This is a genomic window from Moorena sp. SIO4A5, from assembly GCF_010672005.1.
Lineage (GTDB): Bacteria > Cyanobacteriota > Cyanobacteriia > Cyanobacteriales > Coleofasciculaceae > Moorena.
This window is the reverse complement of the sequence record NZ_JAAHHZ010000003.1, coordinates 115,344-173,014: the sequence shown is the minus strand read 5'-3', so window position 1 is coordinate 173,014 and position 57,671 is coordinate 115,344. Positions and strand designations below refer to the sequence as shown.

The following is a 57,671-nucleotide window of genomic DNA, read 5'->3' as shown; positions in this document are numbered from 1 at the left end:
CTGATCAGGAACCAGAAATCTGGTTTGGCAAGTGCAGTGGGGCGAGTAATTTCAAATATCTCTTTGAGCGTCATTTAAATCAGTCACTGCCCCAACAATGCTACGAGCAACTCCGAACCTCTCTCAAAGAGTTGTCCATTCAAGAACAGCGTAGTTATTCGACATCGGACGTTTTGAGTCTGATAGAACAAGATCTCTTACCGATGTTTCCCCAAATGGATAACGGTGTGGCAGATAGCCAATGTCTCAAAGATCCCAATTTAATCAGATTTCGAGTTGAGCAAATTAGCCAAATGTCTAAGGCAATGCTTAATGCGCTTCTGGAGGTGTTCAATCAGTTTGGTTGCATTATCATTGCTTGCGATGGTGTCTCTAACTTTCGGCAAAACCTGCTTGATATAGGCTCACATTTTGGTCAGATTATGCCTCACCGTATTTCTGATGATGACGGTATCGTAACTGTAACACCCACGCCTGGGGCAAAGTACACGGCTCTAACGGGGCAACCGTTTGACTTTCATACTGATGGGAGTTTTATGCCAGTTCCTCCCAAAGTTGTTGCCCTGCAGTGCATTGTTGCCGCCGACACCGGGGGAGAATCTCAAGTTGTCCAAGCCGAAACTCTCTACAATTTTCTAAAAGAACAGGATCCCATTGGACTTCCAGCACTCTTTGAACCTGATGCTGTAGTAACGACAACCGTTGATGGTGAAGTTTACCGAGGTCCTGTTTTTGTACGCGCAGATAATCGCGTGATGTTGACTTATCGACCCAGCGATCATCAGGTTACAGTGCAAGCCAAACCAAAGGTAGCTCAAGCTTACAATCTTATTCAAGGTTACCTTGAGAATGGGGCAGACGAGTTACAGTACAAACTTCAGCCGGGAGAAATTCTGATCATGGATAATACCCGAATCTTACACACCCGCAAACCATTCAAGGAAAATCAAGGTGCAAAGCGTAAGTTTCATCGTTTATGGCTTGACGGCAAACCTGATCATCACAAACTTGCACACAATCAACTAAAGTTTGGTTTTAGTATTTCGGGTTAAACATCGTTACCAGCCAGTATTGCTGGGCAAGGGTTATAGCGATCGCTTTGGCCAATATATTTCACAAATCATTTAGGACTGCTATATTAGGTAGTGGTACACAAGTAGTGATTTTAGCTCCCGAAACCTCCATCAGACCGTAGCAAAAATAACTATTTTTGAGAGCAGATGAAAAGTAAAGAAGCCAATGAAAAAGCTATCTCTAAAGAATGGTTGATCTTATTGGCTGTGAGTTTAGGAACGTTTCTGTTCTCGCTAGATGTTCATATTGTCAATTTGGCTTTGCCAACACTGGTAGAAGATTTGCATAGCGATTTTGCCACGGTTGAGTGGGTTCCCCTAAGTTATTCCTTAATGCTGGCAGTCCTGGTGCTTTGTGTGGCTCGATTAGGGGATATGTGGCGCAAGAAATTGCTCTATATAATCGGACTTATAGCATTTGCCATAAGTTCATTGGTGTGTGGAACCGCTACGACAATATACTTATTGATTGCAGCACGGATATTTCAGGGTCTTGGGGCTGTGTTTATTGCAGTACTAACCCCTGCGATGGTGACTGAGGTGTTCCCCAATGAAAAGCGAGGGTTCGCTTTGGGGATCGTTGCTAGCACGGGTTGGGCTGGTGTGTCATTGGGACCGACAGTAGGCGGTTTACTCATAGAGCATTGGGGGTGGCGTTCAGCTTTCTTGATTAACGTGCCCATTTCTTTAATCGCTATGGTATTGGTGATTGGAGTAGCTCCAGGGGGGAGCAGTCATTCAGGTCAAAAGTATTTTGATTTTCAGGGAGCTTTGATTTTAGGGATAACGTTGACCTGTTTTTTACTCGGGATGACACGCTTACAAGAAGGGGATAATGGTGGTAATATAACTCTAGTTTTACTGGCGTTCGCAGTCATTGGTTGCGTTAGTTTTTTGTGGTCTCAGAAACAATCTGCTCAACCCTTGCTTAACCTTAGTTTATTTCGAACCCTGGAATTAAGTTTAAGTCTAATTTTAAGCGTATTTTCCTATACTTTTTCCAATACAGTAATTTTTATTTTACCTTTTTTTCTAGAACTCGTTAAGCATTATTCCGAGCAAAAGGTTGGCTTATTAATAGCAGTCGTGCCTATATTAGGAATATGTGTAGCCCCTGTAGCAGGCTCCCTGGCAGATCGCTTTGGCGAAAGAAGCATTAGTACGATCGGAATGACATTATTATTAATTGGCTGTTTGGCGATCGGCACCTTTAGCGAAGAATTGACGGTTAAGGGCTATTTATTGCGGATAATTCCCTTTGGAATCGGTTTCGGTTTGTTCCAACCCCCTAACCAAAGTGTGATTATGGGCAGCGTACCTCCAGAATATCTCAGTGTTGCCTCTGGACTCTGGTTCTTTTCACGAGCCTTAGGTCAGGTTATGGGTATAACGCTGATTGGAATTTTGTTTTCGCGCTTATCTGCTAGCCAACTCCCAGTAGACACCCCATTTTCAGTTACAACAGCGCCAGTTGAGGCTTTAGTGTTTGGAGAACAAGTAAGTTTTCGGATTGTCTCTGCCATTCTTGTGATTGCGGTAGTTATATCTGGATTCCTATGGCAGCGGCAAAATCAAAGGTGTTGCTGAATAGTGGAATGGTTAAACCGAAAGAAGAATTTTTTCCTTGTTCCCCGATTTCCGATTGATTCCCTTTTCCCTATTCCCTAAAACCCAAGACGAAAGTACTTCACCTATTTGATAAATACTATAATTTTACCATGATTAACGGTAAGGTAACCGTAAATGTAGTACCATCTCCCAACTGACTCTTGAGAGAAATCTCACCACCATGAGCGTCCACACACTGTTTAACAATAGCTAGCCCTAAGCCACTACCAGGAATTGTGCCAACATTGCTAGCACGATGGAAAGGCTCAAACAGTTGCGGTTGGTCTTCTGGGGGAATGCCCATCCCCTGGTCTTGAATCCGGAATATAACACATTCTGTCTGAGCAATCAGTTCAAACAGAACTGTTCCCCCTGTGGGTGAGTACTTAATAGCGTTGGTGAGCAAATTGCTAAAAATGTGTCGCAGCAATCGTTCATCCCATAGGGCTTCCTTCAATTCTCCTTGAGTGGTAAAAACTAGCTGATGCTTGTTCTTGCTACTGATTTGTAACTCTTCCACTAATTGGTGACAAAACCGTTTCAAATCCAACCGAGTAGGTTGACACAGGAGTTTGCCGGAATCAGCTTTACTGATTAATGAAACCTCATCCAACAACTGGGCCATGTTTTTGATGGCTGAGCGAATTAGCCGCAAATGAACCAGTTTTTTCTCTTTAGGTAATTGTTCCTCTTTGTCTTGGAGCAATCCAGAACAAAGGAGGATTGTATTTAAGGGATTACGAAAGTCGTGAGAGAGCATGGAAACAAATTCCGCTTTGCGCTGATTGACTTCTTTGGCTCTAACCAACTCAGCGGTTTGTTCCTGAACCTGACTTTCTAGGGCTTGATTTTCTTGTCGTAATGCAACTGCTGCCTGCTTACGTTCAATAGCATAGCGCAAGGAACGAACCAGCATTTTTCCCTTGACTTGCCGCTTGACTAGATAATCTTGTGCTCCTTGACGAACTGCCTCAATGGCTAATTCATCATCATTGGTATTGGTTAGCACTACAATCGGTAAACTAGGCGCTTGCTTGATCAAGGGTCCGAGGGATGCTAGTCCGTGGCTGTCCGGTAGAGTCAGATCTAACAAGATCACATCGTAGGGAATTGACATTGCTCTAGCCTGAGCGATTTCCTGGAGTGCATCCCGCAATCGCTTGACATGAACTAGACTAAACTGCCTGAACTGAGCTTCTTTCAAAAACTCTTGTAACAATCTGGCTTCTGCCAGGTTGTCCTCAATTAACAAGATTTTTACTGACCCTTCAGGCATTACCTTTGAGTATTTCTTCTTTGGGCTTATTGGTCTGGATTTCTCCTTTGATCGAGAATCCTCATTGGTTTCCTTCTTTGTCTTGATGCAAAGCGCGAGTGGGGGAAACCCCCGCAGGTCGGCGCTGCATCGCTTGTGTTAGTCAACCCTGATGTTTAATCCTTAGTGTCTCATGGTTTATGGCTAATCCCTAATCCCTAATCCTTTTATTGTGATGGCAGGGTGACAGTCGAGAGCCAAAAGTCTTCAATTCCTTTGACGATTTTGAATAATTCGCTAAGATTGCGGGATTTGGTGATGTAGCAATTCACATGCAAGTCGTAACTATGGAAAATGTCATCCTGATTTCTTGAGGTAGTTAATACCACCACAGGAATCCGTTTGAGATTAGGGTCAGCCTTAATCTCTGCGAGCACCTCTCGACCATCCTTTTTTGGCAAGTTTAAATCTAGCACGATCAGGTCTGGACGGACGGCATCAGCATACTCTCCTTCTTGGTGTAAGTAAGCCATAGCGTCCATGCCATTTCTGACCGTTACTACCTGGTGGGGTACCGAGCTATTTTTTAACGCTTCTTGGATTAAGCGAATATCGGCTTTATTGTCTTCAACCAAAAATATGATTTTGTGTCTTTCGTCCGTTTCTACGCTCACGCTCGCGTCCCCTTACTGGAATTGTAAAATAGAAGGTGGCACCGTGACCTAGTTCTGACTCTACCCAAATTTTGCCCCGGTGGCACTCCAGAATCTTTTTACAGATAGCCAAACCCATACCTGTGCCAGGATACTCATCCCGGGTGTGCAGACGTTGGAAGATCACGAAAATGCGATCGCTAAACTGCGGTTCAATGCCAATGCCATTATCCTGCACTGAAAATAGCCATGAATCCTCCAGTCGTTTTGCCCCCACATGGATTTCCGGCGGCTGTTCACTGCGGAACTTGATCGCATTACCGATTAAGTTCTGGAACAGTTGCATCAACTGGGTGCTATCAGCCATAACTGTGGGAAAGGGGTCATGGGTAATCACTGCCCCAGTTTCACGGATGCGTCCCCGCAAATTAGCCAGAGCATGGTCTAAGGCCGTCTCCACTTCCGTCAGTTTAAACTCAATGCCCTGCAAATCGACTTTCGAGTAAGCCAACACATCATCAATCAGGGTTTGCATGAGGCTGACTCCCTCAACCGCAAAGGTAATAAACTCGCTGGCATCTTCGTCAAGTCGGTCATTATAGCGCATTTCTAAAAGCTGCACATAATTGGCCACTTGATTCAGGGGTTCTTGTAGGTCATGGGATGCCACATAAGCAAACTTTTTCAGTTCAGCATTGGAACGTTCTAGATCCTGAGCCAATTGAGCCAATTCATCAGCTTGACGCAGGACAATATTAATCAGTGCTTTCCTCAGTTCCAGTGCTGTCTTAATTTCTACCTGTTTCCAGGGTAAAGAGGTTAAGCGAACGGTTTCTTTCCACAGTTCAAAGGATTTACGGGGCGACAGTTGCAAAGTCCCCTCTGTGTGGGTTGTTTCAAAAGCTTTACTTGGGTCACCCCCCCAATTAACAGTTTGAATCACCTCTGGTCGGAACCACAGCACATAGTTTCTCTTGGAAATGGGGATGGCTAGCAGGCCACTACCAATATCTTTAAACCGTTGTGCATCAGGATAAAGGCGAGGCAGGGAATCGGTATAGAACACCTCTTCATTAACATTCTGTTTCAGCCATTGCACCAAAAACTTCAGGTCTTCTTCACTAGGGGTCTCACCAATAACCGTAAAATTATCCCCAAAACAAATTGCTGCACCTTGAGCACTAGTCAAGTCCAGTAAATTAGGGTCATGCTTAACTAAGCCATCAATAAAGTTTTCTTCTTGGGACATATACTCAATCAATATCGATTGAGTATAGGACAACTTCATCTGATAGTCATAGTCTTCCGTCTCTTCTCGGGCTGAAATTTCTGAGAAGATCACTCGTCCTAAAAATTCGCAAGCTTTGCGCAACTCATAGGATACATACTTAGGGGTTTGATGATGACAAGCAATAAGTCCCCAGAGTTTTTTATCTTTAATCAATGAAATCGTCAAAGACGCCCCAACTCCCATATTGTGGAGGTACTTGATATGACAGGGGGAAGCACTTCTGAGAATCGATAATGTTAAATCAAGGGGACGATTGGTGATGGGGTTATCGGTAGGAAAAATCTCAACAGGTTGGGAATTGGCATCTGGAATTAATCGGATCCAATTGGAACAGAATAATCGTCTGGCTGGTTTAGGAATATCCGATTCTGGATAGTGTAAGCCTAGGTAAGATTCCAGACTGTCTAGTTTTTCTTCCGCAATAACGGCTCCATGGTCATCATCTTCAAATTTATAGAGCATCACCCGGTCAAACCCAGTGACCTTTCGCACCTCTTTGACGATGATTTGACAAAAATCCCGGAGATTTGAAGTTTGTTGGAGCTGGTTAATGGAGGCTCTTGCTAGATGATAAAAGCTTAAAAATGGGATAGTCTCCCGGGAAACTGCTGGTTCTAATTCCAGAATCAGACATCCATCTGAGTTACGATGAAATACACCATCAAATACTGCGTAATCATCGCCTTTTTTCCTCACCCAAATTTTAGTAGGATTGATCATATCTAGATTTTCCTCAGATAACCCAGCTTTAATTCTCTCCACTTGAAATGGGTCAAGTACATCTTCTAGGGTTTTTTGTAGCATGGCTTCGGGAGGGATTCCCAAAACCCTAGAGGTATTGTTGCTAACTTGTAAGATTTTTAGCTCAGGCTCTTCCAGTACCAACAGTCCCCCATGAGGCTGAATTTGACCAATCACATGAATCGGTTCGTGATCCAAGTTGGTTTGTTGTACTGGTAAATCTATTCCTACCATAATTCTCCGACCTTAATCCAGGATTATCAACAGTTATACGACCTCTGTAAGGAAGTCTCCTTGATTACCAATATCATTCCAAATACTATTTCTAATACTATTTAGTTTTTACCTTGTGAATCTTTAACGGAACTTACCTATGACTACCTAGTATTTCCTAGTATATCCCAGTAAGTCAAGGATTAGGTCTAGAGAAATTTTTAAAAAAATATTAAATTTTTTGTCCTGCCTTTAGATCTCCTGCTGTTTATGGGATTCCTCTTGCCATCAAGGGGAATGTTAGGCTTGCTTCTAAAAAAATATTAATAATAATACGTAAAAACTCAATACTTAATAATTTAACTTAACAAAAAACGTTAACTTCTGATGGACAAACGTGAACGCAAATCAGGTTGCTACACATCACTTTCATCTCTCCACACTCCATTAAGGGAGTAGGGAGTAGGGAGTAGGGAGTAGGGGTAACTAAGTTGACTGTACCTCCTGTATGTCATAAGTATGATTAACGCTATAAAAATCTTTCCGATCTCCCCACACCTCCCACACCTCCCACACCTCCCCATCTCCCCATCTCCCCATCTCCCCATCTCCCCATCTCCCCATCTCCCACGCTCTTATCCCCTAAAGCCGCAGATGCAATGTGTCGCAAAGCTGATCAAAATAGGATTGAAAGTCTTTTGTGGTTGATAGCTCAGAGGGGAAGATTGCTTGATGGATTGCTTCTCCAACTGCTTTGGCTAACCGTGGTGGTACAGCATTACCAACTTGTCTGTATCGTGATGTTTTAGAACCTTTGAATACAAAATGATCAGGAAAGGATTGGAGTCTAGCTGATTCCCGTACCGTCAGCCGTCTTACCCCTTCAACTGTTCCTGATCTCGGCTTTCCCCCATTCATTAAATGACGGTGATACACCAGTAAAACACCTTCAGGATCAATAATGTGGGTGCGGTAACCTCCCGTAGTAGCGGTAATGGTAGGACTTGGTGCATCGAAATTGATGGGTTTTCCCCCACCCTTGACTAGGGTTCCTGTCCAAGGGGTAGGACGAATAACGGGTTTATTGGCATAGGAAACTTTAGTGCTATTCGGCTCATAGTCGGGAACATCAGTTAAGGCTGAACCTGATGAAATATAGGGATTAGATGTCCCTAACCCATGGGTTTTTAGGGGAAACCTAAAATCCGTTTTTGTGGCTAAACCGACGAAAAATAGACGTTCACGATACTGGGGAATTCCATAGGATGCTGCTTCTAAAACCTCTACATAAACTGAATAATACAGGGCTTGAAACTGCTGTTCAATCCATTGATAATAATTAAAATTTTTAGAGCTTTTCAACCCAGGCATAGTTTCCATTAAAAATGCCTTGGGTCGAATCTCCCTTACCGCTCGAATAAATTCTGGAACTAAATCCTTAGGGTTGGCTCGGGATAACTGTTTATTTGGGTGTTTGTTTCGGACAGAGAAAGGTTGACACGGTGGGGATCCTACTACTAGGTCAATACCTTTAAATTGAGTAAAGTCTATAGCTCTAACATCGGAGCGAATAACATTAGTGCTAGGAAAGTTTTCTCGATAAGTGGAAACAGCAGATTTATCAATTTCTATTGCTGTGGTGATCTGCCATCCAGCCATATGTAAACCCAGAGAAAGCCCACCTGCACCTCCAAATATATCGATGGCGTTTTTGGAATCATTCATGAGTTAGTGATCAGTTTTTCGCTATCAGCTATCAGCTCGGTAGAGTAGGTTGAGGGAGCAGGGAGTAGGGAGTAGGGAGTAGGGGTAAGAAAATTTACTGTACCTCATAACTATGATCAGGGCTATATTTAGACTAATTGTAGTTTAAGGGTATCAGCTGATTTTGTTATGCCAAATTGCTACATATACCAAAGGGAACAGGGAACAGGGAACAGGGAACAGGGAACAGGGAGTAGGGAGTAGGGAGTAGCGATGCAGCGCGGTCTTGGGGGTTTCCCCCATGAGCGACTGCATCAAGACGGGAGTAGGGACAATACGGTTCGGTTAAGCTTGAAAAGCATGTAAACTGGTAATTGTCATCAAGGTGCGAAGGGCAAAATGCAACTCAAAGAATTCTCCTTGGTTGTACCGAAGATTGAATCAGGTACAGTACTCAAANTGATAAGATTTAGCATCTTGTCCTACTACTTCAACCTTGCCATTCACCGTTAAAATTATCAGTTCTCCCGTTTGTTTTATTTGAGTGATCGCACTACTTTTGTTAATCCCGATACTAAAAATCAATTACATTTTAAAAGTGAAATAGCTTTTCTTTTAATCGAATCGCGCTCGACTTTTTCTTCAAGCTGATTAACAGTTAGTTTTCCTTCAAATGCTTCAAAAGAAGCTTCTTTAATTGCTCGTGGATATGCTTCGTTTATTATTTCTTGCAAGACATCGCTATCTGCATAATAACCACCCGACTTTCGTCTTTTATTAGTACGATTGATGTTGTCAATTGAGTTAAAAATGGATCTATCCCAGGAACTAGTGGTTCTTTGTTCTGCCTGTTGTTTAATTAGATGAAGTAAAAGAATCACCATATAGCTATAGATTTTATTAAGCTTATCTTCCTTTGACATTTCGTACTTGCTTGTGCTGCCCTCAATCCTATGACCCATTTGGGTATGCCTGATAGCTATGCCCATAATGCTTAAAACTGCTCCTGAGAGGGGGAGCATTTTGACCCCTTCATCATTCATGCAACAAAGCCCAGAAAATCTATAGATTTCCATTACCCTATCACCCCATCATCAACTGACCCACGTTTTGTCATTACTTTACCGATAGTCGCGCTGGTTGCGATCGCAACTGACCCATATACGCTTATTCCATGCTTCCTCAGGGTTTGGGTGGCTGATTTGACTGTAGCTCCGCTGGTGTAGATATCATCTAGGATTAGTACGGGTGAGGTGCTATGATGTCTGAGAAAGTGTTTACCAATAATAAAGGCATCTGCTAGGTTTTGCGCTCGCTCTTGGACAGATAAACCAAACTGAGGTTGAGTTGCCCGGACTCTTTCTAAACCCAGTGGTGCTTGTTTGTAACCAGTGAATTCACAAAAACTTTGGGCAATCAGCTCTGCCTGGTTGTAACCTCTTTGTCGCTGTTTTGTAGGGTGCATAGGAATGGGAACTACTATTAATTTTTGGTTGTGGCTACGGGTGGCAGAGGATTTTAACCAAGCTTTACCCAGCCAATGGCCCAAGGGATGTGCTAGCTGGGGTTGGTTTTCATATTTCAGGGCAGCGAGTACTCGTTTTAATGGACCACCGTAATTGCCCCAGACAAACACTGGGAGATTTTGATTACATAAAAATTGATTTTTGTCAAGTTGGCAGCGGAGTAACTGCTGCTCGCAATAATCACACAATTCATCAGTGGCAGGGCGCTCACATAGGGGACAGTTCGATTTCAGAAAGAGACTTAATAGACCCTTTTTAAGAGTCTGAATTCCCTGTAACATGATTTTGGGGATTTATCTGGCATTATATTTATAAAGATGCCAAGACTGACCATGAGAATCCCTCAGTATTTCTACCGTTTTCTGTCTCTAAGAGCGTGATGCAAAGCACAGGAAGGATTAATAATATCATGTCCAGTTGACTACTTATCATTCTTGGTTGAGAGTCAATTTTTAATTAACGATTTAGGTGAATACGACGTGATTAATGGTAAGAGATATTATGCCTTCGAGATATGATGCCAAAATCCCGGAGCAATAACAGGATTAGGCGGCGATTTGTGGATAATCTTTACTCTCTTGATCTGATTCAACCTTCAGAGTATCCCTTCGTGGGCAATGAAGCCTTGAACTTAAGTCAGCTGTTGCAACGGGATTATCCGGTTGTACCTGGCTTTGTGGTGAGTGCAAAGGCATTGTGGGAATTTATCGCAATTTTAGGTGAGTCTGAACCCCTGTTAGCTGATTTACCTTCTTCTTATCTTTACGTAGATGTAGACAATCCTCGCCAGCTACAGCAAGTGGCTCAGCAAATTCGTCACAAAATTCAAGGGGCGACTTTAGCTTCGGTGTTGGCATCAACCCTATCCGAGATAGCAGAAACTACACTCGCCCCAGCAACAATTTTTCACCCTTCCTTATCCATGACATCACCAGGGTCGGGAATTGAGGAGGACACTGGGAAAACTGAAGTGGGAAGATTAGAGCAACCCCAGATTTTTTCAACCTTACCAGATAAAATTTTGGGATCCTATATTTGCCCTAGGCAACCACTAGCAATGGAACTGTCTTTAAAACAGGTTTGGGCAGAACTATTTCGCGCCAGAAGTCAATTTTACTGGCAACGGCATAGTATTGGTCTCCAGCAGCTTAATTTGGCAGTCTTGATACAACCAATGTGGGATGCGATCGCTTCTGGTACACTCCAGATTAACCAAGCTGAGGGTTACATCCAAGCCACGTGGGGGTTAGGTACTGCATGGGCGAAGGGGGAAGTAGTGCCAGACTATTACCAAATTGAGATCGAAACTGGTATTGTGCTAGCCTCACGACTGGGTCGTAAAACCCGTGCCTATGGCTTGTGTCTGGAACCGGACTCATTATCACTAACCCAGAACACTGTGCAAGCCTATCTACTCAGTGAGGAGCAACAAAAACAGTACACCCTAAAGGACAAATACCTCCAACAGCTAATTAATATCAGTCAGCGTCTAGTTGCTGATATTAGTCCTAGCTTTTCCCTAGAGTGGACACTATGGCAAACCTCAGAAAACTCAGAACCACAGTTACAAATTACGAAATTTAGTCCTGAAACTGGGCAAAAGTGGGATGCTAGCCAGTTGAGGGTTGAACCGTCACATCATGCTTCCAAACTCTCTGTGGGTTCTACTACCTCCTACGGCAAGTTGTTTACCTCTCTACAAGTGGGTAGCCGACCCAATGTGGCTGAAGCCTCATCGGACTCCATTAAGAGCAACTCTAGTGAACACACTGTCAACCCATCCATGACGCCTATGCTTGTGAGAGGATTACCCGCAGCACCAGGAAGAGTTACAGCAACTGCTCATGTGATATCGGGTGAGGGCAAAAACGTCTCAGCAATCCTCTCTGGTAGAATTTTGGTTGCCCAAAGTGTTTCTCCTGACTGGCTACCTGGGCTCAAGCACGTAGCCGCTATTATTACTGAACAAGGAGGGATAACTAGTCATGCTGGGATTATTGCTAGAGAACTTGGTATTCCCTGTGTTGTGGGTGCGGCTGGTATTACCCAAATTTTACAAACTGGCGAGTCTATACTCGTGGATGGGGGACAGGGGGAAGTTTATCGGCTAGGAACTAAGCAAGGGTTTCCGGTTGAAAAGTTGCATGGCTCAGGATTAAGAAAAAGGAAAGCAAAAGTCAACTTTCAAGCTTCTAACTTTCAAAATACTTTCCCCATTGCTACTCAATTATTGGTTAATCTTAGCCAGCCGGACTCCCTAGAAAAAATTGTGGGTTTGCCAGTGGATGGAGTGGGGTTATTGCGTTCAGAACTGATGATGTTAGAGATTTTGAATAATCTGCACCCCAGTCAGTGGCACAGACAAGGCCATGAGCGTGAGTTAGTAGAACGCTTGGCTCAGTTAATTGTTCAATTTACGGTTACCTTGGCACCACGTCCTGTATTTTATCGCTCCACGGATTGGCGCTCCCATGAATTTCCATCCCTGAGTGGGGATCACTTGGTAACGGAAGCGGAAGTTAACCCGATGCTTGGCCTACGTGGCACTCGTCGCTATCTGAGTGACCCAGCTAGCTTTGATCTGGAACTGGCAGCTTTACAGGAGGTTTATGCTTACGGCTGCAGGAATTTACGGCTGATTTTGCCCTTTGTACGTACTGTGGAAGAGTTTACCTTTTGCCGCCGTCGGGTAGAACAGGTAGGACTTACTGATAATCCTGATTTTCAACTTTGGATTATGGCAGAAGTGCCATCTGTGTTGTTTCTGCTACCAGACTATGTTAAGGCAGGTGTTCAAGGAATTTCTATTGGTACTAATGATTTGACGCAACTTTTACTAGGAGCTGATCGGGAGCAAAGGCAGTTGGAAACACTGGTGGGAGGGTGCCATCCAGTGGTCAAGCAAGCAATTCAGCAACTAATCGAAATGGCAAAAGAAGCTGGTATTCCTTGCTCAATTTGTGGTCAAGCTACGGTTCAAGATCCGGAACTGATTGATCTGTTGGTGCAGTGGGGAATTACTTCGATTTCTGTTGATGTTAAAGATGTGGAAGCGACTTACCAGGCAATTACCCGTGCTGAGCAACGTTTACTCTTGGAAGCAGCACGAAATAAGTCAAAAGGCTTAGGTGGAAAAGGCAAAGGGGAAAACATCTAAATATATGGAAGTTCTAAATTGGGTTATGATATCCAGTCCGGTAGTATCGGTAAAAATTACCACGTACCACGGGACAGGATCTGATTTGATGTATCTGGTCTCACCTAGGTTATAAATCTGAAAACTGCTGTAATTCAATCAGTGAATTATGGTTAGGCTTCTTAGTAATTTGAGTTAATAGTGCTTCATAGCGGTTGAGAGCGTTTTGATAGGCGAAGTGCTTCAGAGCAAATTTTCTACCTTGTTTACCTAGAGATACCCCCTGCTCAGGATTTTCATACAATTCGACAATTGCAGATGCTAAAACCTGGGGCTTTTGTGGTGGTACCACTACACCGCCACCACTTTGTCGAACAACTCGCGCTGCAGTTCCATTCAAAGGCACAGAAGCAATGATGGGTCGTCCGCAAGCCAATAGCACTTGAATTTTTGAGGGCATATTAAAGGAAACAACGTTACGCTTTTGCACAACTAAACCTATATCTGCTGCTGCCAACATTTCTGGTAACTTCTCTCGGGGTTGGAAAGGTAAAAGCTTGACATTACTAGCCTTGCAAGTCTGACAGTCTTGCTGTAGCTGCTGTAGAGCCTTAGATTCTCCAACAATGACGAAGACAATTTCTGGAATATGCCTGACCAGAGTAGCCGCCTTCACTACTGTTTCCAGTCCCTGAGTCAGGGCAATATTACCGGAATACAGTACTACAAACTTGCCATCAAGATGGTAAGCAGTGCGAAAGGAATTTCCTTGTTTGGGTAAGGGACGGATAACATTAACATTCGCCCAGTTGGGGATACAGGTAATTTTGTCTTTAGGTATTCCTTTACTGACTAAATTGTCAACGAATCCCTCAGAAATAACAGTGATTGTATGAGCAGTGTGGTAGGCAAACTTCTCTAAAGCTTCAAAGATACGGATGGCTAGTTTGTTTCTAATTAGACCAACCTGTACAGCAGCTTCTGGCAAAATATCCTGTAAATTCAGTAATACTGGGCAGTTGTACAACCAACCGAGTAAAGCAGCTGGTACACTAACGGCCAGGGACGGTACTGTCAGTAGAATCACATCAGGTCGCCAGCCCTGGAAAGCCTGAATCAAACTAGTCACCACGAAGCTACCATCCAGTAGTATCCGTGTCACTACACCAGGCTTTGGTCGAATCCAGACATAGGAGCGTTGAATTATTACTCCATTTCTTTCTTCAGTCTGATACCACTTACCCTGATATTTATCATAGATACAGCGCTGGGGATAGTTGGGCATACTAGTGACGACTCGTACTTGATGTCCTGCCTTGACCAAACCTTCTGCTAGTTCCGTCATTAATGGGGCAATGCCTATGGGTTCAGGATGATAATTATAGGAGTAGATTAATATGCGCATGAACGTTATTGGTAGAGCGAGTAGTCTGTCAAGTTAAGATTTGACAGGTGGACAAGCGATGCATCGCTTTTTACAATTCCGACACGAAACACTATATCTAGTTAGTTCTATCTATCAGTTACTTAGCAACTGGTGTCTAATTATCCTAGATAATTTAGTGTTTGAATTTTCACCTTTAAGAGAAAAATTTAAACTTTACTCATTCAAAGCGTTTGGTTTAATTTTCGACGTTATAGCCTTGATGACTAGATACTCAATCGGCTTTGTCTGTTGATGCTTATGCACTAAACCAACACCGAATATACCAAAAGCTATTACTCTCAATAGAGCAGTAGGTTAGACAGACGCGCTTAGGCGCTCTTATCTCTAAGAATACAGACAGAAAAACTAAATTATTATGACCTTCTTTAGCAGGCAATAATTAATCCTCAGGCTTAGGATAGCTCCTGCTGCTCATTCCCTTTTATTGGTTCTATTCATATAGGTATCAAAACTATCAGACTCACTGGTTGGACTCCTGCTCCCATCTTAGCCATCGTCAATTTTATAATATAAATACTTGATATGCTACCTTCTTTATTATTGATGATCACTTTGGTCAAAATACCATTCCATAACGATGGAAATTTGCGCTAAATAAAAAAAAATGAAGCCAATATTTATTTAAATAAATTACTCTCTGGATACTTTAAGGGATTAACTGCACTGACCACTAGATTCGTAGGCAGATACATAAACGATGTAAATAGATTCATAAATGGCACTCCTGCTGTTATTTTAGATACTTTTTTAAGTGTTGATGTTTTCCTAGCGATGCATCGCTATATTATAAGGGTATATATTTTATATATAGTTATACATGAGTTGTGAACGGAAAACTAGCTGAAAGTCTTATTTCAAGAGGGTGCTTTGTTCACAAATCAAATGGAAACTATATAAGACCATAGGCAAAAATTGAGTCGAGCTATGTTACCATGCCCAACTACCTGTTTTTCTAAAGGAACTAACGGAAAGCTTATCAGAAACAGCTAGTAATTTTCAATTATATAATTTTAAAGATTGTGTGAAGTAAATGTGAAAATATAGACTTATTATAACACTCTATAGGGAAATCTGAAATCCTTACCTAGCTAGGAGCTAGTTTTGGTAAATAATACTGGATTAATCAGCTATAGAATTTATAAGCTGTTGAGGAAAAAATGAGCACGGATTCTTTGAATGCTTTTGCCCTGCTCTAACGGTGTTTGAAAATTAACAGTGTTGCCGAATTACCTCCAAACTTCAGCAAAGCGATGCAGCGTGGTCTTGGGGAACCAGTGCGGTTCATGACCGCACTGACGTGGAAACCCCCACTCGCGCTTTGCATGGCTGACAGGGGGTTATAAACCTGGATTTGGAATCAGGCTATCAAGGAAAGGGCTCTCCTAACTATCTTGACTTAAGTGGTTAGCCCAAAATAAAAAATCAGTAAAGACTTTGTGAAGAAATTTGTGAATAAATGGTAAAGAAAAGGGGGAGATAAGACCCAGTAAGGCTTACAAAAATAAGCGATCGCAACAGCACGGTGCTTAGTCCAACGTTACCGCAGGGGATACTCACCACACTCCGTACTCAGCATTCCTTCAGTACTAAGTTTGGTAAACCAGAGGAATTCAGAACCCTAAAATCTTACCCAATTACCCCTAAAGTAAAGGAAAAGCCCACTTTTGGGTAAGATGTTTGATGGTTTTTGGTGATGATGTGTGATGCCGCGATGGTTTTGGGAACGCTGTAATCAAGAACGGTAGGGATGGGTAAACCGGGGATGGGACAATGGCGGACAAACAAAACTCTTAAGCTTAGACCTGATTGGCTGATCGCTTTATTTATAGCACTACGCATTCAGATGTTTGACATTCCTAAACTCCGAAACGTAAGTAATCGCTTACTTCTGACTTCTGACTTCTGACTTCTGACTTGCGCGTAGCGCTATATATACCATTTTCCGAGAGTCAGTGAACTTCTGCTATGGTCAAAGCCCCAATTCCTCACTCCTACCAGTGGCTAAAACTTTACCAAATCTTGACAGTTATAGTGTGTTAACTCATCTAGATTCAACATACATTCAAGAAGAGAAGAATGATGTGAATCTGTGCTGTTAATACCGATACAGTGTACTATCAATTCCTATACAAATAGATGAGTTACCAAGTTCCGGTCAAAGTTCCCTTCGTTTCACTAGCTCAACAACACCGACCTATTCAAACTGAGCTAGACCAGGCAATTCAATCTGTAGTGCAGCAGGGAGATTTTGTTCTTGGTAAAGCCTTGATGAATTTTGAGACAGCATTTGCGGCTGCTTGTGGTGTCGAATACGGTATCGGGGTGGGATCTGGCACCGATGCGATCGCACTCGGATTACAAGCCTGTGGCATTAGTGCTGGGGATGAAGTGATTTGTCCTGCTAACACCTTTATCGCTACAGTGATGGGGATCATAGCTGCTGGTGCTACGCCAATTTTGGTGGATTGTAACCCCCGTACTGCCCTAATTGATCTCAATACTGCCAAACAAGCAATTACAGAGAAAACCAAGGCAATTGTCCCTGTGCATCTTTACGGTCAGATGGTATCCCCGAGTGAGTTAATCGCATTTGCTGATGCCCACAACTTACTGATTTTTGAAGACGCAGCACAAGCTCACTTAGCACAGCGAGAGGATTATTGTGCTGGTTCTGTGGGCAAGGCAGCAGCATTTAGTTTCTACCCCAGTAAAAACTTGGGTGCCTTTGGTAACGGTGGCATGGTAATCACTAATGATGCTACGGTGGCAGAAAAAGTGCGATCGCTTCGTAATTACGGAGCACCTCGCAAATATTTTCATACCGACATCGGCAAAAATAGCCGTTTAGATACGTTACAAGCTGCTATCCTCAATGTCAAACTGCCTTATTTGACTGAGTGGAACCAGTCACGCTACTGGGCAGCTGGGCAGTACGACAATTTACTCAAGGCTTTGGAAGGTCAAGGGATTGTGCCCATAGAAAACCACAGCGGGCCAGGTCATGTCTACCACCTTTATGTGATTCGGGTAGGTAAACAATGTCCCTTTAACCGACAGACCATCCAGGATGCTCTGGCCTCAGTGGGAATTCAAACTGGTATTCATTATCCAATTCCTTGCCATCTCCAGCCAGCTTACAAGTACTTGGGATATCAAGCCGGTGACTTTCCCCATGCCGAAGCTCTGTGCAATGAGATTTTATCTCTACCAATTTATCCCAACTTGAGCAAGGAGCAGATTGAGCAGGTTGTTGATGGGTTAGCTAATTTATTAGGCGTGCTTGAGCCATTAGTTATTAATCATTAAACTATGCAAATTGGACGCAAAATTCCTATTGCCATTGATCGCTATCTACTGGACGGTTGTATCATCGCTTTACTAGTCATTATTTATGGTCCTGTGCTGATGCATTGGTATAATGGCTGGCTCAACAAAAGTATCAGCATTACCCATGAATACTTTAGCCATGGTTTGATTGGGCTACCGTTTGCTGCCCATATTGTTTGGACGAACCGACGACGGTGGCATAAGCTGACTGATACAGCCCATCCCTTTGGTGTAGTCTTACTGATAATTGGAGCAGTAAGCTATCTTAGCGGTCAATCAGAACTGGTAAATTTATCGTTTCCCATAGTTTTAGCTGGTCTTTGCCTATGGTTAAAAGGGATTCCTGGCTTTAAGCTGCAAAGTTTTCCCCTGCTGCTGGTGGTTTTGGCAACTCCAACAGCAGTTCCCTATTTAATTGAACCTTATATCTTGCCCCTACAACGCTTTATTGCTGCCATGGCTGCCTTTATTCTGACTCAGTTTGGCATGGATGTCACACTAGAAGGGATTAACTTGTTCGTAAGTGAACGAATTGTGGAGGTAGCGCCCCACTGTGCTGGTCTTAAGATGTTATTTACTTGCCTGTATGTGAGTTTGATGTTGCTTTACTGGAGTGGTGCTATTGAGTCACGCCTAAAGACTATTTGGCTGCTATCCGGTGCGGTGATTATAAGTGTTAGTGCTAATATTGTCCGCAATACTGTGCTGACCTTTTTCCATGGCAGTGGGCAAGATCAGGCATTTCATTGGCTCCATGAAAGCTGGGGCGGCGACCTGTATTCAGCGATGATGTTAGTGATGCTGGTTCTATTAATGAAGTTCATTGAAAAATACTTCCCCTCAGACCCTAACTTGACTCCCTTGGCTAACCATCAAGATTAAACGTTATATAGCAGTTCTCAATGGGGTGAGATAAAAACTCCTGGATTTTAGGGAGTAGGGAATAGGGAGTAGGGAGCAGGGGTAAGAAACTTGAAGGTACCTCATAAGTCTGAGAAAGGCTAGAGAATGATGAAATCAGTAAGTTTAATTAAGTTAATCCAGCCCTGGCAAATCTCCAGGGGAGTCTTACTGGTGTTGCTGTTAGTCTTGGTAATAATGGGAGCAGTACCGGGTTACTGGACAGGAAACTGGCCTTGGGCAAAACTGCCACCAGTGACTAACCTCCAAAAGATAAAAGCTATCCGCAAGACGGGAATAGAACTATCTGACTGGCAAACTGTTAAGCAACAAACCATCAGGATTGGCGGCCATAAATGGTCTTTGCAGTTCATAGAGCAGGATCAGCAAAAACCAGTGTGGTTATTTTTGCTTCCCCAAAATGGTCCTAAATCCCAGCCACAGGTAGAATGGGAAGATATTAGCGGATTTATGAGACAACGATTGGGACAATGGAAGACGGATTCTTATGGCCATATCAAGTTTGTGGTCAACGGATCTGATGTTGAGGGGAAGACCCAGGCTGATCCGACCATCACAACCCAGCCCAAAACCGTTGTTAACGCCCGTTTCTTTCGTGCCTGGAATCAGCGGCAAACCTTCGCTATAGTACAATGGTATGCCTGGCCAGAGGGTGGTAATCCTGCTCCTAGCCGTTGGTTCTGGGCTGATCAACTGGCTCAGTTACACCGCAAACGGGTGCCTTGGGTTGCGGTAAATATCCAAATTCCCATAGAACCTTTGGGTGATATTGAAAATTCTAGGCCAATAGCCGAATCTCTCAGTAAAATGGTTCAAACTGCTTTGATGAGCGATCCTTTTGCAGACGAAGCTAGTAATATACAAATTATCAAGGATTAAGGCTGAAGGCTGAAGGGTCAAGGCTGAAGGGTCAAGGCTGAAATGGGTTTATTGCTGCAACACTTAGAGTTGACTAAAAGCTTGATCCACAACCAAGAGTTAAACGTCATACTTCCGACTTGCCACTTCCGACTTGCCACTTCCGACTTAAGATGATAAGTGACCATTGGAAAATGACAACTGACACCCACAGGTTTGGCAACCAAGTTCTGAATTTATCTTTCTTTGGGGGTACCGTCTTATTCTGGCTGGTTAGTTCTGGAGTCTGGGTTAGCCCTGGTTTGGCTAAGCATGTCGGAAATTTACCGACATCGGTGCCAAATCTTGGGGATGAGATTAGCGATCGCGCTCAGTTGCCTACGTTTAGTTCCATTGAACCGGAAACAACGGAAACAGTTGAATCAGGGGAAAGGGAAACGACTGAACAGGAAAGCTCTGAGACCACCCCTGAGACCACCCCTGAGACCATAGAGGTAACGGAAACGTTGCCACCGCCACCACCGTTGAGCAACCCTGAACCCGTCTCAGAGGAGAATCGACTGGAACAGTTGGAGGAAATGTTACCTCCTTTGGGCTATCCAGAGACTCTGTCACAGGTGAGTCCATCTGATGAATTTAATCGCCACTACCTAGGGCGAGAAGATGTAATCGCAGTGAGTGTGACCAACTTTCCGAATCTGGCTTTTCAAAGTGCTATTGATTCTGACGGCAATATTGTGGTACCGCTGTTCGGTAAGCTACGAGTGGTGGGACTTACTCTAGAGGCGGCTCAAGATTTAATTCAAAAGGTCTTAAATGAATTTGTGATTGATCCTGAAGTAGTTGTGAGCCTACTGAGTACACCGGCTGTTCAGATTACGGTGAGTGGTGAGGTGTTTCGACCAGGCTATTACCCCCTGCCAGCAGGAACTCAACCGAATCAAGCCCTTACTGCTGCGGGTGGTACGACTACGATTGCTGATTTGCGGACTATTTTGATTCGTCGTAAGTCGGTGGTGAATAATTCCATCATTGAGCGAGAAATTGACTTGCTGACACCGCTGCAAAATGGGACAACTCCATCGGAATTGAACCTCCGGGATGGGGATGCTATTATTGTGCGAAAGTTGGAGGTGGGTAATACTACCGATTATGATAGGCAGCTGGTAGCTCGTTCTAATCTAGCTCAACAACAAATCAGCGTTCGAGTGTTGAGCTATCCTAATGGCACAATTGGTAACTTGACATTAGCTAATGGTAGTACGTTTATTGATGCCTTAACAGCAATTTCTCCTAACCCAGATGATGCTGATTTGGATAGCATTGCCTTAATTCGTTTTGATCCAGAACAGGGCAAAGCGGTGACTCAAAAACTAGACGGGGAAAAGCTACTAAAGGGTGATGTTTCCCAAAACGTACCACTTCAAGATGAAGATGTGATCGTGGTGGGTCGAAGTCTTATTGCTAAGATTTCTGCCGCTCTGAGTGTAGTGACTCGACCCTTCAACGATTTTCTGGGATTCCGGAGGTTTTTTGAGGAAATACCAGAACTGTTTTGATAAGGTTGGGGTATGACGGGAGCAGAAATCGATGGAAGCTCTCCCCTGGTGGGTTAGCTTTTCCATCGACAGCACAAAAATCTCCGGATACCTTAATGAATGGACAGAAAACTCCAGTACCTGTCTCGGTTTGTAACTGGTGCTCCGAGTCCCTGTTGACTCAGCGGTAAAAATAGGAATAGGCTACAGGATTTTTCGATCACAAAAATCAAAAAACGCGGAATCCCCGTCTTTTTAAAGCGGGGAGGAAGCGTAATAGCGCGCTTTTAGCCGTCAACTATAATTAAAGAAGACTGAAATAGGCAAAGGCACTCTTAACTTCAGAGTAACGGCTAGGCCAGTAAGTCAGTGTCGGCGAGTGATGCGCAAAACGAAGTATTGGGGCTGTCCGAGAATTGACTCGGTTGTAGAAGCTACGAATGCAAGCAATCCCTCGCATTCGTAGAGTAAGCCAGCCTGGAGGTTCGGCGGTTGACCCTTGGATTCGATTAATTTGGAGTCTAGGCGCGTCAAGTATGCTAGGGCTACTGAAAACCAACGTTCTGAAGTCTGGGCGAAAGCCCCCGTGCTTCAGCCGGGGGTAAGCTTACTGCTGCCTTAACAATAGCGAAAATTACTTATGACTCCCCCTTTTGTCACACGTTACCTGATTGCTCTCAATCAGCATAAGTTAATTGGCTTTGCCACGTTTTTCCTGATTACCGGCATATCCGGGATTGTGGCTATACAGCCAACGCCAGCTCCGATTTACCGAGCTGAAGGTCGCTTGATATATACCACTCCTGTGAAGGTATTTTCCCAGACAGGGATACAGATTTCAGAACAAGGTAAACAAAGGGCGACACCGGAAACGCTGCTGGCAGACAATGTGGTTAAGGAAGTAGCAGCTGGGATGCAAGTCAGCTCCAAAGACATTGTTAAAAATACACAGGTGAAATTGCCAAAAGAAGGAGCACAATTTATTTCGGTAATCTATAGGGATAAGAATAAGGAAATTTCTGCAGCCATCGTTGACATGCTGATGAAGAAAATGGTGGAACAGAGCCGTTTTATCAACACATCACAACTAAGACGGATTATTGAAGTGATAGAAGAACGTTTACCTAAGGCGGAGGCGGAACTAAGGGAAGCGGAACAAAAACTGGAACAGTATGACCGCCTACAAGGACCAGCTTTATTTGCTGCTAAAGATGGCACCTTAGTGGGTGGGATTACTGGTAGCCAACAGCAACAACGTAGTCTGGAGATACAGCTAGAGGGGGTTGAGGCTCAATATTCTAGCCTAATCGAACGGCTAGGTTTGACCCCTGACCAAGCCTATACGTCTTCTGCCCTCAGTGCTGACCCGATCATTGCTAGTCTGCGAGCTCAGATTCTGGATACTGAGACACAGATGGAACTGCTAAAGGGGCAGTTGCGTCCGCAACATCCAACTATGATTGAGTTGCGCAAACAGCAACAGACTTATGAGACCTTACTTCAGGCACGTGGGGCTGAAGTTCTCGGTGGTAATGGGTTTACCTCTCCATTGCCCAGTCAAATCCGCCAAGACAGTACCCTGGACCCAGCACGGCAGGCACTGGCTAATCAGTTGGTAGCTCTGCAAACCCAGCGGGAATCACTTCAACGGCAGTTGGCAGCTACCCAAAGAACGGAACAGGAACTAAGACAGCAATATCAGCAGCTGCCCAATAAGCAGCTGGAGCGAGGGCGACTGGCTCAGCAAGTTGCTTTTAAGCAGGAATTTTACAATAAGTTGCAGGTAGCATTAGCAGATAGCAAAATAGCAGAGGCGGAGACTGAGAGTAGTCTTGCGATCGCTGGAATTGCAGAACCGAAAGCAATAATGACCCAGACAGCAAGTAATCCGATCGTTACCTTGGCAATAGGTGGTGTAATCGGTATTGTAGTGGGTGCTGGTGTGATTCTGCTGCTATCAACCCTGGATAATACCTTATACACGCCAGAGGATGTTAAGCCCATACTTCGGGACAATGGTGTGCCATTACTGGGGGATTTACCGACAATCGGTCTCAAGTCCTACCGGGGTGAAGTTGCTATAATCACCCGACCAGAGGCTTTGGAGTTGGAGTTCTACGAACGGTTTCGCACTAATCTTCGTCTGCGGGAGGAACCTGCGGTAAAAGTGGTGTTGGTGACTAGTACAGCAGCGAATGAAGGAAAGACGATCGTGGCTTACAATTTAGCGATCGCATCTGCCCAAGCCGGTATGCGTACTCTGTTGGTAGAAGGGGATTTGCGATCGCATTCTGTAGCTCAATCTCAAGAAGTGATTCACCTGATGGACACTCCACTGGAACCTTTGCGCTTCTATGGCTCTAAGAGTGAATGTATTCATTTAGCCCAAGATTTTGAAAATCTCTACATTCTCCCTAGTCTCGGTCCCTTGCGCAAAGCTGCAGGGATCCTAGAATCGAGTGAAATGAAGCATTTGCTGGAAGATGCTCGTGGTCGCTTTGATTTTGTTGTGGTTGATTCCCCTAGTCTGTCCCGTTGTAATGATGCCCTATTACTACAACCATTTACTGATGGGATTGTGTTAGTTACTCGACCAGGCTATACCCAGGGCAGTATTTTATCTCAGGTGATCGAAGAGTTAGAGGAAAACGAGGTACTGTTGGGAGCAGTTATCAACGATATCAAGCAGCTACAACCCCCTGTTCCTGTGGATAGTGGCAGGGGGTATTCAGCGGTAGATACCCCTGTGGATCAAACCCCAGCTGATCAGCATAAAGTTACTAGTGGAGTAGGGAGTAGGAAGTAGGGAAAGAGAGGGAAGTGTGGGAGGTGTGGGGAGATGGGGAGATGGGGAGATGGGGAGATAAGGAGATAGGGAGATGGGGAGATGGGGAGTCAGAGGTTTTAGGGAGTCGGGAAAGAGAGGGAAGTGTGGGAAGTGTGGGAGGTGTGGGGAGATGGGGAGATGGGGAGATGGGGAGATGGGGAGATGGGGTGATGGGGTGATGGGGAGTCAGAATTAGTATAAGAACGGCTATAATTATCCAGAATTGCTTGATTCAGTAATACTAAAGTAGTGGGCTTTTTTTGTTTGTAACTGATAGACTTGAACCAAATCATAACGTGGTTAATCTATCAGCTTATGGGTTTATCTAAGGTAACATTAATCGTGACTCAGAGGGAGCGGTTTAGTTTAACAAAGCCTTCCCTAGACAGTATTATTGCTGATTATTCCTCTTATCCGTTTGAGCTAATCTATGTAGATGGCAACGGTCCATCCCCAGTGCATGAGTATCTGCAACAGCAGGCAGATAAACACGAATTTATGAGTTTGATCCATCGCGGACGCTATTTGAGATCCAATGTTGCTCGTAACATAGCTCTACCGTTTGTTAAGGATGCGGATTACATTGTTTTTATTGACAATGATGTGATTGTAGAGCCTGGTTGGTTAAAAGGTTTGGTTGAGTGTGCTGAAGAAGAGCAAGCTGGTATCGTTGCTCCCCTAATTTTACAGGGGCAACCAGGCTCCCCTGATATTGAGGTACATGTTGCTGGGATTAAAACCAAGTTTCACCAAAGAAAGCATGGTAAAAAGTGGTTTGAGCAAAAGCAGTTGCTCTATGGTACTCCATTACGGGATGTTGAGCAGGATTTAGATCGTACCCCAGTAGATTCTGTAGAGTTTCATTGTATCCTAGCTCGTCATTCTCTGATCAAGTCTATTGAACTGGATGAAGTCTTTGATAGCTTGGCAAGTCATACTGATTTATGTATGCAGGCAACGGATTTAGGCGAAACAATTTTCCTGGAACCAAAATCTAGAATCACTTTCCTCAATCCTCGACAGATCACTCGGTTTGACCAGGATGATGTGCCATTTTATGTATTTAAATGGAATGAACAGTCTGTACGAGATGTGTTCAATCGTCAAGTCAAAAAGTGGAATTTGGGGAAAGATGATCCTTCAATGTGGTCGATTTGGAAGTGGGTGATTGAGAATCGTCAACTCCCGGCTAAGTGGTCAACTCAAGAGGGGAGTTTCGAGAGAAAGTTATTGGAGTTCTGTCAGCGTCGCTGGTGTCCAAGTTGGCTGCGCACACTGTTAGAATCCTATGTGATTAAGCGCGCATTTCCTGAGACTGGGATTGCTGACAATTTAGTGGAAAATGTCAGCAGTAAACCTTCGGTGACTGTGTAGGGAAAAGGGAGTAGGGAGTAGGGAGTAGGGAGTAGGGAGTAGGGAGTAGGGAGTAGGGAGTAGAGATCCCCCCTCCCTTAATAAGATGGGGAGATGATTACTTTAAACCCCTTTGCCTATTGCCTATTGCCTATTGCCTATTGCCTTAATCATTTGTGGCCAATACTATCAGATTCGGTAGAGATTGTATTGATGCAGTATCTACTTTTTTTTGATTAGTAAATCTGGGTTATAAATCTCCTTTAACTGAGCTGTGGCACCATTATGATTAATCCTATGGTGGGCAGTTCCTAGCAACCGGATGGCAAGGTTTGGGATCTGTCTGATGCACTGCCCACCCTACATCTGTGGCACCATTATGATTAATCCTATGGTGGGCAGTGGCTAGCAACCCGATGGCAAGGTTTGGGATCTGTCTGATGCACTGCCCACCCTACAGGAAATTCCCACACTCCCGACTCTCGACTCCCGACTCCCGATTCCCGACCCCCTATCGACCTTTAGCTAAGTCAGCATAAATTATAATTTCTATGCCTAAGATTAGCAATAGGATAAGCTCAATAGCGCAGAGGATATGAACTATCCAGGGGAGATTAGTTCCGGAAAACCAGAAGGTAAATAAGGCGAGTAAACCTGAGCAAACAAAGGTGATTTCGTCAATAATTAATTGCTCTATTTTTCGTCTCTCTCGGCGTCGATCGCTTCTATGAGCGATTTCCCAGCCAAAGATAGACTCAAGGTCGGTATGGCCGGTCTGGGCTTTGATTTTTTCAGTTAGAGTTAAGCGAAGATACTTGCCAATGGCGGAAATCTTTTCATCATTGACTAAGTAAGTCCATCCTAGAATTAGACAAACCCAAGGAATTACTAGAAGGGCATAGGAATTAGTCTTATTGGAGAGGGCGAAGGAGAGAATACCACCAAAGATTCCTAGGGTTATATAAATCATCTGGTCTCGGAAGCCAATACGCTGGGCTTGCTCTTCTTTCAATTTTTCGTATTCGAGCATAAACACTTGGAGTATCTGTTGGTCGTCCATAGCCCTTTCGTTGTTGCTTAAGTTAGTTTGTTAATTTATACTTTAAATTATACTATAATTAGTTAAATGCTAATCATTTAAATTGCCGTTAGAGAATTTTTTAATGTTGGTAAATATGATAATTTAAGAGCACACAGCTAAAAAAAATAGCTACAATAAAGTAAATTAATTCAACTAACAGGTTCAACCTATGTCTTGTGCGGTTATCCTCATAGCAATTCAAGGTGAATACATGGCAGTACGTGCTCATCTCACTGACTTGAAGGAAGAGATGCACCCCAAAGGGAGTATTTATGAGAGGGGTAAATTCTCTAGTCATGGTAAGGAGTGGGAAGTGGGTGTATAGCAAAATCAAGGAAACCTTGCTTTTTATGACCAACCTTCAGGATGCTGACGACTCTCAAAACTTATAAACTAAATTTAAACTAAATTAGTGGAGGTTAAGGAAAGTGCCAAACACTAAAATATTCTCATATCTATCACAAGACTATCTTACTGTCGAACTAGAAGCATCATTACTAAATATCTTTATTAATATTGATGGCATTGCAGGAAGAAGAGGTATTCTTACCAATGCTGGAGTTGATGAATACTTTATTAATAGGCTAAATTTTAATTCCAACATTAATGAATTTATCACTAGTTTAGTCTCTCAGTTTAAAGACTATCGAGTATCCCTTCAAAACCCATATTATCATCCCCTACTCTTGTTTTCACAATATATCCTTCAACAACCTCCACAAAAATATAACTTAACTGAACAAGATCTCAAACTATTTCAAAAAATCCGTACTATTGGCGGAGAACAAATAAAAACTTTAGTCACTAAAATTAGTGATGATCCTAATTTTAGTGAAACTAACGATAAAATTGATAACTATTTGGACAAGGTTGAAGAAAAATTAAGATATCAAGGGTGTTTAGATTTTAAGTATGATGTTAAACATGAAGAACAACAATTTAAGCTTGTCAGTAAAATTCCTAATTTTGAAATTCCTTTCGGAGTCTTTAATATGAGAGGGGATGCTTTTTTCATATTCTCTTACTTACCCTCTATTAATAGTAAAATTTTACAACAATATTCTAGTCAATGCTTAGACTATGGAAAAGAAAAAACTACTATATCTAGTTTTGGACAAGTTCTTAATGCAAGAGTTCCTTCTAATGTTTGCTTTGCTATAGCTATTGTTAAGGATTTAGAACCAGAAATTAAGAAGAGTATACGAACAGAAAATCCTTTGGATTTTGAGACAGATACATTATGGTACAGAGTACCTGTTGTTTACTGCTTAAGTGACGAACAACTTTATTTTTATGACCAACCTTCATCATTCTGGGAAAAGTTCAAAGGAGAAATAGTCTGGAAAAGATTGAGACAAGTGGTTGAAACCACTTTAAACCCTTAATTAACATCACATTGAACTCAATAAAGTACGCACATAAGCAGCTGCTGTGACTGCCGCGTACTGTTGCCAAGTATCGGATTTGTGAGAATCACAATAGTCACAAATACCACGAACCACAATATAACCTATTCCATGATTCCAAGTGGCATCCGCAACACCAGAACCTTCCATTTCAATAGCCTTAACCCCAAATTGCTTCCGTAACATATCGCGTTTCTGCGGATTTTTAAGGAGTTTATTCGCAGAACCAATGGCACCTAAGAAAATTTTAGGCTGATCTTGGAGTCTTTTTGAGTCTTGTGGATGTGGAATTACCTGATCTGGTTGCTCAGAAGAATGAAGCAGATCCGTTTCTTGAGGGGGACGTTGCCAGTTTAGCTTTTGTAAGGCTTTTAGAATAACATCTTCCCAAGGTCGTTGCCCTAACATTTCATTAACACGCAAATATTTTGCAGCTTCCACTAACTCTGCACTAGCGGGAACTGGCATAGCACGAATTTCCGTAAACTGTTGGGACTCCTTATCAAAATCGTACTGCACAATCCCCTTCTTGTTAGAAACAATAATATCACCTAAACGTACATGGTCTTCAACTTTGGTAGGATGAGGAACACCTCCAGCAATCCCACACATAATAATTGATTGTACCATAGGATAATGGGACAACATAGTTGTTGCTCCCATGGCTGCTGCATTATTTCCCATATCAGCTAAAGTTACAGCTACTATTTGAGGAGTCCCATTACTATCGGCAACATCCGTTAACCAATATCGTCGCCCCGCCCCTTTTCCTGGTTTCTTTTCCTCTTGCCCTTGGTCAAATACAGCTTGAACAGCTACATATTCTTTTGGTAGTGCCGTAATTATACCAATAACGGGTTCTGAATTTCCAATTTTAGAAATAACTAAATTAGGTTTAATTTGGGTATTTTCCGTTGTAAATAATTGAAGTTTTTGTTTACCAAAAGCCAGTATTTTACATAAAATATCTATGTCTTGATCATCTAAATTATATCTTTCTCCTTGTTCAATCAGATACTCTAAAAAGCTAATGAGAGGATGATAATCTGGTTTTCGACTAGAAACTCTATATTGTTTAAATTTTGCAACTAAAATGGTAATAAATTCACTAATATTTATATTAAAATCAAGATTACCAATAAAATATTGATTAACGCCCCCGTTACTTAGAAGCCCTTTCCTTCCTTGTATAGAATCAATATTTGTAAATATTTTATATAAATATAATTCAAGTTTTACAATATCATCTTGCTCTAATTCAGAGAAGATTTTAGTTTGTGAATTGATCATTGTACTATCCTTAATTTGGTTAATATTTATATTTATATTTTGTATATGATTCAGTGCTGGAATAACATCTGCCCCAATCAAAATCATAATCTGTTCAACAGGGTGTGTTTTGTCATTAAATTTTATAAAAAGATGGTCTGTATATTTAGAAAGTACCTTAATAACTTTAGTTAAATCGTTTTCAGTTAACTTGAGTAATGGTATAACAATATTACCAGATTTTACTAAAGTACCAATATTTTCATTAAAATTTATGTTTTCAGGATTAGTAAAAGCTTTTTCAATTATGGATGGAGGAATTGTTTCTTTTAAAGCATAGGATAAAGCATCTTGTGGAGAAGCTAGTTTAGCTATTTCAGTAACCTGATTATATCGTTCTAAATTTTTTTGTTCTTTTTTTGGAATAACATCAATTTTTTGTTTTAAATTATTAATATAATTTTGATTTATATTATTATTGGATAGATCTCGATCTGTATAATTTAAACCAAAAGCTTCTACTAATTTTTTTTGGGATACGGATAAATTAATAATTTTAGGATCTGCTTTGTGAGGATAAACAATTGTCCTCACAATAGCTTGATAGTTATCTAGTTCATTTTTAAGTTTCTGGATTTCTTCAGGAGTTATTTGTTTCTGGAATAAACCGACTGAAAGGATTGATTCTTTACTTTTATTAACCTTAGCTTCTAATTGATTTCTATGTTCCCGAAGAAGATTGATAAAATTAGAACGCATTTGATTAAATTCATCATCACCTAATGTATATTTTTCAATATATTTTCTGATTGCTTGTAAACATTGACTACGACATTCATCAGCAATTAGTTTATTCTGTTGATCACGACTTTCATGATTTTCTGAAATTGCAGTGATTGTAGTGAGTAATGGATGATCTTTTGGCAAACTATCAATCTTACCATAACTCCCTGGTTCATTCCCTAAGGGAATTGCATCACGAATTGTTAGATTTGGATTATTTTCTATGAGCCATCTTGGACAAGTTTTCTGGATTATATTGATGTAGTTAATTATCCGATCACGAAACTCTTCTGTAGCAATAAGCCACTGCTGATTCTCTGGATCAACAGTATAGTATTTGGCAAGTTCAAGGATTGCTGCTTCAGCACCTTCATTAGGATTTATGGATAAAGGAAACTGGCGAATAAACTGGAAAATATACTTAAATTCATCCCGAATCCGAACATTATGGTAAGATGGATCAAGAATATGTATCCAAGCATTTCGAGTATCTTTAAACTTTTTCCAACTAAGTCCGATATTTGCAGCTTTTTTCCACCAGTCCAAATATTCGTAAACAGGCCATTTTACCTCCTTAGTGAGAATATATCTTTCGTGAATAATAGTTTGATACTTTATAAGTTCCTGACAATATTTTCTATAAAATGTTGGCTGTTCACGAATTATTTTTAATTGATTATATAGTTGTTCAAAATCTAGATTATTTACCAACTTGTTTTCTAAATCTAATAAATTATTTATAATTACTTGATTGCTACAAGGATTATAGTTATAATTATTTTGTTGAAAATTTTTAACATATTTAATAATTTTATTAGGGAGTATTCTAATGTATTCATTAATTCTAATGTATTTATTAATTATTTGGAAAAACTCAACTCTATCATTGTAATTTAGTAATGAAATTTCAGAAATGACATTAGCAATAATCCTTAACTCATTCCAAAGCTTTCGACAGTGATATTCCCATTCATTAATTTTATGCAGAGGAATTTGCGATTTTTTATGTAACCGGTTAATTTCTCTTTCAACTTCTGACCAATAATCAAAAATTACCTGATTCTTCTCATAAAAACTGTCAACCCATTCTCTAACATGGTCGTAAATCTCCCTAGGAGTCATTCCCCTGATTGGCATCACATCAACTGATAGAGAACCAATATCATTAAATGCCACAATACAGGGAACATGACGACCTATGCCTAGTTGTTGGGCAAAACGAAATGCTTCTTTAACTCCTGGCACAGTAGAAAGTTTTTGAATCCTCCAATTTAAATTTCTGAGTGTTCGCTCAGGGGAATGAACAGGATCAAATCCTCTTGGTCGCAATTCATCCCAAGGTTCCATGTCAAGATATTCATCTTGCCAATAAGGATAGCGACGTCTCACCGAAGTAAGCATTCTTCTAAGAATGATTTGAAGCCGACTTTCGCGTCTTCTCATGACCGTTCGTTCTAATTTTCGCTCATCAAGGTTAGAAAAAAAGATAAAACGAATGCGGTCTGCTGTTCGATGGCATAAGTCAACAAAATAACGTTGCAGGAATTCTATGCACACTGGCGAACCATCATTGACAAAAACGAGGCTGAAGCCAAACCTATCTGTAAGACTCCGATGTGGCTCATCTAGCCTCAAAGCATAACGATATACTTCCTGTGCACTCTTAGCCCGAAAACCCATATCTATGAATTAACTTTGCATAATTTTATAATTATAGCAGAGACTCCCCAGGCATTGGTTAGTTCAGTTGTACCGATTGGCATAAAATCCAAATACTGCGATCGCTTCTTCATCCCCCCTTCAGCCCTCTATCAAGGTTAACTCAGTAGGATTGTAATGACTATAAATAAGTAAGCTCTCAAAAAGCGATCGCATTTTTTCTATACCACCTCTAACTAGATCACGATATCACCAAAACCCCAAAAAACTCCTCAGATATCTTGACCCTATTCCCTTTTACCTCCTTCCTACAATTTGTTACAAAAATTTTCAAAATATGCTACAATCAAAGATTATTTGTGCTATTATAAAAGAGTGGTTGGTAAAACATCCGCGTCAAGAGCTAGCCCGGAACCAGTTCAAATCTACGGGCTAGCCTTGGGTCCCCTATGACAGGAGATACTTTTATTATGACGTATTCTGAACGCCTTTATCCATGGGTGATCATGCGGCTATTACCCGAAATGCAGAGAGTCGTTGTTGGTCGATTCCGCAATCGCTCTGATGCCGAGGGTCATTTGAAAGCCCTGAAACGGCTGATGCCGGATGCTAAATTTGTGATTGTTTTTGATGTCGCTAATAATCCGGTGGAGGAGGAATCCTAGGGTTTTACTTTGGTAAGGGATAGCATAGGGAATAGGGAACAGGGAATAGGGAATAGGGAATAAAATCTGTGTACCTCATAAGTAGGGAAAACACTATATTAATCAACTTAACTAGTTTAAAAATCTTGCCTTTTGCCCTTTGGTTTTTACCTATATAGCGGTTTTTAGCCTAATGAGGTACACAGGATTTTTTCCCTACTCCCTACTCCCTACTCCCTACTCCCTACTCCCTACTCCCTACTCCCTACTCCCTACTCCCTACTCCCTACTCCCTACTCCCTACTCCCTACTCCCTACTCCCTACTCTTCCAACGTTATTACAACTTTACCTCTCCCGTGTCCTTGTTCAAGATATCTGATAGCTTCAGGCACCTCACTTAAGCTGTATCTTCTATCGATAACAGCTGCTATTTTGCCGGTTTCAAGAAGCTCTTTGATAAACACCAAATCCTTCTTGTTTGGTTCCATAAACAGGGACACGATTTTATTACTTCCGGTCATGGAAATCCATGGTCCTAGGAACATAAGTTGGAAAAGTTGAGCTGTGGAACCTCCGACGAAGACATAAATTCCGTTGGGAGTTAATATATTCTTGTAATCCAAAATGGAACGATAGGCCGCAGCATCAAGAATTAGGTCATAATGCTGACCATTTTTGGTAAAATCTTCTTTAGTGTAATCAATCACATGGTCTGCACCAATGGAGCGCACCATGTCTAAATTCCTGGTGCTGCACACGCCAGTCACTTCCGCTCCGAAGGATTTGGCAATCTGGACGGCAAAGGTACCTACACCACCAGAGGCACCATTAATTAAAACCTTTTGCCCTGACTGAATCTGCCCTTGGTCCCGAAGACCTTGCAGGGCGGTGAGTGCTGCTGCCGGTACTGCTGCCACTTCCTCGAAGGTGATATTGGCGGGTTTCAACACCAATGCACTTTCCTTAGCACATACATACTCGGCAAAACCCCCGAAACCACCCTCGGATAGGTTCCCGAATACTTCATCACCTGGCTGAAACTGCTTTACGTTTTTGCCAATGGCTTCAACCCGCCCTGCTATGTCTGCTCCCAGTATCTGGTTTTTTGGTTTTAGGAGTCCAAAGCCCATGATGCGGATCAATAAGGGTTCTCCTCTGAGTAAATGCCAATCACCTGCATTGGCGGATGCGCTATGAATTTTTACTAATACTTCATCCTCCTTAGGGATGGGTTTTTCTATTTCTTTGAGCTGAAGAACATCGGGTGATCCGTATTTTGTGTATAGAATTGCTTTCATAGGTATTTTGGTTAATTGTTTTATTATGTATAGCAATTTTTATAGCTATGATAATTGCTATATACTTGATTACTATGAAAAGCTCGATAATTTGACTAATTCCTTCTGAGCAAACTTCCGCAGTTTAGGATCGGAGTCATGGTCTGCTCTATCCTGCAATAAGGATCGGGTTTGAAAATGGTTAGGATAATATTCGAGGATGGCCTTAAGGGCTGCTTGTCGAGGATTGTCATCCCAGCGTTCCTTACGCTCAAAGGGGTCATGGAGAATGCGATCGCATAAAAATTCAAATAACCAAGGCTGATTGGCCGTAGGCCACGCTACGCGATCGTGCCAACCTTGAGCTAACTGTTCAATTGCTGTAACTCGCACATCCGAATCAGTATCAAAGCGAGCCGATTGTTGAAGTAGGGCGAAGGTATCTCGGTGGTCTTGGTAACCTTGAGCTAACTGTTCAATTGCTGTAATTCGTACCCACGAATCAGTATCAGAGCGAACCGATGCTTGAAGTAGAGGTAAAGTATCTCGGTGGTCTTGGTAACCTTGAGCTAACTGTTCAATTGCTGTAATTCGCAACTCCCAATTAGTATCAGAGCGAGCCGATTGTTGAAGTAGAGGTAAAGTATCTCGGTGGTCTTGGTAACATTGAGCTAACTGTTCAATTGCTGTACGTCGCACCCGCGAATCAGGATCAGAGCGAGCCGATTGTTGAAGTAGGGCTAAGGTATCTGGGTGGTCTTGGTAACCTTGAGCTAACTGTTCAATTGCTGTAGCTCGCACCCGCGAATCAGTATTAGAGCGAGCCGATTGTTGAAGTAGGGCTAAGGTATCTGGGTGGTCTTGGTAACCTTGAGCTAACTGTTCAATTGCTGTACGTCGCACTAACACATAAATATCCGAGCAAGCCAATTGTTGAAGTGTGGCGAAGGCATCTGGGTGGTCTTTGTAACCTTGAGCTAATTGTTTAATTGCTGTAACTCGCAAATCTAGATCAGTATCAGAGCGAGCCGATTGTTGAAGTGTGGCGAAGGCATCTGGGTGGTCTTTGTAACATTGAGCTAACTGTTCAATTGCTGTACGCCGCACCCACGAATCAGTATCAGAGCGAGCCAATTCTTGAAGTGTGGCGAAGGCATCTGGGTGGTCTTTGTAACCTTGAGCTAACTGTTTAATTGCTGTAACTCGCAGATCTAGATCAGTATCAGAGCCAGCCAATTCTTGAAGTAGGGGCAAGGTATCTGGGTGGTCTTGCCAATGGGTGGCTACTGCTACTACAGCTTTAATGCGAATATCACGGACTAACTTTGCCTCATTTCCATAAGGGTCATAATCATAATCCCATTGATGGAGCAGTAATCGAGAGGATTGGTTATAGAGTTCAGAACGGTCACGAGGCAATTCTTGATTGCGATTCAGGATTGCCATCATCGTTAGTAATAGGGGATTTTGCGCCAGTTGTCGAATGGGGGAGGATGTGTCTATTGCTTTTTGTAAGCGCTCCCGTTTCCTAACTTTATCGGCTTGATCCGTAAAAGTTAAATCATGCCAGTGCTCGATAAAGGTTTGAATTTGTTCCGACTCCAAGTCTTGGAGCATAACATGACGAAATTCAGCATCCCGTAGCCGTTGGGGTTTATAACCAATTACCCGAGATGTTACAATTACTCTTACCTTGGGATACTTATTCGTAAAGCGATGAATATCCGTAATCACATCTTCTCGTTTCCCTAAATCAAACACTTCATCCAAGCCATCAAACATCACTAAGGCATTACCAGCTTTTAACTGGTCATGAATTTGATGTTGATTGAGATGACAGATAGAGCCACTGCTTTGATGACAGAATTCCAAAAAGTTATTACACTGTCCACTATCGCGATTCCGGATATAGGTGCGTAATTCAATCAGTAAGGGAATTGGTAGAGAAAAGGCAGTAGTTATATCTGTTCTTGCCCACTCCAATGCTAAATATTGTAGCAAGGTAGATTTACCAGAGCCTGGGTCTCCTAAAACTACCAAATACCGATAGCGTTGAGAGTCCTTGATCACATCCAATACGGATTTAATTGGCTGTTGATAATAAAGCTTTTTAGCTTTTTCCAGCTCCTGTTGGTCAATTTCCTGTTCTAGTTGACCAGTCTCTAGCAGTTTTTGATCATAATCCTTAGGAAGTTCATGAATCGCCTCTGGCATCAAGTCATGAACCTCTCGCACATTTTGGGGGATAAATATATTCCAGAGTTTTAGTTGATTATAGGCAGAGCCGTCGGTATCTAAACTATCTAATTTGACATTACCATAGCGTTCTAGGATTGCTTCTTGATATTCCCTTAAGTCAAAGTCTGGGATAATGCCTGCTGTAGCTTCAGTGTTTTTGGCGATCGCTTCAATATTTTCGAAATTGCGGATAGGCCGTAACTTATCCGATTGCTTAATGATAGTTTGTACTTGCTTGAGATATTGTCTACCAATATACTTCCAACGAAATTCTTCCGGTAATGGTAATAACTTCAGCTCAACCCAAGTCTTGGCTAATGTTTCGGTATCTATTTCTTTACAGCCATAGTTAAAGGCACTTCCCAGGATAGCTTTAATGGATTGGTTATTAATATACTGCTTGAGGGGTTTAGTATATTGTTTTACCTCTTGCTTAGATAGGTCAGCAACTTTTAATTCCTTTTCCATTAAAGCCACAAAAGCTTTTAAGGCTTTAAGCAAGAGTTTTTTCTGGGTATCTTGATCCGATAGTCCGGTATAATCTTTGATAGATTCTTTGAAAAAATCCTTAGTGTAGTCTTCTAGAGCGTCTTTGGCCAAGGGACCGATCACTTCTTTGGCAAGATAGCCACCGGCACTAGAAAGTCCCCAAAGTGCTAACCAATCCAGCATGTTATTGGTAGTTGTTGTTTGGTTTATGTATTATTATAGATCCGTAGGGAGTAGGGAGTCGGGAGTCGGGAATCGGGAGTCGGGAATGGGGAATGGGGAATCGGGAGTGACCGATAGCTGTAGAACGGGTATCTTGGTGGAATGGGCATCTTGCCCGTTACAATTTTCCGGCAGGTAGGATGCCCACCCGACTCCTATTAATTCCTTAATTCAGCAACGCCCCCTTTACACTATGTACAAGCTCAAAATTAATAAGATTGGTAATTCCTTAGGGATAACCCTACCTGACGAGATCCTACAACAGCTTAATGTTGGTGTTCGCGTAGCGTGGCCGAAAGGCCAAGGAGATACTGTATTTATCACAGAAACCGCTGATGGTGTTGAAATCACCACAAAAGACCCTGAGTTTGAAACGGTAATGGCAGCTTATCAGAAAGTCAGCAAGAGGTATGAAAATGCGTTGAGGGAGCTGGCTAAGTGAGGGAACCGCTGTGGAGATCGGAAGCTATAGCCAGAGCTATTCATAGTGATCAAATTGCACAACATGGGGGAAGTCCAGGAATTCGGGACGAAAATCTGCTATCGGCTAGTTTAGCCAGACCTAGACATCTATTTGCATATGGTCAACCAACCTTATTTGATTTAGCAGCAGCCTATGGATATGGTTTGGCAAAAAACCATCCGTTTATAGATGGCAATAAAAGGGTCGCTTTCCCAGTGATGGCAACTTTCCTTGAAGTAAATGGATATTCTCTAGATGTCCCATAAATGGATGTTGTGGTAATGATGGAAAGGTTAGCAACAGACCAAGAAAGCCAAAATGCGATTGACGGAACGTCACGCTACGCGATCGCTAAGTGGCTAGAAGCAAATGTCGGTACTTCATTTGATGATCCATACTAACTATGGATCATGTTATGGATCATGCCTAGCACAGGATCGAGCAACATAATCAGGACTAATCTGCCAAGCGGGTTATTGACCGTAATGATACCGATGTCAGCTTTTGATGGATCAGGATAAACGGGTTCAAGGGTCTTGGTCTGTAAGTCCTGATTATGGATTTAGGGGATATAAACGAAGCTCAGAGGCTCGTCCAGGAAGCTCAGAGGCTCGTCCAGGAAGCTCAGAGGCTCGTCCAGGAAGCTCAGAGGCTCGTCCACGAAGCTCAGAACTTCGACCGAAAGCCTTGTTGGAACCTAAGCCTGAGAATTGGCTTTAGCAGACTTATTACGATTAACTTTTTTAAAGCGTTTCCCTAAACTCTCGGCAATGGTTTTTAGACCGGGAGTCCTTTTCGCAGCCGTCTTGATGTAATCATAGACTTGTAGACTGCTGTTCATCGCTTCAGAGCTGACTGCCATTAAGGTATCATCCACCTTTTCAGTTAACTGTCGCAGTTGGAATAAGACATCGGTCAGAGTCACAGCGAGCTGATAGTCCCGTACAAACTCGTCTAGGTCAAAGCTAGCAGGTAGAATTTTGGGGTTAGATTGGGCAGCAGTGAGGCTATTATTCACAAAGGATAGACTTTTTGAACCCATTTTAAACATGTTGCGTCGTTCCTCAGCCGTTAGATTAACTAAGAAAGGCAGCTTTTATTCAATCGTTTGTAGGGCAGTTTTGATTTCTTGGATATCTCTTTCGGAGAGAGTACCGGTAATATTTTGATAAGGCATTGTACAATTCCTGTAATTCTCTGAATGAATAATGACAATGAAGCGTCATGCCAGACCTATGCTTTTGCCATCTATTCTTAGAATTACCACTCAACTATGGAATCGATATACTACTATTAAAACTTAAAAATTAACCTATTTTTTTACGGTAACTTAAATAATTAAATATTATCCAAGGGGTAATAGAATTAATTATTATCGCTTTTTAATAACAGCAATAATCAGTTGCTTTTATTCTTTAACTAAATATTTGCTCTTCTGACAGGTTTTGTCATAACTATCAGGTGCCCTTGACCCATTAAGAATTAAATTCCCCACGGGTCGCACCTCAGGTACACAGGATTTTTCCCGATTCCCGATTCCCGATTCCCGATTCCCGATTCCCTATTCCCGACTCCCGACTCCCGACTCCCGACTCCCGACTCCCTAAACTAAATACTTTAGCGTCCACTAACGCTGATTCTGCAATTTTCTCATTTCCTCTTGCACCCCCACTGCCACCTGCAAGGCTTGGTCTAGCACTCGTCCATACTCACTGGCCTGATCACTCAAGTGCAGGGCGGTCAAGGTGGTTAAATTAGTAGTAAATAGCTGAGGATTCTTAGTAATAAACTGCTTATTCTCCCTGAGAATTCGTTCTGTCTTCAAGGCACGCACTAAATCCGTTTTCATCACCCTAAGGGCTTCGAGCACTCGCTCCCGATTACTGAGACCAACACCTGGATTCCCAGCTTCTTCCAATTGATCATTAATGTGTACAGCTCTAATCACCGTATTGTATCGATCCACCTCTTTCACCAGCCGTCTAACTGCCTTATATTTCAGCCATAGAAAGGACCCTCTACCCAATTTGATCAGGAAATCTCCTGGTTCTTTTGGTTTCTCTAGGAAAAAACCTCTGACTCGCTCTGGCTTCTCCCCAATCAAATTGGTTAGATAATCCTCTGAAATCACCAAGTCCTGCAAATCAGGTCGCATAGTTGTCCGTGCCTATGATAAGATAGTGGTCGGGAGCCTTTTAATCTATAAGCTTAACATGCTCTTAACACCTTACCGTTAAGAGGAGCACACCTGTTAACGGTCAGGGGCACGACTGGGTATATCATGAAGGTCTCTTATTAAGAGATAGGTTACCCAAAAACCATTATCAGCCCCGTGGAAACCCCCATGACTGCCCTTAATCCCTACTCCCTACTCCCTACTCCCTACTCCCTAAAACCTAGTAAGTTTCCTCAATACACTGCAAGTCTCTAGGCTTAAAACGCACTGGCATCCCATCGGACGGATAAATCAAAAGGTTCTGTTCTAACTGTTCAACAGATGAACGACCATTGACCAACTCCCAGTCGAAATAACGGAGCAGCATGGCTAGCATTACCGTTGCTTCCACCATGGCCAGATGCTCTCCCAAGCAACGATGAGAACCTGAGCCAAAGGTGATCATTGGAAGTGGGCTGCTGCCCTTGCCCTGGTCTAACCAACGCTCTGGCCAAAATTCCTCGGGGTTGCCATAGACCTCTGGGTCTCGCCCAGCACCAAGTATTGACCAGGAGATAATCGTGCCACGAGGAATCAAGTTGCCCTCAATCACGGTTTCACCTTCAGCCTCCAAGGAAGTGGAACCTTCGGCGACTGAATAAAGGCGCAAAGTTTCTTTGATAATGGCACTGATGTAAGTCAGTTTTTTCAGACTTTCTGTATTAATACCACCATTACTTTGCCAACTCTGGTCAACCACAGCTTGTGCTTTCTGAAAAACCCTGGCATTTAATGCTAACTCTGCTACCGCAAAGGATAAAGTATGAGCTGTGGTATCAGTACCAGCAATCAAGATTTCAATCGCTTCTGCTATCAGTGTTTTCCGAGTGTATTTTGGTTCCTTAGCCGCTATTTTCACTAACATCGATTCCTGGAAGTTTGGACTTACCTGCCCCCAATTAGTCGGGTTTTGTGCTCTCATCTTCAAGGCTAATTCCACTCTCGGACCAATCAAACCCTCTAAATATGCCATTGCTCTCCAGTAATCTCGTGAAGCCTTAGTGGGCAAATATTTCATCCATATCTTCTCCCCAGCGAATAACCGTAAGACCCGATATCCTATAATAGACATCGCCTCGTGAGCCTTAAGAATATCGAGGGGTGGACCTTCAGAACTAGAGGATTTTCCATCTACAGGAATTCCCACCACTAAACAGAAAATCACCCTCATAGTTAGTTCCACAAACAGGAAATCGACCTTTACCTCTGTTTGCGGTGCATCTTGCAGAAGTCTGGCAATTACTTGTTCGCAGGCAAGGTTAATAATCTCAAAGTATTTGGACAGACCACTAGAATTGAATTGAGGATTCCAAGCCTTCCGTCGCCACTGCCACTCACTCCCGTTTTCTCCGATAAGAACGGGAGCACCAGCAAGGTCGTTGAAAACTTGGCGCAATTGCTTACACCTACCTAAGCTGCCATCTTTGATGCCATTCACAATGGTGTTTTCTATCACCTTTGGTTGACTCAAAACCAGAACTGGAGGGTTAATCCATAAAACATAAATCGGGCCTAGCTGCTTGCTCCAATCAAACAATAATTGGAAGAATTTTTTCTGTTTAACTGCTGCTAATACCTGAGGAAGATTTCCCAATAGCCAGTGTTTGGGAGGACACGGCAGTAACTCTAGAGATTTGTAAGTATTTTTTCGTTGCCACCAGCCCCAGCCCAGTAGTCCCCCGATGCTAGTAATCCCTAGAGCTGTGGCTAAATAGGGAAAGGAGGGGGAAAAAGCAATCTGAGCAGCAATCTCTTGGAACATGAATCTGCCTTAATTTAACAACTATTAACGTTTAGTCTTGGCTCCGGGCAGCGAGGCTTGATTAGTGCAGCCCCATCCTTAAAGATAGGGCTACACCAAAAAATTCTAGCCAACTAAATTTTAACCAACCAAGTCAATCGCTCGTTTAGCCAAAGCCTCAGCAGTCAAACCATTAAACGCCATAATTTGACCAGCACTGCCAGCCGTTTCACCACGCTTCCAAGCCACCACATCCCGCTGGCAAGTACTACGTAACATAATCGGTTCCAGCATCGCACTGGTACCACCAGTAACACCAATCAACCCATCCCCACCAAACAGCTGTTCAAACCCCTGATCATCTAAGAAACCGCCATCAGCTTCAGTACAGGTTTTCCAAGCCGTATCATCAGGACGGTACAAGCGGCGGGGACTGATTACCGAAACAATCCGCACCCCAATCCCTTGCTCTTCCAAATCCGAAGCAGCATCAAACACTGGCATCAGGCTCATATCCCCAATCACCGCAAACACAACAGTTTTACTACCTTTAGTTTCATGCAACACCACTGCACCATCTCGCAATCCTTGACGGGTTTGCTCAAAGGTCGTGCGCACCGGTAAGGGTGACTTACTAGCAGTAATGGTAATTCCTTTATTCTTAGTACTCAGCGCCCACTCATAACACACTTGGATACTATTAGCATCACAGGGAAACAAGGGGAAAATATTGCCATTGCGCATCATAGCAGCAAAGTAATTTTCAATTTCAGGACGCTGGTGAGTCCAACCATTGCGTCCTTGCTCCAGTGCCCCAGCGGTAAATAATGTAATAGTAGACGGAGTAGGACGGCGCAATTCTGCCATGGCTTGGGTAACGGTTTGCCAAATGGGTAACCCATTGATAGCAAAGGATTCATAAGAACACCACAGAGTACGAGCGCCAAACAAAGCTAACCCTACCGCTAATCCAGCACAAGCATCTTCACTCAAGGGTTCGTACACCTGACCTTTTGGGCCTTGGAAGTAAATTTCATCCGGGGTGGGGTGGATAATTTTTAGGGCTTGGTTAATATTATTAATTCCAGAAGCAGCATTGCCATCAGCATTGGAAATAATAAAATTAGGGTCTTTTTGCCCCACATGAGCAACTATCGTTCCCATAGCGGTAGTCGCTATTTTCTTGTCTGCGTCAATCACAAATTCCTCTAAAGGTAATTCACCTAAATCTGGTAAAGGCAATTCCTTTTCTGTGACTACAGTATGGGCTGCTGACCCTCCTCCAGAACGCTCAAAATTTGTCCTGACTAATTCCCAGGCTTTAGAAGGCAACGCCCGAGCTTTAAGGGCACTAACAATATAATCTTTTTCCAGGGTATCTCCTGGGTAGAGATTGTGAGCTTTCGCTCCCCGTTTGTGGACTCCCGCTCCTTTGAGTTGTTTAACAATCAGCACCGTTAACTTACCACTCAACGCTGATTTAGCCGCTTTATCCGTAGCTTCCAAAACCCCTTGGGTAAATGCCAACCGCTTCTGGAACGAAAACTCTGTGCTATCGATATACTCACCGGGTTGGTCAGCATCATCGTAATCCTTAGCATTGATTAAGATTACTTCTTGGAAACCATTCCCCTGCCAGTATGCAATCATCTCTTGATTGGACTTTGTGGAAACCATACTATGGTGTTCCTGGCTGTAACCATTCCACACTAATATGGGCAGAAAATTAGTCACCTGGGGATAAGCCGTAGAGAAGTGACCAAAACTGCTCATCACATAAGGTTCACCCAAGCCCCCATCCCCTATGGTAACTGGGAATAGTACCCCTGGATGAAGCAAAGCCCCGGCCATGGCAAAGTGTTGCCCTTGTCCGAGGGGGCCAGCCGGATTGAGGAGTCCGGGAATTTGACCAGAAAGGTGTCCGAGCAATCCGTGCATTTCTCGGAAGCGTTCCCCCATCTGTTCTACAGTCTTAATGCCCATCTCCTCTAGGGAGCCGTCCAGAAACATGTTACTGTAGAAGCCTGGGGCATGATGTCCCACTTCAGTAATAATGTTTTTGTAACCCAGCATCACCAAAGCTGCAATGCCGTCCGCAATGCTGGCAAATCCCCCTGGATGACCAGAAGATTTACTAGCAGTGATGTGCAGGGTTAGGTAGCGTAGGGCATCAGCAGCCAGTAAGGTCTGGAAGACAGCTGCTGGATCATCAGGAGATGCGATCGCTTTTTGCCCCAGGGCAATGGCTACTCCTTGCCCGTATTGGTCAAAAGCCGCATCAAAACCCGGTATGGTATTGTCAAAATACTGAATTCCTTGACAGAATGTCGGAACCCTGCTACCAACTGTCATAGTCTCAGAAACCTTTTCTAATTATTACGAGTATTAAACAAATATTACAATCAGCTGGCTTGGTGCGGAATTAGTATAAAGGGTAAATTTGGGGTTTTAACCAGTGAAATGTCTTATGGATGAGATTGATTGAGACTACTATTGAGACGACTTGAGAATCTGCAACTCTAGATCCATTGTCATACCTGCCTTGTCGAGATTGTGATCAAATCTTGCTTCATTTGAATTCCCAGAGACTAACAGAATAGGATTAATCGACTAGTTTTGATTACCCTTAATCCTATTAATAGCTTGTCAATAAGCGCTTTTCTGATAGTAATGAGCTAACCGAAGGTTTTGTTGCAATATGGTAGTTAGGTTAGACCATGAATTTGTCTTAAGAAAGTAACAGAGGAAAACGAGTGTGAGTAAATTGCCTGAAGGTCCTCAAATCCCTGAGTGGTTACAGTTAATCTATTGGGTTGCTGACCCTCTGAAATATTTGGATCAGTGTGTAGAACGCTATGGAGATACATTTACCATACGGCTAAGTGGTTTCGGACCGTTAGTCATCCTCAGCCATCCCCAAGCAATTCAGGAAGTCTTGACCGCTCCTCCTAGCCAGTTTAAGTCTGGTGAACGAAATAAGCTGCTACGACCCTTGCTGGGGGAAACCTCAATGACTTTACTCGATGGTCAACCCCACCAGCGGCAGCGTAAACTTTTGATTCCTCCCTTTCATGGGCAACGAATTAATTCCTACAGTCAATTGATTTGTGATATTACTGAGCAAGTAGCGAGTCAGTGGGTAATCGGTCAAGCCTTTACTGCCCGTACTGCCATGCAAGACATTACCATCCAGGTAATCATGCAGGGGGTTTTCGGTCTAGGTCACGGACCCCGTTACCAAAAACTGAAGCCACTCCTGGCAGCCATGCTAGATATGACTAGTTCCCCCCTGCGCTCTAGTATGCTGTTTTTTAAGTTCCTGCAACGAGATTTAGGGGCTTGGAGTCCTTGGGGCAAGTTGGTGCGGCGTAGGCAGGAAATTTATAACCTCCTTCAGGAAGAGATTAATCAGCGCCGAGAGCAACCCGAGCATATGGGCAATGACATTCTCAGTTTAATGATGTCCGCTCGGGACGAAAATGGTGAGTTAATGAGTGATCACGAGTTACAAGATCAGTTGATGACTCTCTTGTTTGCAGGTCATGAGACTACTGCAACCGCTTTAGCTTGGGCATTTTACTGGATTCATCGATTACCGACAGTGCGCCAAAAACTGCTAGAGGAAATTGATAGCTTAGGGGATAATCCAGACCCGATGGCAATTGCCCAACTGCCCTATCTCACAGCAGTAGCCTACGAAACCCTGCGGATTTACCCAGTGGCGTTTGTGATCTTCGCCCGCATTACCACAGCCCCAATTACTATTATGGGTCACCACTATCAGGCCAATACTACCCTTTTTGCCTGTCCCTATTTAACCCATCGTCGAGAAGACCTCTATCCAGACTCCGATCAGTTTAAACCAGAACGATTCCTTGAGCGTCAATACTCTGCCTATGAGTATTTTCCCTTTGGTGGTGGAAACCGACGCTGTATTGGTGCTACTTTGGCGATGTTGGAAATGAAACTGGTTTTGGCTAAGGTATTGTCTAATTATCACTTAGCCCTAGCACAAGACAAAATCATTAAACCAGCTCGTCGTGGATTCGCGATTGCTCCTGAAAATGGGGTTCCTATGGTGATGACAGGTCAACGTGTTGCTAAGGATTCACCAAAGCCTGCTACCGTAAATTCTATTTAGGATCAAAATAATTGTGCAAGTAACTGTCCCATAGCAACAGAAACGGTTATCCGTGATAACCGAGAGTCTTTGCGGCCAGTAAGGTTACCGAAAAGGGCGGTTGGATGCGATCGCGTAGCGTGACGGAACGTCAATCGCATTTTGTGAGCATACTCTTCCAAACCCGGTATGGTGTTGCCAAACAAAATAGTGAATTACTCAGAATATTAAAGATTTTGTGTTATTCTCTGCTGAGTATAAATAAATGTCAACAAAAGTCTAACTAGCACAGCATCAGAGTTTCAGGCACTTAGGTCACCCATCTAACTATCCTACTCCATCGGTCGGACAATTGGTAATCGAGACTCGTTAACATTTTCTTTACAAAAAGTTTTTAAATCGCTCTTTCCCAATTCCTGATAACACTTCACAATTAACAAACAGTTCCGGTTGTCATCGGTACGGGTATAGCTGAGATGATCAGCAATTTTTTTTAGTATTGCGATGCCACGTCCACCACCAGATTCAAGGTTCATTTGCTGCTTGATGTCTGTCAGCCGCTGTTCTAAATCAAAGGGAGGTCCTTGATCCCAGATGCGTAACTCTAAGCGCTGGGGGAATAAAGTAACTTCAACATCAATGGAAACGTCTTCTGGCAAATCTTTGTGAGCATGGCGAACAGCATTGGTAAATCCTTCAGCGAGAGCTAATTGGCACTGCAACCAGACTTTTTGGCGAACAGACGATGGTTTGAACTGGTCAAACCATCCCAAAGCCTTTTCTAACGCCTTAAGGTCGCTAGGAAATTTTTGGATAGATGTTTTCAATTTTTTCAATTCCTCAAAATCTTTTACATCAACCACATACATCAACCACATACATCAACCACATTGAAGCCTGATTCTCTCCAAAGGGTACTCTAAGATCAAGGAATCCAGTTTAACCTAGATTTATATCTCCCTCTACCATGGACTAATACTCAATGCCTTCAAAGAAAATTTTTTCCAGAAGCTTTGCCAGAAGCACTGGGAAAACCATTGGGGCAAATGGGGTTTCTTTTCCCGTTTTCTATCAAGCCAGGGGGTCTCGCCCTCTAGGGGGTCTTGCCCCCTAGAAGCTGTTGCCCAAAATCGGAAAGATTGATTGAGATGCGCGAAAAGGGGGAAGAAACCGGAAGCGGTGCAAGAGAAGGAAGTTAGGAACAAATAAATCCGGTATGCCAATAGGGAATGCCATCAATAAAAGTAACTCAGTCTAACTTACCTTGGGGTCTGATCAAGGTTTCGTGAAATTCAGCCGGTCAGAATCTACTTGCTGTCCTGATTGTAAGTCAGTGTATTGATAAATCCTAGAGTAATTTGTACAACCTCAGTGCCATGAACCAAATTCTGATTATTGATGATGATCCAGCCATTCAGATGTTACTGAAACGAACCCTTTACAAGCAGGGTTATGAGGTAGCTGTAGCTAGCAACGGCGAAGAAGGTTTGGTGCAGGTACAAAAGTTACGTCCAGCCCTAGTCATTTGCGATTGGATTATGCCCGGTATGAATGGATTGGATGTCTGTCGTCAACTCAAGGCAACACCGGGACTCTCAACCACCATATTTATTCTGGTGACATCTCGAAATTCCATTGAAGACCGGGTAGAGGGGTTAGATGCTGGAGCAGATGACTTTCTGTGTAAGCCGATCGAAATAGCAGAGTTGAACGCACGAGTCAGAGCTGGCTTGAGGTTACATCAACTAAGTCATGATTTGCAGCACCAAAAGCAGTTGTTGGAGGGAGAATTAGCCGAGGCAGCAGAGTATGTTAGTTCGATTCTTCCAGACCGGATGATCAAACCATCGGTGACCATCGACACCCGATTTATTCCCTCCCGAAAACTGGGAGGTGATGGCTTTGACTATTATTGGCTAGACTCAGAGCATTTGGCAATTTATCTGCTGGATGCTGCTGGACATGGCTTACGAGCTGCCTTGCCCACACTTTCAGTGCTAAATTTACTCAGGTCGCGGGCTCTAAAGTCGATTAACTACTATCAACCGAGTGATGTTCTACGAGGGTTGAACCAAACCTTCCAGATCACTGAGCGAAATGATAAATACTTCACGGTCTGGTATGGGGTATATAACCAGGTCAAGCGTCAACTGGTCTATGCTAGTGCAGGACATCCACCCGCAATATTAATTGCTCAGACCCATGGTTCCTTGATGGAAGTACAACGTCTAAAAACCCCTGGCTTACCCGTTGGTATGTTCCCAGATGCCGATTACATTGATCAGTGCTGTGAAATTACTGAATCGAGCACCCTATATATATTCAGCGATGGGATTTACGAGATTAACCAATCCAATGGGAACGTTTGGGGACTTGAGCCCTTCATTAGGTTACTGGCAGAGTGTAAGCAAAATCACAATGGTGCTTGTCACCTAGATTTGATTTTGAAATCTCTGGAAGCCGTGAACCCTAAACACTATTTTGATGATGATTTATCGTTACTGGAAATCAATTTTTTATGAACACTTTCCCTGGAATAATCAACCTCATTTACCTGAAATAAATTGGCATATTTTAATGAGGAGACAGGATAATCAATGGCAGTCAATCATCAGAAGCATTCAGCCAGGTTAGTGGGCCGATAAAGAACGATTGGTGGCTTTTTTTGCCAATTTATGTTCAAAATTACTGGAGAACTAATTATTATGAATCCTGACTTTTGACTGGATAATCCTGACTCCTCAATCCTAAATCGGAGGATAGTTGGTTATGTCGAACTCAGGTTAATTAAGGGTTAGGGAATTTTCCTAAACCATCTTCCTACCTTTACTGAAACAAAACCTAGGATTTGAAAAGGGCTACGCCCAAGGGCGATCGCCCTATAGACTTCCCTGGAATTATCTTGTAGAAAGCACCTCGCTTTCAAAATCTTCTCGTGTAGAAAAGATTTCAAAAACTCTGTCCATGCTGGTCAGTTCAAATAACATTTTGATTTGCTCATTAACTGAGCAGATATACATCTTGCTCCCAGCAGCACGAATAGTTTTCAGAGCAAGTACCAACGCTCCCAAACCAGAACTATCCATAAAAGTAACATCTTTAAAATCAATCAAAATAATATCTGCGTTAGATTCCACCAGCTCAGCAACCTCTTGACGAAAACTGGCAGCTTGTGTACCATCTAGAATGCCTGTGGGTTGAACTACTTTAACAGCACTACTCATATACCAAATTAAGCTAGTTACAAACATATACTGACTTTGCTAGTATAGCCGTGACAATTCATTTCAGCCAGATGCTGACCCACGCCCTACCCTACCACTACAGCACTAATCGCTTCTTTCAGGATTAGCCTCACCGATAAAGAGCATAGTAAACTTGAATTTGGGATGAATTTGGGGGCTAATAGCGCAGGCTGATCACAACAAGCAAGATTTGAACCGATCTACCCTTGGTGCTATCCGTGGTGTCCGCTCGGGTTTTCACGGTTCCATCCCCTAACCCCACTCCCACGAAAACTCCCAATATAGATGACGCAATATAGATTAAAATTGCCTTGGCAGAGCCCCAAACTATCCTGAAACCATGTCCAATTCAAATCCCATTCCAGTAGTCGTAAACGGTGCCGCCGGAAAAATGGGTCGAGAGGTGATTAAGGCTGTATCTCAAGCCCAAGACATAACCCTAATCGGTGCCATCGATACCAATCCTAAGTATCTAGGTCAAGACGCCGGAGAAGTTGCGGGGTGCGAACCAGTTGAAATTCCCATTCTCAATGACCTGCAAGCCAATCTAGTTCTTGCTACCCAAGAAAAAACCCAAGGGGTGATGGTAGACTTTACCCACCCTGATAGCATATACGAGAACATCCGAACTGCGATCGCATACGGTGTCCGCCCCGTAGTTGGCACCACTGGTCTTAGTCCCGACCAAATCAAAGACCTCTCAGAATTTGCTGAAAAAGCCAGCACTGGCTGCCTAATTATCCCCAACTTCTCCATTGGTATGGCATTACTGCAACAAGCAGCTGTGCAAGCCTCCCAATACTTTGACCACTTAGAAATCATAGAACTCCACCACAACCAAAAAGCCGACGCTCCCAGCGGTACTGCCATTCAAACCGCCCAACGAATGGCTGGAGCAGGTAAAACCTATAATCCGGCAATGGTGGAAGAAACCGAAAAACTAAAAGGTGCCAGGGGAAGTATTGCAGAAGACAATATTCGGATTCATAGCGTGCGTTTACCTGGCTTAATTGCTCACCAAGAAGTCATCTTCGGTGCCCCTGGTCAAATTTACACCCTACGTCACGACACCAGCGACCGTTCCTGCTATATGCCAGGAGTACTGCTCGCGATTCGCAAAGTTACCCAGCTCAAAGGTCTACTATATGGGTTAGAGAAAATCTTGTGACGAGTTATTGGTCATTAGTCATTAGTCATTCGTGATTTGTCAAAATTGAGATCAATCACAATAAATCTAAAAACTAAACACTAAAGACAGATTAATTAACTAAAGACTAAGGACTAAGAACTAAGTACAAAACCCATGCTAATTCCGATCACTCGCCAGAAGTTTGAACAAATCGTTCCCGTCCTAGCCACGGGGCTCCAGTATCGCTACTACTGGGGCAAGTTTCGAGATTTTTTAAGGCGACTGTTAATTTCTTTAATCGCAGTTGTGGTGATTTTAATTTTAGCTTTGATGCTTGGTTCAGCTTTTGCTCCCTTCCGGGTATTATTCGAGATCACTGCAGGGCTTTACTGGTTGTGGGGTCCCGTATATTGGGCAAGTATGCGAAACCTAAAGATGCGCCGATATGGCTATAGTGGCTTCTGGCAGGGTCGAATCGAGGATGTATTTGTGACGGAGGAGTTGATTGGTACAGAAGAACAAGTCAATCAGCGGGGTGAGTTGGTAATTGTGGAACACCGGGAGAGACGGTTAAATCTAGAAGTCGAAGATGAAACTGGATTTATAAGTCAGCTGCAAGTTCCCCTAGAACGCCTCCACAAAAATATTTCACCTGGACAAATTGCTCAGATGTTGGTTATGTCCAATCAGCCTGACTTAGGGAAGATTGCCCAGACCAGTGATATATATATTCCTAGCTTAGACATTTGGGTAAATGACTATCCTTACGTGCAACGAGATGTCTTTGTCCAAGTTAGTCGTAAATTGAGGGATGAAGAGCGCTCTTATTCGAGACAACGTCCCCGTAGTTCTAGGCGTCGAAGGTCTTAGTGAAGTACCCCAACCTGTTTCACTGAGGTTGGGGCTTCCAATTCTCAGATCTAATCAGGGACGGTTTTATTCGTCTTTGGGATTTCCCGCTTCATCCGCCGATGCCTCAACCAGAGGCGCAAGCCAAGGCCGGGTTTCCCAGCCATTGGAAAGCACGCCTGCTAGCGTTGGTCTTACTCAGCGTCCACAGGCAGACATCCGCCTTCCGCAGACGTATAACTTTTACGACAGACTTACCTTGGAATTACAGCATCTATGGCTAACCAGCTGGGGCAAGTCTCTTCCCTGAGCTCTGCTAGTACTTTTATACCTTGGGATCTAAAACATCCGATAATTAGACCGTTTTTAAGGTAGCCTTTTAGTCAGTCAGGCGGGTCAGCAACCATGTTCATTTTAGCACCAATCTCATAGGTTGTCGTTTCGCTATCCATCCCGGAGACGAAACCTGATTGTTGGGTCGCCTTATTACAAAAGCGCCGTTACCTTTTATGCATAACCTGCCGACGCTCAAGCCGCGACCCTACCTTACGCTAACTTCTTTCCCCACCTTGAAAGAAGGTGGGGAATTCCGCGAGTTTTGTTAAGGATTAACGGTGTGCAGCTCGTTCGTGCCTAGGATCCTCTAGTTTCTAGAGGGGTAGTGGGATTCGTTGGCTAGAAACCATACCCTACACCCCACACCCAGTAAGGCTAACAAGGCTGCTTATCACCCCGTCACATAAATGCTATGTAGACTTGGGTTCAGAACCAGACACCACAGGAGCGCTAGAATTCAAATCCAACTCTGGATGATCTTCTGCGACTTGCTGCAAATTCCACTGATTTTTAAACAATAGCACTGGACGTCCCCAATTATCTTTGACTGTCACAGTATTAAACAAACGCCCAGCTTTTTCCAAGGCTCCCCAGCCACCGGCTACCCAACGAGCCACACTATAGGGCAACATATCCAACCTGGTTTCTACGCCATACTCATTTCTGAGGCGAAACTGGACTACTTCAAATTGCAACTGTCCCACTGCTGCCAGAATTGGGTCCCGCTTCGACTCATCAACGGAATACATAATTTGCACAGCCCCTTCTTCCCGCAACTCCTTGACTCCTTTCTGGAACTGCTTAAACTTAGAGGGGTTAGGATTCTTCAAATAAGCAAACAATTCTGGGGAAAAACAAGGAATACCTTCATACTCCAACTTCTTACCGTTGTAAATCGTATCCCCAATCGCAAACACCCCCGGATTATTCAAACCAATCACATCCCCTGCATAGGCAACATCAATGGATTCTCGGTCTTGAGCAAACAGCTTTTGGGGTCTTGACAAACGAACGGTTTTACCAGTACGAGCATGGCTGACAGTCATATCCTTTTCAAACTTACCCGTACACACCCGCACAAAGGCCACCCTATCCCGGTGCTTGGGATCCATATTCGCTTGCAGCTTAAACACAAAGCCACTAAAGTCTGGATAAGTTGGAGGAATCTCGCCCACTGTGGATTTCCGAGATTCTGGTTTCAGGGCATAGTCCAAAAAAGCATCTAGAAAAAGCTGCACCCCAAAATTAGTCATGGCACTGCCAAAAAACACAGGGGTCATTTGACCAGCATGAATCAGCTCTAAATCCAGGTCTGGACCAACACCATCGAGAATTTCTAACTCTTCCTTGAGTTGATAATATAAGTCTTGTTCTAGCAGCTGTTCAATCTGGGGGTCCCCCAAATTAACTACCGTATCCTTCGCCTCCCGGGAGCCGTGAGCGGTGCGTTCAAACAAGTGGATTTGTTGTCTTCGGCGGTCAAAAACTCCTTTAAAGCGATCGCCCATGCCAATCGGCCAGTTGACCCCATAGGTTTGTAACCCCAGCTCCTGCTCAATCTCATCGAGTAGTTCTAGGGGTTCTCGTGCGGGACGGTCAAGCTTGTTGACAAAGGTAAATATAGGAAGCGATCGCATTTTGCACACTTCAAACAATTTCCTGGTTTGGGGCTCTAGACCCTTTGCTGCATCAATCAGCATCACCGCATTATCAGCTGCTGCCAGAGTGCGATAGGTATCTTCACTGAAATCTTGGTGTCCGGGTGTGTCCAGTAAATTAATCTGACAGTCCTCATAGGCAAACTGCAACACCGTCGAGGTAATCGAAATTCCCCGTTGTTGCTCCATTTCCATCCAGTCCGAGGTTGCCTTGCGCTGAGCTCGCCGTGCCTTCACTGCTCCGGCTTCGTGAATTGCTCCACCATAGAGTAATAATTTTTCTGTCAATGTAGTTTTACCCGCGTCCGGGTGGGAAATAATCGCAAAGTTACGGCGGTGTTCAACAGCGTTGAGCAATTCTGCCTCAAGTTCAGTGGACATCCGAAAAGACTAGATAGGGGACTTTCCTTTACATTCTGACATAATTTTATGGTTATTAGTCCTTTCTGATTGACCAGAGTCTGCTCGTAGTTACAAATGACTAATGACTAATAGACCATTAGCTTGCCGTCCAAAACTAGTCTTGATAATTGAGCCCTGAGGCGAATTCACCTATTCCCGTTTTCCCATTCCCTGTTCTATACTTTTGCTAATTATACTAAATAATAACTAATCAATAATGTGGTGATTTCATACCTGATTTTGGACGGAATTTACTACCTATAGTATAGGGAGATAAATGCTATGATTATAGGTAAGTAAAATTGAATACATTATCGAAATAAAGGAGCTCTATTATGGTTTATGACCAAAAAAATAACATCGACTATGACCCCGACAAGCGCAAGCTTTTATCAGCATTATGTCACGGAGCAATTTTCATTAGTGTCTCATTTATCTCCGTGTTAATTCCCCTGGCTATCTTGTTAATCTCCGATGATCAAGTAGTCAAAGATAATGCCAAAGAGTCCCTTAATTTTCACTTCAATGTCTGGCTATATGAGGTAATTTTTGGGACTTTGACTATTATCCTGATTGGTTGGCTTTTCCTGCCTCTGTTATTTATTTTAAGTTTGGTACTGCCGATTATGGCAATTCTCAAGATTCTTGGGGATCCCAATGTATCCTACCGCTACCCATTTATATTCCGTGTGATTTAAGCTAGCGCTAGGGTTTAACTCGAACCTGAGTTAACAGGGGGGAGCATGCCATGGTTGCAGAAAGAGTGTCACAGGAGGTCAGGAAGATTCGATCAGACCAGAGAATTTCATTCTTCCCCCTCTTCCCGCTCTTACCACCCCCCGGAAAAACCTGGGGGTCAGATGTAAAATGTAACGAAATGCAAAGTATAATTAAAAGAACACCCCTAAGCGAAAAATTTACAGTATTACTATCACATGCGAGTTGCGATCGCTGGAGCCGGACTAGCAGGGCTTTCCTGTGCTAAATATCTAACAGACGCTGGTCACACCCCGATTGTCCTAGAACGCCGAAATGTTTTAGGCGGTAAAGTGGCAGCCTGGAAAGATCAAGATGGAGACTGGTATGAAACTGGTCTCCATATATTTTTTGGTGCCTATCCCAATATGCTGCAGCTAATTAAAGAACTGGGTATTGAAGACCGGCTGCAGTGGAAAGAGCACACCATGATTTTTAATCAGCCAAATCAACCTGGAACTTACTCCCGGTTTGACTTCCCAGATCTACCAGCTCCCCTCAATGGGATTGTGGCAATTCTGCGCAATAACGACATGCTGACCTGGCCCGAGAAGATTAGCTTTGGGATAGGGTTGATTCCGGCCATGCTTCAAGGGCAAAAGTATGTGGAAGCAATGGACAAATACTCCTTCTCCGAATGGCTGAAAAAACAGAACGTACCACCGCGAGTAGAGAAGGAAGTCTTCATCGCCATGTCTAAGGCACTAAACTTTATTGGGCCTGATGAAATTTCGTCCACTGTAATCTTGACTGCTCTTAACCGCTTCCTACAGGAAAAAAACGGTTCCAAGATGGCATTCTTGGATGGTTCTCCCACGGAGCGACTCTGTCAACCATTAGTTGATTATATCACACAGCGGGGTGGAGAAGTACGCTTGAATGCCCCAGTTAAAGAATTTTTACTCAATTCAGACAACACTGTCAGTGGGTTCTTGATCCGGGGATTGAATGGAGCACCCGATCAAGTTCTGACAGCGGATGCTTATGTATCAGCTATGCCGGTAGACCCTTTAAAGCTGATGATACCCAAACCTTGGGGTGACATGGAATTTTTCACACAGCTGGATGGGCTAGAGGGGGTACCGGTAATTAACCTGCAGATGTGGTTTGACCGCAAACTGACGGATATTGACCATCTGTTATTTTCCCGATCACCCCTGCTTAGTGTCTATGCTGACATGAGCAATACCTGCAAAGAGTACGCTAATCCTGACCGCTCAATGTTGGAATTGGTCTTAGCACCTGCGTCATATTGGATTGGCAAATCCGATCTCGAAATTGTGAATGCCACCCTAGCAGAACTGGAGAAACTGTTCCCCAAGCATTTTGGTACTGATAACTCAGCTCAACTGCTAAAATACCACGTGGTTAAGACTCCCCGTTCGGTATATAAGGCAACTCCAGGACGGCAGCAGCACCGTCCCTCCCAAGAAACACCCATTGCCAACTTCTTCCTAAGCGGGGATTACACTATGCAACGATACCTAGCAAGTATGGAAGGAGCCGTACTTTCTGGTAAGCTGACATCGCAGGCAATAAATAACAACAGCACTAGGCTTTCACAAACCAGCGCTCAACCACTAGCCGGCAATCAGAAAGCAGAGATTGACATCCCGTTAGTCTCTTCACCCATGCCAAGGGCGAGTACTGAGGGCTGAAGGATGAAAGTTGAAAGCTTCCAATCTCCAACGTTGCTAAGAATGCTCCAACTGCCCAAATCTCAGCCCATGAGAAACCTGGCCTCCCGGTCAAAATCCTACGAATTATGCCGCCAGATTACGGCGAAGTACTCTAAGACGTTTTATCTTGGCACCCTACTAATGCCAGAAGCCAAACGTCGAGCCATCTGGGCAATATACGTCTGGTGCAGACGAACTGATGAACTAGTTGATGGTCCCCAGGCGGCTTTAACCACCCCTGAAACCCTAGATCAGTGGGAAGAACATCTGGAATCTATATTTGCCGGACATCCCATCGATGACTATGATGTGGCTTTGGTCGATACCCTAGAACGGTTTCCAATAGATATTCAACCCTTTCGGGATATGATTGCAGGTCAGCAGATGGATCTCTACCGTAGTCGCTATGAAACCTTTGATGAACTTAATCTTTACTGTTATCGGGTGGCGGGTACGGTGGGGTTAATGTCTAGTGCTGTGCTGGGGGTTGACAACTCCACTAGTAAAGCACCCTGGGATCAGCAAACAAACTCCTATAATCCGGTGGGAGAAGCGATCGCATTAGGTATTGCCAATCAGCTAACTAACATCCTCCGAGATATTGGAGAGGATGCTAGACGAGGTCGTATTTACATACCCTTAGAAGATTTGCAACGGTTTAATTACACTGAGGATGATTTGTTCAAAGGTGTGGTTGATGACCGTTGGCAGGAACTAATGCGTTTCCAAATTCAACGGGCAAGGGATTACTATACCAAAGCAGAAAGAGGTATTAGAGCCCTAAGCCGTGATGCCCGTTGGCCGGTTTGGTCTGCGTTGATGCTCTATCAGAAAATTCTCAATGTGATTGAACACAACCATTACGATGTATTTAGCCAAAGAGCCTATGTGCCCAAACTCCGTAAGATGTTATCCTTACCGATAGCCTGGCTGAGGGCACAAGTTCTATAGCATGCGCCATGGCAAATCCTTAATGGAAAATCTGTCAAGAAATCCCCATCCTACATATCGATGGGTTTTTTTTTACCGTTGACCAAGGGCAGCAAAAGAGTGGGATACAAAAGGAAAATACTATCAATTCTATTTAATGGTGCTACAAATGCTTGGGATTGGAAAAGGAGAAGGTGGAAGGGGGAACATCAAAGGGTTTGTAACAGTTAAAATAAATGTTAATAAATCTAGCATTATTTACCAAATTGTGTTAGATTTCAAGGATGGCACTCATCCCAATCCGTAAGGCGGTCGAACTTACGGGACTTTCTCCGAACACTTTAAGGAAGTACGCAGATAATGGCACACTCAAATGCGAACGAACCCCTGGGGGAACTAGACTCTTTGACTCAACAGATCTTCTCCGTTTTGGAAAGGCTCCAAAGTCTAACAGATCCCTTTGTCACACAATCTGTTACTGCCGAGTCAGCAGCACAAAACAACGAGACGATCTTGCCCGTCAAGTCGCCTATCTGCACTCCCTCTTCCCTGAAGCAGAAATCATCAAAGATATCGGCTCCGGCCTCAACTACAAAAGGAAGGGGCTTAGAACCATACTGGAGCGAATTGTCTGCGGAGATCAGCTCACGATTGTTGTTACCTGTAGAGACAGACTTACCCGGTTTGGGTTTGAACTCATTGAGTACTTGGTCGGTCTCAACGGTGGAAAAATCTTGGTTCTCGACCAACCTGAAAGCTGTCTTTGATCCGAACTTACCGCAGATATTCTCTGAATCATTCACGTCTTCTCCTGCCGGGTTCACGGACTCAGGAAATACGGTCAAAAAATCAAAGAAGATTCGACTGTTCCTAAATCCTGACCAGCGTACGCTTATTCGCAAGTGGTTCGGAGTGTCCCGTTATGTGTTTAATGAAACCGTCAAAATCCTTCAAGCAGGCGTTGTAAAAGCCAACTGGAAAGCAATTAAGACAGGGATATTAAACGACCTTCCTGATTGGTGCAAGGAAGTACCTTATCAAATAAAATCGATAGCGATTAAGGACGCCTGTACCGCCGTCAGGGAGGCCAAGAAAAAGTACAAAAAGACGTCACAGATTAATCGGGTAAGATTCAGGTCAAGGAAAAATCCTATTCAGTCTTGCTATATTCCTAAATCAGCAGTTTCTGAGACAGGGATATACCAGACAAAGCTGGGTAAATTGACTTATACCGAAAACTTGCCCGTAGACATCTGCGACTGCCGACTAACTAGTAATAATGGCGACTACTATCTAGTAGTCCCTCACCAGGTAGCTATATCATGTACCGAAAACCAAGGTAGAGTGGTGGCTTTAGACCCTGGAGTTAGAACTTTCGTCACTTTTTTTAGTGAGGCATCTGTAGGGAAGATTGGGCACGGAGATTTTTATCGAATTCAACGTTTGTGCCAGCATTTAGATAATTTGCTGTCTAAAATCAGCAAAGCTAAGCGTGAACAAAAGCGTCGGATGATAAAAGCCTCTAGGCGAATGGTTGTCAAAATTCAGAATCTGATCAATGAACTTCATCATAAGACAGCTAGGTTTCTGGTTGATAATTTTGATGTG

52 protein-coding genes (2 of these 52 cut by a window edge) are annotated in these 57,671 nt (G+C 43.2%); 29 read left to right on the top strand and 23 right to left on the bottom strand.

All coding sequences use genetic code 11. From position 1 onward, the window contains the following. A protein-coding gene (locus tag F6K57_RS03060) for a TauD/TfdA family dioxygenase (RefSeq protein ID WP_293064724.1) crosses the window boundary here: on the top strand, positions 1-1,052 show its 3' portion. 970 nt of this gene lie to the left of the window's left edge; only the last 1,052 of its 2,022 coding nucleotides appear in the window; its start codon lies beyond the left edge, outside the window; the stop codon is at positions 1,050-1,052. Between the two features lie 168 nt (positions 1,053-1,220). Further along, entirely contained in the window at positions 1,221-2,660 is a 1,440-nt protein-coding gene (locus tag F6K57_RS03055) for an MFS transporter (protein ID WP_293064721.1), read from the top strand. 118 nt (positions 2,661-2,778) lie between these two features. Here the strand turns inward: F6K57_RS03055 and F6K57_RS03050 are convergent, their stop codons facing one another. The 8 genes from F6K57_RS03050 to F6K57_RS03015 form a co-directional block, all read right to left on the bottom strand. Beyond that, positions 2,779-3,957 carry a hybrid sensor histidine kinase/response regulator gene (locus F6K57_RS03050; protein WP_293064718.1) on the bottom strand — a complete coding sequence of 393 codons (1,179 nt, stop codon included), beginning with the start codon at positions 3,955-3,957 and terminating at the stop codon, positions 2,779-2,781. A gap of 206 nt (positions 3,958-4,163) precedes the next feature. Continuing rightward, entirely contained in the window at positions 4,164-4,571 is a 408-nt protein-coding gene (locus tag F6K57_RS03045) for a response regulator (protein WP_229415320.1), read from the bottom strand. Further along, positions 4,564-6,855 (bottom strand): ATP-binding protein, encoded by a 2,292-nt coding sequence (locus F6K57_RS03040; RefSeq protein ID WP_293027553.1) that lies wholly within the window; start codon positions 6,853-6,855, stop codon positions 4,564-4,566. The genes F6K57_RS03045 and F6K57_RS03040 overlap by 8 nt, the downstream gene beginning before the upstream one ends. A 508-nt stretch (positions 6,856-7,363) precedes the next feature. Further along, the gene (locus tag F6K57_RS03035) at positions 7,364-7,504 is read right to left on the bottom strand and encodes a hypothetical protein (RefSeq protein WP_293027555.1); all 141 of its coding nucleotides are present in this window, start codon (positions 7,502-7,504) and stop codon (positions 7,364-7,366) included. Then, complete coding sequence (locus F6K57_RS03030; RefSeq protein ID WP_293027558.1) at positions 7,477-8,559, bottom strand: DNA cytosine methyltransferase; 1,083 nt, start codon at positions 8,557-8,559, stop codon at positions 7,477-7,479. Before F6K57_RS03030 ends, F6K57_RS03035 begins: the two co-directional genes overlap by 28 nt. A gap of 153 nt (positions 8,560-8,712) precedes the next feature. Further along, positions 8,713-8,841 carry a hypothetical protein gene (locus F6K57_RS03025; RefSeq protein ID WP_293027561.1) on the bottom strand — a complete coding sequence of 43 codons (129 nt, stop codon included), beginning with the start codon at positions 8,839-8,841 and terminating at the stop codon, positions 8,713-8,715. Positions 8,842-9,119: 278 nt separating this feature from the next. Further along, entirely contained in the window at positions 9,120-9,614 is a 495-nt protein-coding gene (locus F6K57_RS03020; RefSeq protein ID WP_293064713.1) for a DUF29 family protein, read from the bottom strand. Further along, the gene (locus F6K57_RS03015) at positions 9,614-10,345 is read right to left on the bottom strand and encodes a ComF family protein (RefSeq protein ID WP_293026713.1); all 732 of its coding nucleotides are present in this window, start codon (positions 10,343-10,345) and stop codon (positions 9,614-9,616) included. Before F6K57_RS03015 ends, F6K57_RS03020 begins: the two co-directional genes overlap by 1 nt. Before the next feature lie 233 nt (positions 10,346-10,578). Here F6K57_RS03015 and F6K57_RS03010 point away from each other — a divergent pair, with 233 nt between their 5' ends. After that, the gene (locus tag F6K57_RS03010) at positions 10,579-13,221 is read left to right on the top strand and encodes a putative PEP-binding protein (protein ID WP_293064710.1); all 2,643 of its coding nucleotides are present in this window, start codon (positions 10,579-10,581) and stop codon (positions 13,219-13,221) included. Positions 13,222-13,330: 109 nt separating this feature from the next. Here F6K57_RS03010 and F6K57_RS03005 read toward each other — a convergent pair whose 3' ends face one another. Beyond that, entirely contained in the window at positions 13,331-14,605 is a 1,275-nt protein-coding gene (locus F6K57_RS03005) for a glycosyltransferase family 4 protein (protein WP_293026706.1), read from the bottom strand. A 1,789-nt stretch (positions 14,606-16,394) separates the two neighbouring features. On the opposite strand from F6K57_RS03005, the gene F6K57_RS03000 reads away from it, so the two are divergent. The 10 genes from F6K57_RS03000 (at position 16,395) to F6K57_RS02955 (ending at position 26,010) form a co-directional block, all read left to right on the top strand. Further along, a complete protein-coding gene (locus tag F6K57_RS03000; RefSeq protein WP_158069656.1) occupies positions 16,395-16,553 on the top strand; it encodes a hypothetical protein in 159 nt (52 codons plus the stop codon). A gap of 230 nt (positions 16,554-16,783) precedes the next feature. Continuing rightward, positions 16,784-17,953: a DegT/DnrJ/EryC1/StrS family aminotransferase gene (locus F6K57_RS02995; RefSeq protein WP_293064705.1), complete on the top strand. Its 1,170-nt coding sequence runs from the start codon at positions 16,784-16,786 to the stop codon at positions 17,951-17,953. A gap of 3 nt (positions 17,954-17,956) precedes the next feature. Beyond that, positions 17,957-18,856 carry a cyanoexosortase B gene (gene crtB / locus F6K57_RS02990; RefSeq protein ID WP_293026697.1) on the top strand — a complete coding sequence of 300 codons (900 nt, stop codon included), beginning with the start codon at positions 17,957-17,959 and terminating at the stop codon, positions 18,854-18,856. A 126-nt stretch (positions 18,857-18,982) separates the two neighbouring features. After that, entirely contained in the window at positions 18,983-19,774 is a 792-nt protein-coding gene (locus F6K57_RS02985) for a cyanoexosortase B system-associated protein (protein WP_293026694.1), read from the top strand. A gap of 173 nt (positions 19,775-19,947) precedes the next feature. Further along, positions 19,948-21,312 (top strand): polysaccharide biosynthesis/export family protein, encoded by a 1,365-nt coding sequence (locus F6K57_RS02980; RefSeq protein ID WP_293026691.1) that lies wholly within the window; start codon positions 19,948-19,950, stop codon positions 21,310-21,312. Positions 21,313-21,931: 619 nt separating this feature from the next. Further along, on the top strand, positions 21,932-24,097 hold the full coding sequence (locus tag F6K57_RS02975) for a tyrosine-protein kinase domain-containing protein (RefSeq protein WP_293064702.1): 2,166 nt from the start codon (positions 21,932-21,934) through the stop codon (positions 24,095-24,097). Positions 24,098-24,111: 14 nt separating this feature from the next. Further along, entirely contained in the window at positions 24,112-24,297 is a 186-nt protein-coding gene (locus tag F6K57_RS02970) for a hypothetical protein (protein WP_293064699.1), read from the top strand. 163 nt (positions 24,298-24,460) lie between these two features. After that, on the top strand, positions 24,461-25,492 hold the full coding sequence (locus F6K57_RS02965) for a glycosyltransferase (RefSeq protein WP_293064697.1): 1,032 nt from the start codon (positions 24,461-24,463) through the stop codon (positions 25,490-25,492). A gap of 93 nt (positions 25,493-25,585) precedes the next feature. Continuing rightward, entirely contained in the window at positions 25,586-25,711 is a 126-nt protein-coding gene (locus tag F6K57_RS02960; protein ID WP_293064694.1) for a hypothetical protein, read from the top strand. A gap of 161 nt (positions 25,712-25,872) precedes the next feature. Continuing rightward, positions 25,873-26,010 (top strand): hypothetical protein, encoded by a 138-nt coding sequence (locus F6K57_RS02955; protein WP_293026679.1) that lies wholly within the window; start codon positions 25,873-25,875, stop codon positions 26,008-26,010. Here the strand turns inward: F6K57_RS02955 and F6K57_RS02950 are convergent. After that, complete coding sequence (locus tag F6K57_RS02950; RefSeq protein ID WP_293043833.1) at positions 25,983-26,531, bottom strand: hypothetical protein; 549 nt, start codon at positions 26,529-26,531, stop codon at positions 25,983-25,985. The genes F6K57_RS02955 and F6K57_RS02950 overlap by 28 nt on opposite strands. A gap of 190 nt (positions 26,532-26,721) precedes the next feature. On the opposite strand from F6K57_RS02950, the gene F6K57_RS02945 reads away from it, so the two are divergent. After that, positions 26,722-26,877 (top strand): hypothetical protein, encoded by a 156-nt coding sequence (locus F6K57_RS02945; RefSeq protein WP_293030026.1) that lies wholly within the window; start codon positions 26,722-26,724, stop codon positions 26,875-26,877. Positions 26,878-26,980: 103 nt separating this feature from the next. Then, a complete protein-coding gene (locus F6K57_RS02940) occupies positions 26,981-27,937 on the top strand; it encodes a hypothetical protein (RefSeq protein ID WP_293047619.1) in 957 nt (318 codons plus the stop codon). A gap of 6 nt (positions 27,938-27,943) precedes the next feature. On the opposite strand, the gene F6K57_RS02935 is transcribed toward F6K57_RS02940, so the two are convergent. Continuing rightward, a complete protein-coding gene (locus F6K57_RS02935; RefSeq protein WP_293064689.1) occupies positions 27,944-31,690 on the bottom strand; it encodes a hypothetical protein in 3,747 nt (1,248 codons plus the stop codon). A gap of 449 nt (positions 31,691-32,139) precedes the next feature. On the opposite strand from F6K57_RS02935, the gene F6K57_RS02930 reads away from it, so the two are divergent. Further along, positions 32,140-32,334 (top strand): hypothetical protein, encoded by a 195-nt coding sequence (locus tag F6K57_RS02930; protein ID WP_293064686.1) that lies wholly within the window; start codon positions 32,140-32,142, stop codon positions 32,332-32,334. A gap of 300 nt (positions 32,335-32,634) precedes the next feature. On the opposite strand, the gene F6K57_RS02925 is transcribed toward F6K57_RS02930, so the two are convergent. The 3 genes from F6K57_RS02925 to F6K57_RS02915 all read right to left on the bottom strand — a co-directional run bounded on the left by F6K57_RS02925 (position 32,635) and on the right by F6K57_RS02915 (position 36,650). Then, positions 32,635-33,612: an NAD(P)-dependent alcohol dehydrogenase gene (locus F6K57_RS02925; protein ID WP_293064684.1), complete on the bottom strand. Its 978-nt coding sequence runs from the start codon at positions 33,610-33,612 to the stop codon at positions 32,635-32,637. A 72-nt stretch (positions 33,613-33,684) separates the two neighbouring features. Continuing rightward, positions 33,685-36,501, bottom strand: a complete 2,817-nt coding sequence (locus F6K57_RS02920) for a HEAT repeat domain-containing protein (protein WP_293064682.1) — start codon at positions 36,499-36,501, stop codon at positions 33,685-33,687. 23 nt (positions 36,502-36,524) lie between these two features. Continuing rightward, complete coding sequence (locus F6K57_RS02915; RefSeq protein WP_293064680.1) at positions 36,525-36,650, bottom strand: hypothetical protein; 126 nt, start codon at positions 36,648-36,650, stop codon at positions 36,525-36,527. Positions 36,651-36,733: 83 nt separating this feature from the next. Between F6K57_RS02915 and F6K57_RS02910 the strand changes: the two genes are divergently transcribed. From F6K57_RS02910 to F6K57_RS02900, 4 genes are all read left to right on the top strand, one after another. Beyond that, positions 36,734-36,982 carry an AbrB/MazE/SpoVT family DNA-binding domain-containing protein gene (locus F6K57_RS02910; RefSeq protein WP_293046766.1) on the top strand — a complete coding sequence of 83 codons (249 nt, stop codon included), beginning with the start codon at positions 36,734-36,736 and terminating at the stop codon, positions 36,980-36,982. Further along, the gene (locus F6K57_RS02905) at positions 36,979-37,269 is read left to right on the top strand and encodes a type II toxin-antitoxin system death-on-curing family toxin (RefSeq protein WP_293046767.1); all 291 of its coding nucleotides are present in this window, start codon (positions 36,979-36,981) and stop codon (positions 37,267-37,269) included. Before F6K57_RS02910 ends, F6K57_RS02905 begins: the two co-directional genes overlap by 4 nt. Continuing rightward, complete coding sequence (locus F6K57_RS41850; protein WP_364300990.1) at positions 37,270-37,404, top strand: hypothetical protein; 135 nt, start codon at positions 37,270-37,272, stop codon at positions 37,402-37,404. 106 nt (positions 37,405-37,510) lie between these two features. Continuing rightward, positions 37,511-37,723, top strand: coding sequence for a hypothetical protein (locus F6K57_RS02900; RefSeq protein ID WP_293064678.1), 213 nt, complete (start codon positions 37,511-37,513; stop codon positions 37,721-37,723). On the opposite strand, the gene F6K57_RS02895 is transcribed toward F6K57_RS02900, so the two are convergent. The 5 genes from F6K57_RS02895 to F6K57_RS02875 form a co-directional block, all read right to left on the bottom strand. Further along, entirely contained in the window at positions 37,701-38,045 is a 345-nt protein-coding gene (locus F6K57_RS02895; protein WP_293046770.1) for a hypothetical protein, read from the bottom strand. The genes F6K57_RS02900 and F6K57_RS02895 overlap by 23 nt on opposite strands. Before the next feature lie 463 nt (positions 38,046-38,508). After that, a complete protein-coding gene (locus F6K57_RS02890) occupies positions 38,509-38,631 on the bottom strand; it encodes a hypothetical protein (protein ID WP_293030813.1) in 123 nt (40 codons plus the stop codon). Continuing rightward, positions 38,631-39,158 carry a hypothetical protein gene (locus tag F6K57_RS02885; RefSeq protein ID WP_293018859.1) on the bottom strand — a complete coding sequence of 176 codons (528 nt, stop codon included), beginning with the start codon at positions 39,156-39,158 and terminating at the stop codon, positions 38,631-38,633. Before F6K57_RS02885 ends, F6K57_RS02890 begins: the two co-directional genes overlap by 1 nt. Positions 39,159-39,399: 241 nt before the next feature. Then, positions 39,400-40,980, bottom strand: a complete 1,581-nt coding sequence (locus F6K57_RS02880; protein WP_293064673.1) for a cytochrome P450 — start codon at positions 40,978-40,980, stop codon at positions 39,400-39,402. Between the two features lie 120 nt (positions 40,981-41,100). After that, on the bottom strand, positions 41,101-43,311 hold the full coding sequence (locus F6K57_RS02875) for a phosphoketolase (RefSeq protein ID WP_293064670.1): 2,211 nt from the start codon (positions 43,309-43,311) through the stop codon (positions 41,101-41,103). A gap of 403 nt (positions 43,312-43,714) precedes the next feature. On the opposite strand from F6K57_RS02875, the gene F6K57_RS02870 reads away from it, so the two are divergent. Then, entirely contained in the window at positions 43,715-45,100 is a 1,386-nt protein-coding gene (locus tag F6K57_RS02870) for a cytochrome P450 (RefSeq protein WP_293018855.1), read from the top strand. Between the two features lie 2 nt (positions 45,101-45,102). On the opposite strand, the gene F6K57_RS02865 is transcribed toward F6K57_RS02870, so the two are convergent. Both F6K57_RS02865 and F6K57_RS02860 read right to left on the bottom strand, forming a co-directional pair. Continuing rightward, positions 45,103-45,285 (bottom strand): hypothetical protein, encoded by a 183-nt coding sequence (locus tag F6K57_RS02865; RefSeq protein ID WP_293018854.1) that lies wholly within the window; start codon positions 45,283-45,285, stop codon positions 45,103-45,105. A gap of 126 nt (positions 45,286-45,411) precedes the next feature. Continuing rightward, positions 45,412-45,906, bottom strand: coding sequence for an ATP-binding protein (locus tag F6K57_RS02860; protein ID WP_293018852.1), 495 nt, complete (start codon positions 45,904-45,906; stop codon positions 45,412-45,414). Positions 45,907-46,455: 549 nt separating this feature from the next. Between F6K57_RS02860 and F6K57_RS02855 the strand changes: the two genes are divergently transcribed. After that, positions 46,456-47,601: a SpoIIE family protein phosphatase gene (locus tag F6K57_RS02855; protein ID WP_293018850.1), complete on the top strand. Its 1,146-nt coding sequence runs from the start codon at positions 46,456-46,458 to the stop codon at positions 47,599-47,601. A gap of 375 nt (positions 47,602-47,976) precedes the next feature. Here F6K57_RS02855 and F6K57_RS02850 read toward each other — a convergent pair whose 3' ends face one another. Then, positions 47,977-48,303: an STAS domain-containing protein gene (locus tag F6K57_RS02850; RefSeq protein WP_293018849.1), complete on the bottom strand. Its 327-nt coding sequence runs from the start codon at positions 48,301-48,303 to the stop codon at positions 47,977-47,979. Between the two features lie 361 nt (positions 48,304-48,664). On the opposite strand from F6K57_RS02850, the gene dapB reads away from it, so the two are divergent. Together dapB and F6K57_RS02840 are read left to right on the top strand one after the other, a co-directional pair. Beyond that, positions 48,665-49,492, top strand: coding sequence for a 4-hydroxy-tetrahydrodipicolinate reductase (gene dapB, locus F6K57_RS02845; protein WP_293018848.1), 828 nt, complete (start codon positions 48,665-48,667; stop codon positions 49,490-49,492). A 135-nt stretch (positions 49,493-49,627) separates the two neighbouring features. Then, entirely contained in the window at positions 49,628-50,323 is a 696-nt protein-coding gene (locus F6K57_RS02840) for a phosphate ABC transporter permease (protein WP_293044919.1), read from the top strand. A gap of 725 nt (positions 50,324-51,048) precedes the next feature. Here the strand turns inward: F6K57_RS02840 and prfC are convergent. Beyond that, positions 51,049-52,677 (bottom strand): peptide chain release factor 3, encoded by a 1,629-nt coding sequence (prfC, locus tag F6K57_RS02835; protein ID WP_293044921.1) that lies wholly within the window; start codon positions 52,675-52,677, stop codon positions 51,049-51,051. 356 nt (positions 52,678-53,033) lie between these two features. Between prfC and F6K57_RS02830 the strand changes: the two genes are divergently transcribed. The 5 genes from F6K57_RS02830 to F6K57_RS02810 all read left to right on the top strand — a co-directional run. Next, on the top strand, positions 53,034-53,396 hold the full coding sequence (locus F6K57_RS02830) for a DUF4870 domain-containing protein (protein ID WP_293036197.1): 363 nt from the start codon (positions 53,034-53,036) through the stop codon (positions 53,394-53,396). 237 nt (positions 53,397-53,633) lie between these two features. Then, complete coding sequence (gene pds, locus F6K57_RS02825) at positions 53,634-55,112, top strand: 15-cis-phytoene desaturase (protein ID WP_293064661.1); 1,479 nt, start codon at positions 53,634-53,636, stop codon at positions 55,110-55,112. 42 nt (positions 55,113-55,154) lie between these two features. Then, positions 55,155-56,084, top strand: a complete 930-nt coding sequence (gene crtB / locus F6K57_RS02820) for a 15-cis-phytoene synthase CrtB (protein ID WP_293065031.1) — start codon at positions 55,155-55,157, stop codon at positions 56,082-56,084. A 263-nt stretch (positions 56,085-56,347) separates the two neighbouring features. Then, positions 56,348-56,830, top strand: coding sequence for an IS607 family transposase (locus F6K57_RS02815; protein WP_293064658.1), 483 nt, complete (start codon positions 56,348-56,350; stop codon positions 56,828-56,830). Further along, positions 56,787-57,671, top strand: partial view of a transposase gene (locus F6K57_RS02810; protein ID WP_293064655.1) — the 5' portion only. Its footprint extends 264 nt past the window's final position; only the first 885 of its 1,149 coding nucleotides appear in the window; it begins with the start codon at positions 56,787-56,789; the stop codon falls past the right edge of the window. Before F6K57_RS02815 ends, F6K57_RS02810 begins: the two co-directional genes overlap by 44 nt.

Bases quoted from the DNA above. Each gene is read 5' to 3' on its own strand.
- F6K57_RS03040 (WP_293027553.1), bottom strand. From the start codon at position 6,855: ATGGTAGGAATAGATTTACCAGTACAACAAACCAACTTGGATCACGAA.
- F6K57_RS03015 (WP_293026713.1), bottom strand. From the start codon at position 10,345: ATGTTACAGGGAATTCAGACTCTTAAAAAGGGTCTATTAAGTCTCTTT.
- dapB (WP_293018848.1), top strand. From the start codon at position 48,665: ATGTCCAATTCAAATCCCATTCCAGTAGTCGTAAACGGTGCCGCCGGA.
- F6K57_RS02880 (WP_293064673.1), bottom strand. From the start codon at position 40,980: ATGTTCCAAGAGATTGCTGCTCAGATTGCTTTTTCCCCCTCCTTTCCC.
- F6K57_RS02900 (WP_293064678.1), top strand. From the start codon at position 37,511: ATGGATCAGGATAAACGGGTTCAAGGGTCTTGGTCTGTAAGTCCTGAT.
- F6K57_RS02980 (WP_293026691.1), top strand. From the start codon at position 19,948: ATGACAACTGACACCCACAGGTTTGGCAACCAAGTTCTGAATTTATCT.
- prfC (WP_293044921.1), bottom strand. From the start codon at position 52,677: ATGTCCACTGAACTTGAGGCAGAATTGCTCAACGCTGTTGAACACCGC.
- F6K57_RS02945 (WP_293030026.1), top strand. From the start codon at position 26,722: ATGTCTTGTGCGGTTATCCTCATAGCAATTCAAGGTGAATACATGGCA.
- F6K57_RS02935 (WP_293064689.1), bottom strand. From the start codon at position 31,690: ATGGGTTTTCGGGCTAAGAGTGCACAGGAAGTATATCGTTATGCTTTG.
- F6K57_RS03010 (WP_293064710.1), top strand. From the start codon at position 10,579: ATGATGCCAAAATCCCGGAGCAATAACAGGATTAGGCGGCGATTTGTG.
- F6K57_RS02925 (WP_293064684.1), bottom strand. From the start codon at position 33,612: ATGAAAGCAATTCTATACACAAAATACGGATCACCCGATGTTCTTCAG.
- F6K57_RS02995 (WP_293064705.1), top strand. From the start codon at position 16,784: ATGAGTTACCAAGTTCCGGTCAAAGTTCCCTTCGTTTCACTAGCTCAA.
- F6K57_RS02910 (WP_293046766.1), top strand. From the start codon at position 36,734: ATGTACAAGCTCAAAATTAATAAGATTGGTAATTCCTTAGGGATAACC.
- F6K57_RS03055 (WP_293064721.1), top strand. From the start codon at position 1,221: ATGAAAAGTAAAGAAGCCAATGAAAAAGCTATCTCTAAAGAATGGTTG.
- F6K57_RS02975 (WP_293064702.1), top strand. From the start codon at position 21,932: ATGACTCCCCCTTTTGTCACACGTTACCTGATTGCTCTCAATCAGCAT.
- F6K57_RS02985 (WP_293026694.1), top strand. From the start codon at position 18,983: ATGATGAAATCAGTAAGTTTAATTAAGTTAATCCAGCCCTGGCAAATC.
- F6K57_RS02915 (WP_293064680.1), bottom strand. From the start codon at position 36,650: ATGCCCATTCCACCAAGATACCCGTTCTACAGCTATCGGTCACTCCCG.
- F6K57_RS03000 (WP_158069656.1), top strand. From the start codon at position 16,395: ATGGGTAAACCGGGGATGGGACAATGGCGGACAAACAAAACTCTTAAG.
- F6K57_RS02930 (WP_293064686.1), top strand. From the start codon at position 32,140: ATGACGTATTCTGAACGCCTTTATCCATGGGTGATCATGCGGCTATTA.
- F6K57_RS02830 (WP_293036197.1), top strand. From the start codon at position 53,034: ATGGTTTATGACCAAAAAAATAACATCGACTATGACCCCGACAAGCGC.
- F6K57_RS02885 (WP_293018859.1), bottom strand. From the start codon at position 39,158: ATGCGACCTGATTTGCAGGACTTGGTGATTTCAGAGGATTATCTAACC.
- F6K57_RS02920 (WP_293064682.1), bottom strand. From the start codon at position 36,501: ATGCTGGATTGGTTAGCACTTTGGGGACTTTCTAGTGCCGGTGGCTAT.
- F6K57_RS02895 (WP_293046770.1), bottom strand. From the start codon at position 38,045: ATGGGTTCAAAAAGTCTATCCTTTGTGAATAATAGCCTCACTGCTGCC.
- F6K57_RS02855 (WP_293018850.1), top strand. From the start codon at position 46,456: ATGAACCAAATTCTGATTATTGATGATGATCCAGCCATTCAGATGTTA.
- F6K57_RS03020 (WP_293064713.1), bottom strand. From the start codon at position 9,614: ATGGAAATCTATAGATTTTCTGGGCTTTGTTGCATGAATGATGAAGGG.
- crtB (WP_293065031.1), top strand. From the start codon at position 55,155: ATGCTCCAACTGCCCAAATCTCAGCCCATGAGAAACCTGGCCTCCCGG.
- crtB (WP_293026697.1), top strand. From the start codon at position 17,957: ATGCAAATTGGACGCAAAATTCCTATTGCCATTGATCGCTATCTACTG.
- pds (WP_293064661.1), top strand. From the start codon at position 53,634: ATGCGAGTTGCGATCGCTGGAGCCGGACTAGCAGGGCTTTCCTGTGCT.
- F6K57_RS02950 (WP_293043833.1), bottom strand. From the start codon at position 26,531: ATGGACGACCAACAGATACTCCAAGTGTTTATGCTCGAATACGAAAAA.
- F6K57_RS03030 (WP_293027558.1), bottom strand. From the start codon at position 8,559: ATGAATGATTCCAAAAACGCCATCGATATATTTGGAGGTGCAGGTGGG.
- F6K57_RS02875 (WP_293064670.1), bottom strand. From the start codon at position 43,311: ATGACAGTTGGTAGCAGGGTTCCGACATTCTGTCAAGGAATTCAGTAT.
- F6K57_RS02960 (WP_293064694.1), top strand. From the start codon at position 25,586: ATGATTACTTTAAACCCCTTTGCCTATTGCCTATTGCCTATTGCCTAT.
- F6K57_RS02840 (WP_293044919.1), top strand. From the start codon at position 49,628: ATGCTAATTCCGATCACTCGCCAGAAGTTTGAACAAATCGTTCCCGTC.
- F6K57_RS02815 (WP_293064658.1), top strand. From the start codon at position 56,348: ATGGCACTCATCCCAATCCGTAAGGCGGTCGAACTTACGGGACTTTCT.
- F6K57_RS41850 (WP_364300990.1), top strand. From the start codon at position 37,270: ATGGATGTTGTGGTAATGATGGAAAGGTTAGCAACAGACCAAGAAAGC.
- F6K57_RS03050 (WP_293064718.1), bottom strand. From the start codon at position 3,957: ATGCCTGAAGGGTCAGTAAAAATCTTGTTAATTGAGGACAACCTGGCA.
- F6K57_RS02850 (WP_293018849.1), bottom strand. From the start codon at position 48,303: ATGAGTAGTGCTGTTAAAGTAGTTCAACCCACAGGCATTCTAGATGGT.
- F6K57_RS03005 (WP_293026706.1), bottom strand. From the start codon at position 14,605: ATGCGCATATTAATCTACTCCTATAATTATCATCCTGAACCCATAGGC.
- F6K57_RS03025 (WP_293027561.1), bottom strand. From the start codon at position 8,841: ATGGGGGAAACCCCCAAGACCGCGCTGCATCGCTACTCCCTACTCCCT.